Source organism: Salegentibacter salegens (assembly GCF_900142975.1).
Classification (GTDB): domain Bacteria; phylum Bacteroidota; class Bacteroidia; order Flavobacteriales; family Flavobacteriaceae; genus Salegentibacter; species Salegentibacter salegens.
In genome coordinates this window covers 1,901,281-1,958,951 of sequence record NZ_LT670848.1, presented here as the reverse complement: position 1 = coordinate 1,958,951, position 57,671 = coordinate 1,901,281, and the positions used below count along the sequence as shown (strand labels likewise).

Sequence of the window (57,671 nt, the reverse complement as noted above, 5' to 3'; positions counted from 1 at the left end):
AGGCAGATTCCAGTTTAAGTCGGGCGCACGAAGGCTCAGGCTTGGGCTTATCAATAGCCCAGGCTTATGCTAAGATGCTTGGTGGTAACTTATGGGTAGAATCAGAAGAAGGAAAGGGCAGTACCTTCTTTTTCAACATTCCAAAAGATGAAGTCACTCTTACAGCTCCCGATACAGGTAAAGAGGAGAGCGAAGTATTACTGCTACCAAATCGTAAAATTTTAATTGCTGAAGATGATAAATTGAACTATTTAATTCTGAAAAGAATAGTTGAGAACATGGGGGTAATTAATATTTTGCATGCAAAGAACGGTACCGAAGCAGTTGAAATGCTTAAGAATGACACTGAAATCTCTTTGGTATTAATGGACATCAAAATGCCAGAAATGAGTGGCGAAGAAGCAACCCAAAAAATCAGGACTTTTAATCCTGCTATTCCCATTATTGCCCAAACAGCATTCGCCATGCCTGGGGACCGGGAAAGATTTATTGAAATTGGATGTAATGATTATATCCCAAAACCCATTGATAAAAACGAATTAATGAAACTCTTACAAAAATATCTTAATTCAAATAATAAGGATATAACTACCAGATAGTATTGCGGAAATACCTAAATGGTGATTTATATAATTTAATACAATTGCTCTATAATGTACCGCGTTATGTAACTTGAGCTTTGGTAAAAAGCGAAAGTTAATTACACTATTTTCTTTATTTTTTTCTTGACAAAAGTTTCTCTACTATGTTAGTGGAACACTCTTTTTACGGAGCGACAATAGGAGCGAAGTGGAATGTGTGTGTAATGGTTTATAAACTCTTTTATCTGTTATATTGGTATTTTGACGTATTTGTACACTACATTATATAAAATATAGTATATTAATTTGTATATAGTATGTTTACCTCATCATAATATAAATTTTATAGTATAATGAAAGATTCTCCTAGAAGAGCAAGATTTGAAAAGGTAGCTGCTAACAGAGTAGCAAACATCTTAAAAGGGCTAGAAAGTCTTGAAAAATGCTCAAATAAAAACAATTATGAATATAACCCTGATGATATAAGAAAAATGGAAAAGGCTTTAAAAGATAAAGTAAGTGATGTATTGAAATCTTTTAATAAAGAACTTGATAAAGGAAAAAATAACGAATTCAAATTTTAATTATATGTTAAAGAAAAAGAGAATAGTAAAAAAAGCTAGAAATAGATTTTTAGAAAAAAAGGAGTTAAACTCTTCTTTATCAAACTTAACAATTAGAGAATTATTTTTACTTGAAAAAGAATTAGGGTTTAAAATCGCAATCGATAATGACTAATAGATTAAGTAAAGTTCAATTAAAAGTTACTGACATAGAGCATGTTAGTGAATTGGCAAAACTATCTACAGTGAACTTAATAATCTGGATTATCGGAAGATCATCAGATTTAAATTTAATTCTATCATTAGAAGATATTACCCTAGAAGCTTGGTTAATAAACCCAAAAAAACATTCATTAAGAGGTTATTCTCAATTTCCTGATTCCTTCAATGTAATCAAAAGAGTTTACGATATGAAAGGTAGGAATGGATGGCTAGAAGGAACATCTACTGGAGGCTTTAAACTATCTCAAAAAGCTAAACTTAAATATAAAGATATAGTAATTGATGTGTTGAATGAAGGCACAAAAATATTATCTAATAAATTAGGAGATGATAGAACAATATCATCAATTGATGAAGCGCCTTATAAAAGATTGATAAAAACTCCAGCATATTTAAAATTTGTATCAGGGAAGAAAAATGAAATTGTAGAAACGGATTATTTGCAATTTTTTGGTGTAAACTGGCATCAAAAACCTGCTTATATAGAAGGTAAAATTAAAAACGTTGAATTGGTTGTGGATACATTTAAAACGAAAGATGAAGTTTTAAATGAATTACATAAATATTTGATAGGCAAATTCGAATCCACTAAAAACTTTTTATTAAAATAATTTATGAAAAAAACAGGAAATTTAAGTTTAGCCTTTCCTCAAGCAATGGATGTTGATTGGGGTAGATTATTAGACCAACAATTAAAGCAATGGCATGGAGGTAGAACACATGTGCGAGGAATAGCCGAATATATTAGTAATGCAGATGATTCATACATTCGACAAGGATTATCTAATAAGAGCATTGAAGTTCAAGTTTTATCCAAAACAGGGAAGAAAATTTCCAAGTTAATCGTTCAAGATTATGCGGAAGGAATGTCAAAAGAAGATTTAGAAAACAAATTCTTTCAATATTATAAAAGTTTTAGTGGTAGAGAAACAGCTGTTAAAGATGGTTTTGAGCATAAGGCTTGGTTTTCTTATGACAAAGAGAATATGAAGCCTATTTATGGTTATGATAAAGGAGGTTATTACTATAAATCAGTTAAAAAAGAAAATGGTACTACAATAGAATTAATAGACAGCATAAAAAATCATATAGCATTAGAAGACTTGTTAATAATGTTATCAAGCAACTCAAGGATACGAGGGACTATTAAAAATCAAGAAGTGCAAATAAAGATTGACAAAAAAGGTGACATTTTTTCTGATAAATTGGACTACGAAGGTGTGAGTATTAAAAATGCCGACAGAAACTGGCAATTTGAAATTCCAAAAAGTTTAAAAAATGATACCAGCTCGAATATTTTAAATCTATATTATTTTAATAAGCCGTTAAAAGGTTCTCAAAATATTATTGAGGTTAGTGATGGAAAAACTCTATTTATAGACTTAAATACTTCAGAATTTGATGATCGTCCGTTTTCAAAATACATCTATGGTGAAGTAATTTTTGAACAATTATATTATGCAGATGCTGTTAAAGAAAACAGAAAAGGCCTAGAAGAAGGAAATGATTTAACGATTGAAATTAATGAGTTTTTATCTAAAAGCATTAAGTTAGTTATACAAGAAATACAGGAATTACAAAGAGAAAAGGAGAAAAATAGAATTATTGAAGTTTCGCAGAAAAAAATCACAGAATTAAATAAGTTTTTAAGAAAATGTGACTTGAATTTTAAAAAGGAACTAAATCAATTACGAAAAAAAAACGAAATCAAAAACAGATGGCGAAAAAGTTAATAGTAAAAATATCAAAAACGAAATAACGCTACCTGTATTTAGAAAACCAACAGATGAAGATTCTGAAGAAACTTTAATTAGAGGTAATTGGATTGAACAAGAAGTAGAAGAAAATCTAAATGAAGGAGATAAAAAACTTAAAAACCACTTATCGATTGGTCCAAGATTTGAACCTGACGAAAGTGGAAATGAATTTGCGGTTATGATAGATGAAAGTCCAGTGGAACTACAAACAAAGACCAATACAAATAGAGGTGTTAATGTAATCATGACCGATGACCCTAAATCGCCTGACCCAGCAGAATTACATTCAGAGTTTGAAGACCCTGTATTAGATAAATACTTAAAATCAGATGGAATTGTATTGGTAAATGTTAACAATCCCATTATTGAGAAATATAGGTCTAAAAAACAATTTCAAAATAGATTTAACGAAAATGTTGCAAATTATGTACTATTAATTGTTGCGCAATATCAAACTCAAAAGGAACTTGAATTACAATCTCCAGATCAACGTGAAGATTCCTTATTTAATTTTAGAAGAAAATACTTCAATTTACAAAGAGATTTAAGAGAGGATGTTGAGATAAATTATTTTGAATTTGATGAAGATTAAAACGAATGGTTTGTTAGTGTCAGTTTAAAATTACGAATTAAAAAAATCTTCTTATTCCTTGGAAAATAAAGGTAGCTCTGGAATGTTGCCAAGATTTATAGTTCACTGAAAATATTTTAGAATTACTAAAAGCATCGAAAAGTCAGAATGGACAAATTAAAATTACAATGAGGGTGTAATCTCAAGTCTGTCTAGACTTTGAAAATTAAATTAAAATTTTTAGACTAGATTATGACACAAGAAGAGATTAAGGAATTAAAGGAAAAAGCATTAAAACAATTTTTATCAGGAGAATCCCTAACCGGCAAAAACGGCGCTTTTGCTCCAATGCTTAGGGAGTTTATGGAAGAGGCCCTGGAAGCAGAAATGTCTTCGCACCTTTCCGATGAAGAAAAAGGCTCAAAAGCAGGTAATAAGCGTAATGGCAAAGGCAAAAAGACCCTAAAGAGCAGCCAAGGGGACGTCACCATTAACACGCCCCAGGATCGTAACAGTACCTTTGAGCCGGAGATCGTAGCGAAACGCCAGCGTATCCTGGCCGATAATTTAGAAAAGCAGATTATAGGCATGTACGGGATGGGCAATAGCCTGCGGGATATCTCAGCTCATATAGAGGAAATGTATGATTCCAAGATATCCACACACGTTCTAAGTGATATTACGGACCGGGTGATTCCCAAGGTTAAGGAATGGCAGGATCGCCCCTTGGAGCCGGTATATTGCATCCTATGGCTCGACGCGATGCACTTCAAGGTACGCGAAGAAGGCAAAGTAAAGCACAAGGCCTTGTATAATATTTTAGGAATAAATAAAGCTGGAAGAAAGGAAGTGCTGGGTATGTATATCTCGGAAAGTGAAGGGGCCAATTTTTGGCTTCAGGTGCTGACCCAATTAAACAACCGTGGCTTAAAAGATATTCTGATTGCCTGTACGGATAATCTTACGGGCTTTAGTGAAGCCATTCATTCTGTTTATCCCAAGACTGATATTCAGCTATGTATTGTCCACCAGATCCGCAATAGTATGAAGTATGTGGCCAGTAAGGATCAAAAAGATTTTATGAAAGACCTTAAACTGGTGTACAAGGCTGACACCAAAGACCAGGCTGAATCGGCTTTACTGGATCTGGAAGAAAAATGGGGCAAAAGATATCCCATAGTGATCCGTTCCTGGAATGATAACTGGGACCGATTGAGTGCTTATTTTGAATATACCGCACCCATTAGAAAACTCATATACACCACAAATGCCGTAGAGGCTTTTCACCGGCAGGTAAGAAAAGTAACCAAGACCAAAGGCGCTTTTACCAATGATATGGCACTATTGAAGCTGGTTTACCTAGCTACCAGAAGAATTGAAAAGAAATGGAACGCCCCACTGCAGAACTGGGGTTTGGTAGTTCAACAATTAGCTATTAAATTTGAAGGTCGGCTAGAGTTGGACTTAGCCACCAATGAAACGAAAAACTAAAATTTTCTTCTCCCGGGGGTACCCCCGGGAGAAGAAGCAGACAGAGTTGAGCTAACACTCCCATTACAATTAATTCATTTACAATATATTTGATCTTCCGGCATTAAGAATCACAACGTTTACTTCATATCTAGGCAAGGTTTTGAATCATAAAGGAGAAAAAAGAGAGTACTAGACTTTACAGGTATTTCATCATATTCACCATAGTTCTAATTGACCTTTAATGTTCTGCGGTACGTAACTTTGTTTTGGTAATAGCGAATTTTAAACTACACTTTTCCTTATTTTTTTCTTCTCAACTGTTTCTTTAAAATAAGTAATGGAATTCTCTTTGGCCGCAGCGATCCTGAGCTTGGTTAAGGATAGGAGTGAAGTGGGAATATGTATGGAATGGAAATAAAGGTTTGATATTATAATCTAATATCGAATTAAATATAAAATAAGTTTTATTATATACACTTATGAGGTATAAACAAATGCAAAGTCCTCTCCCTAAAACGAACGTTTTAGGGGGAGGACTTTGCTAAAAATGGGAGTGTTAGCTCAACTCTGTCTGCTTCTTCTCCCGGGGGTACCCCCGGGAGAAGAAAATTTTAGTTTTTCGTTTCATTGGTGGCTAAGTCCAACTCTAGCCGACCTTCAAATTTAATAGCTAATTGTTGAACTACCAAACCCCAGTTCTGCAGTGGGGCGTTCCATTTCTTTTCAATTCTTCTGGTAGCTAGGTAAACCAGCTTCAATAGTGCCATATCATTGGTAAAAGCGCCTTTGGTCTTGGTTACTTTTCTTACCTGCCGGTGAAAAGCCTCTACGGCATTTGTGGTGTATATGAGTTTTCTAATGGGTGCGGTATATTCAAAATAAGCACTCAATCGGTCCCAGTTATCATTCCAGGAACGGATCACTATGGGATATCTTTTGCCCCATTTTTCTTCCAGATCCAGTAAAGCCGATTCAGCCTGGTCTTTGGTGTCAGCCTTGTACACCAGTTTAAGGTCTTTCATAAAATCTTTTTGATCCTTACTGGCCACATACTTCATACTATTGCGGATCTGGTGGACAATACATAGCTGAATATCAGTCTTGGGATAAACAGAATGAATGGCTTCACTAAAGCCCGTAAGATTATCCGTACAGGCAATCAGAATATCTTTTAAGCCACGGTTGTTTAATTGGGTCAGCACCTGAAGCCAAAAATTGGCCCCTTCACTTTCCGAGATATACATACCCAGCACTTCCTTTCTTCCAGCTTTATTTATTCCTAAAATATTATACAAGGCCTTGTGCTTTACTTTGCCTTCTTCGCGTACCTTGAAGTGCATCGCGTCGAGCCATAGGATGCAATATACCGGCTCCAAGGGGCGATCCTGCCATTCCTTAACCTTGGGAATCACCCGGTCCGTAATATCACTTAGAACGTGTGTGGATATCTTGGAATCATACATTTCCTCTATATGAGCTGAGATATCCCGCAGGCTATTGCCCATCCCGTACATGCCTATAATCTGCTTTTCTAAATTATCGGCCAGGATACGCTGGCGTTTCGCTACGATCTCCGGCTCAAAGGTACTGTTACGATCCTGGGGCGTGTTAATGGTGACGTCCCCTTGGCTGCTCTTTAGGGTCTTTTTGCCTTTGCCATTACGCTTATTACCTGCTTTTGAGCCTTTTTCTTCATCGGAAAGGTGCGAAGACATTTCTGCTTCCAGGGCCTCTTCCATAAACTCCCTAAGCATTGGAGCAAAAGCGCCGTTTTTGCCGGTTAGGGATTCTCCTGATAAAAATTGTTTTAATGCTTTTTCCTTTAATTCCTTAATCTCTTCTTGTGTCATAATCTAGTCTAAAAATTTTAATTTAATTTTCAAAGTCTAGACAGACTTGAGATTACACCCTCGGAAATATAGCTGGAGACAAAATTCACCCATTAATGTTGCAAAAACTCTATCGTCACAGTGATTTAAAAACTACTCTAAATTATCAAGCTAATTTTATTCACCGGGATGCTGATGATGCATTGGATAGTGTAATAAATTTTTGAACTATTTTTAATAAAACCTATATCTAAATATTTCTATAATAGTTGTTTTTTTCAAGTATATTTCATGAAGTCAGTTGATAATAAATTAATGTTCGGATTTTGCAATTAATATCTTATAAAATCTTAAATTTATTACTACAAATTATTTACAAAGCTCGTTACTTTCAGTTTATTTCCCTTCTCCCCCATAATAACATCAATTTTCCCCAATATGTAGGTATATAGATTTTAGTTGAATTTACTGTCATTTATAAATGGATAGTTAGTTCGTCTACAGTTATCATTTTTCAAAATTAATTTAGTGTTCTGACTTTCAATTATATAATATGTTTGGAGTCAATAATTTTCCAGTTTATCGCCAGCTCAATCAGATGGACTGTGGTCCCACCTGCTTAAAATTTATTACAGATTTTTATGGAGGAAATTATAATTTGAATTATCTAAGGGAAATATCTTGTCTTCAAAAAGGAGGTGTGTCCAATGACCCCAGATTAGTAAATAGGGGGTTCATATTTCCTTTAAAAGCGAATAATTGTATTTTTATAATTAAACCTCATTTAATACAATAAGAAATACCTCGAACTATTATCCGTGTTAATGCAGAACGGGCTGTTATTTATCGCACATAAACATAAATTTAAAAAGTATAATTATTTTATTAAAATTTATCCTTTGCTCTTTATATAGCGTACCTTTCTGTTTTCCCAAAAACATATGCGGGTTCCGGTTACACGTAAAAACGTAAAATTTCTACCTGATTCAAGTAGGGTTGTGGCCCGGTATTTTATGAATGGGGAACAACGGACTAAAGAGTTGCTTTCATTGATTTTTGCGATGAGTGAAAGTCAAGTGCATGAATCTTTGGAACAGACCCTAAGGGAGTTTGCAAGCAGACACCGTAATATTACCAAGCTCTTTGAAAAACATTGTGCCAACATTAGAAATATTATTGAGGAGATGGATGTTGACTTTAATGTTATTTCCAAAAAACGAAAAATGCTCATTGGTTCATATCTTACCATGGAATATGCCATAGAGTCCGCCGCTTTTTTTAATCCTTCCATTATTCAAGATTTCGACCAGTCCTATTTGGAGGAAGGAGAAATGCGAGTTATCCTTTCCTTCAGGGCAACTGGTGAAGGGCATATTTCTTCCATCGTTTTTAGGAGGGCTATTATCGATAAAAATAACGACATGCAATTAATGACCGTGGGCGATTCTATAGATATGGCAGAAATTTCTCATAAAAAGCTTTATGACAAAGGACGATTTGTAGAAAAGATGCGTGAGATGCGAATTTCCGCAAAGTATTCCAAAACCATTATGGAAGACCTACCAGCCAAATTTGAGTATTACGCTCTAAAAAATGCTGTAAAAAATGTACTCAATGAGAATGCAATCAGTTTAGGAAAAAGAAAAGCACTAGAAGAAATTACTTGGTTGGTAGACTCTTATTATGATATCGAGTTTCATCCTGATTCCGATATTAGCGAACGGGTTGTATTTCCCATTTCAGAATCTGAAAGCCGCGGAATAGAAGATGCCCGTTTTGTTCGTTTTACTGAAGACGATGGTACTATAAAGATTTACGCTACTTATACTGCTTATAACGGACATGTTATAATGCCTAAACTACTTTCTACCAATGACTTTTATACATTCAGGATCATGCCTTTGCACGGGAATGGCTCTATAGGTAAAAATCTGGCGCTTTTTCCTAAAAAAATTAACGGTAAATATGCCATGCTTTCAAGGGTGGATGGGGTAAATAATTATTTGATGTTTTCTGAAAGAAATACCTTATGGAATAATCCCATTCTACTTCAGAAACCAAAATACCCATGGGAATTTACCCAAATAGGAAATTGTGGTTCCCCTTTATGGACCGAAAAAGGATGGCTCGTGATCACGCACGGTGTAGGACCTATGAGAAGATACTGTATTGGTGCTTCATTGCTGGATCTTGAGGATCCTTCTATAGAGATTGGTCGTTTGGAAGAACCATTGCTAATGCCCTTAGAGGAAGAACGGGAAGGCTATGTGCCCAATGTGGTCTATTCCTGTGGCTCTATTATTCATAATGGCAGTTTGATTTTGCCATATGCCGTCTCCGATTATTCTTCTACCTATGCGGTTGTGGAAATGAAAGCATTGTTCAAAGCCTTATTAAGCTAAAGATTTTTTTCTATTACTTTATTATAAGCTTTTATATAAGATTCGATCATTTTATCTTGGCTAAAATTTGCAACGGCATGTGCCCGGCATTTCTCAGGAACAACATTTCCCAATCTCCCAACTGCCGCGACCGCTTCAGGAATGGTATTTACTAAATAGCCAGAGACACCTTCTTTAATAAGTTCGGGCATACTCCCTTTAGCGAAGGCAACAACGGGAGTTCCACACATCATTGCTTCTAAAACGCTGAGGCCAAAAGGTTCTTCAAACGAAATGGGATGGAGCAGCGCTTTTGCTTTTCCTAGTAAAGTATTTCGAAGTACTGGATCCACATTTCCTAAATAGGTAACATTTTTATCGTCAATAAATGGTTTAATATGCGTTTCAAAATAAGAATGATCTTGAATAAGTCCCGCGATTTTTAGGGGATACCCGGAATTTTTAGCAATTTCGATTGCCCTATGTGCCCCTTTTTCAGGGTGGATCCTTCCGAAATAAAGCAAGTAATTTTTCTTTTCTTTTCTGAAGGTAAAAAGAGTTGGATCTACACCATGATAGATCGTGTCCAGATAGGTCAATTCGGTATTTCTGTCAGCATTTGAAATGGAAATATAGGCTGATGATGCGTTATATTTTTTATAGACCGGAATGATCTTCGGAGATGAAAAACCATGAATGGTTGTAATCATTGGCGTTCTTATCAGCTTTGAATAGGAGAGTGGGAGAAAATCGAAATGGTTGTGAATAATGTCGAAGCGTTCCGCCTGTTCCATAAGATTGCTTATATGAAGACACTCCAATACTTTAGGATCATTTGCGCGGTCTTCTTCATACGGCATCTCGCAAACCGATTCCAACTTGGCCGATGTAATTGAATTGCCACTTGCAAAAAGGCTTACGTCAAAACCTTTTTTGACCAAACCTTCCGTAATGTTAGAGGCTACCTGTTCCCAAGGTCCATATTCAGTTGGGGGCGTTCTCCAAGCGATGGGAGACAATATTGCTATTTTTATGTTTTCTTCCATTTAATGCCAATCTTTTGGTATTTGGTGCCGTAATCTTTTCTAATTGAAAAGATTCTTCATAAGCCTGTAATACGATTAAATGTGAAATAAGATAGGCCAATGAACTTTCAGCTCCCTGATTTCTGTTTACCCCGTAACTTTCAAAACCATCACAACATCCTTCAGTCTCAAAATCATACAGGCTCATACGCATATCATTTTCACCCAAAAACCACATAAATGAAATAAAAAGTTTCTTAAGAAAATCCCGATTGTTGCTTAAAACAAAGGCTTGATGATACATAAGTACCATAGCCATGGCATCTATAGGCTGTTGAGCGAACATAGAGCGCTCCTTATCCTTGAAATACCAATCTTTATTACCAATAACAGACAAATAATCATCTTTTAATGTGTGTTCGGTAAGAAAATTCATCGTGGCTAATGCAACTTCAGTAACTTTTTTATCTTCGAGAACTTGGGTTGCATGAATTAGGGCTAAGGGTAAAATACCATTATCATACGCCAAAAGTGCTTCAAACCATTGCCAGTTTTCCGATTGATTTTGGTCGTAATGGGAAACAAGCGTATCGGTTAATTTGCGCAAACACTGTTTCATATCATCATCCGCAGGATTGGTTTTCAGGTAATAGCAAATCCCAATTATGGTGTTCGCAATTCCTCTAATGGATTTCAGTTTTTCAAAATTGGGAGCAGCATCAAAGAAGACCAACTTGCCTGTTTGATAGTAAGCGTCATTCGGTGCGTTGCCCAAAAGATACCCCAAGGCCCAGATGGTTCGCCCGAAGGAATCCTCGGAACCTACTTCATCCATAAAATTCCGGTTGAAGCTAAGAAAATTCCGGAACGTCCCGTCCTTGTTCTGCATATAATGGATATAGCTTAAATAAATGGGCATATACTCCAATGCCAACGGATCTTTTTTCTGCTTATAGCTCATACACACCATTAAAAGTGCCCGTGCATTATCATCCAAACAATAGCCTTCCTTAAGATTTGGTATTCCGAATTTTGCATGTTGGATAATGCCAGTATCATCAGTCAGTCTTTTGATGTGCCCCAAAGAAAATGGAGGTAGCAACAGAGGATCTATGATATTTTCTTTTTTTGGCAGGGATTCTTTTGGTTCTGATAAAACATTTATTATAAGCTCGGCATATTTTTTACCTATTTTAGGCCAGGTTATATTTTGTCCGTAATCAGAAGCTTTTTTCTGGATCTCGTTCAGAACTTCGGGCTTGTCCAATAATTCATTTAAAACTTGGGAAAGACTATCAGAATCATTAAAACCGAAAAGGCGTCCTTTGTTTTCGGCGATCAATTCCGCAGCATGCCAATATGGTGTAGAAACGACCACACAGCCCGAACCCATGGCGTAGGTGAGCGTACCGCTTGTAATTTGTGCCTCATTTAGGTATGGGGTAATATAAATATCGCAGGCGGATAAATATTTAAAAAGTTCTTTTTCTTCTACAAACTCGTTTAGCAGCAACACATGATCCTTAAGTTTTAGCTTTTTTATAAGGACGTGAAGATAATTTCTATATTCTTCACCTGAATGTCTAAGCACATTGGGATGGGTTTTGCCTAGGACAATATATAGAACTTCAGGATGCTTTTTAATAATTTGCGGCAATGCTTTGATGACCGTCTCGATTCCTTTACTGCGACCTATAAAACCAAAGGTCATGAGCAGTTTCTTTTCGGTCAGTTTGAATTCCTTTCTCGATTGTTCTTTGTCAAAGTGAATATCGGGAACCCCATGTTCTATAAGTATGATTTTTTCTTCTGGCACATCATATATTTCCACAAGAAAACCTATGGCTTTATGGCTCATCACCACGATTCTATCAGACATTTTACAAATTTCTTTTAAAATCGCCTTTTCATTATAGGAAGGGGTTTCCAGAATGGTATGCAAGGTGGTGATTAAAGGAATGTTCAGGCGATGCAAAAGCGGCAAGATATAAACTCCGCTAAGGCCACCAAATATACCAAATTCATGTTCAAGGATACAAGCATCCGCGCCACTAAGATTAACAAAGTTGGCCGCTTCAAGATAATCGGTCTGTTGTTCTTGATTGATTCTTAGTTTTACCTCTGGAGGATACGAATATTTCAGGTTATGATCGTTCAATGCAATGACCATGATCTCATTTATTCCCCTGCCACAATCGAGCATTGCATGGGCAAGATTTTGTGTAAATGTACCAATACCACATTCACGTGGGGGATAGGTACCAATATAGGCTAGTTTCATTTTGATTAAATTAAGTTAAACAGCACAAGGCAATAATCTATAAAACCCGTCCTTTATAAGTTCTATTTTTGAAGTTTTCCATGGCAATTTTGTGCGCGGGTTTTCCATTAAGTTTATAGCAAGTTTCGGTTTATTGGACTTTGCAGAGGGCTTATTTCCTTTTGACATTTTTTTGGTTTTAGTGAAATTCATTCTTTCTGCTTTTACTAATAATAGCAACTTTAAGGTACTGAATATCAAAATAAAAAAGTTGAACAAAAAAATATTAGAATTACATAATTCACAGGTTTGGACTTTAAGTAAACCTATGAAAATAGGCAGTTTCATTTGAGTTCTACTGTATGGAATCAAAAAATGGCGTCCTTTTTTCCGCCACACATTGGGCTGCAAATAGATAGTTTGATGCGCTCCAGGTTTGCCAATCCTGTCCCATTGGATTCCCGTCCTGCGCCTTATACCATTCATTGAAGCCGAATTCTAGTTCCTTATTTCTGGCTATTTTGATAAGTTTGGTCAATGCCAAAAGTTCTTTCTCGGCTAAATCATATTTTTTGATGGCAACTAGAGCTGCGATATAAAAACCACTAATAAACGGCCAAATCCCACCATTATGATAATCTCCGGGTTTGTTAAATTCAGAATATCTAGGTAACCAATCCGCATCATTCGGTTCGATAAAAGGGAAAAAATTGGGCGTAAGATCAGGGGCTAAAGCCTTATTTTTTTGCATCGAGGCACTGGCTGCTTTTATACAATCAACCATATCCTTAGCCTTTGAAGGTATAGCCAAACCCGATAAAATAGCGAGGCTATTTCCCAATAAATCAAATCGATCACTGCTGTATACTTTGTACGACCAAAGGGCGTAATAGGGCTTATCTTTAATTGCAAGTCCCTCATGAGGACTGGTATGTGATTCATCAGAAGCATACGTGAGTTGATTTATGGCATTACCGAGGTTTTTAGCGTTTTTATCTTTTCCCAGTAGTTTGAGACCTGTGTAGGTCAACGTATTTACGAAAAGCCCATAACCAGGCACCCACTGTTCGTCACGCCAATCACTCGTGGGTTGTTGGGCGATTAAATAATGACTAGTAGGGCATTGGTATTCCATCCATAAGAGCGCTTTATCAGCGGCATCTTTCAGGAAAAGTGAGTCGTCGAGCACTTTTCTGAAAATCCCTACTGCCATCAAAAAAAGTGGTGTGGTATCGCTGGAGCCCAGGTTGTTTTTATCATGGACGAACGAAGGAATCTGCCCTTTATAGGATTGATTTTTGGCAAGTGTTTCCAAAACGCTACGCATACTATTGATAAGGGCAGGATTTTTTGACGTAGCTATTCCTAAAATCGAAATTAAAAGGTCTCGGGTATAAGGTTCGGGATAGCCCCAAGCGGCCGTTCTAGGCAAATCGAGGAAAGGCCCTTTAGAATTATGTAACAAAACTTCCAAAGCGGCCTTTTCTGCAGATTTAATTAAATTTTGATTTTCTGTAGTCATTTTTACTTTAATTAATTCCGAGCTTTTCCTGGATAATATTTATAAATTTTTTTGCTATCACGCGGTAATCGAAATTTTCAACTACGTGTTTTCGTGCTGCTTTACCCATTTCGATCCGAAGTTTTTCATTGTTCATGAGCGTTAGCATATACTTGGCTATATCCTGAACATTCGCTCGATAATCCACAGTTCTAGGGCAATCAAACTCAATTTTATGCTTGCTTTCAAAGCCTGATTCTTTGCCTAAAACGACTTCGTTTACCACAATTTTTTTCGCTACCCTTGCAAGAAATGCCGTCTTTTCATGAATAAGCGTATCCAACATTCCCATTGCTTTAATCCCGATTACTGGTTTTCCGCAGGCTCCGGCTTCAACTTGAGGCATTCCAAATCCCTCGAGCCTCGAAGGAGCTGCATAAATATCGCAGGCTCCTATTAAATAGGGCATAAAATTCCTTGAAATGGTATTGGTGGCGTATGTAATATTCTTTTCAAGGCCCAAATGGGTGGCCATTTCGAGATCCAAAAGATTCTGGGCCTTTGTTCGGGGTTGTGGCCATACTTTACAGACGTATTTCCAGTCGGGTGCTTTGGTATCAATAATAGCCAAGGCCTGCATAACCTCCTGTGCACCTTTTGAAGCGGCATCGCCACCAACGGTCAATATCATTAGTTGATCCGCAGAAATGCCCAACGATTCTCTTACTGCAAGTATTTTAGGCTCATTTTTATCAAAGGGAATAAAAGAGGTGGTGTCGCACCCAACGGGAAGTACCTCAATATTGTCCGCTTTGATACCGTCCCGTACGTACATTTCTTTTACCCAATTTGAGGTTACTAAAATTAGGGGTAGTTCATTTAAGATTTCTTGATAATTGGCAATATATCCATCGGCTACTAACCAAGGCACAGCACGAATACTATAGCGCTGTGGGTGGAGTACTAAATGTGGCGTATGGCCCCAATAGCCTACACCAACTACTACATCGGGCTCAAACCATCGATAATACCATTCTTTTTCCTGTGCCGATTCAAAATGGGCGGCATGGGCATCTACCCCAAGTTCAAGAAGCCCTCGGAAAAGTAAGTCTCCTTGTGTTGCCAGACCGCCAGGAGAAGGGGGATAATCATAAAGAACCAAGACTTTCATATAGAATAAATTAAATTACTTAATCTGGAATTTCTTCATGATCCAGCCAATTTTGGACATCCTTCGGATTTTTGAACTTCCAGAAAGCTTCACTTTTAGGCGTTGTTTGGGCTTCAAATCCAGTTTTTATAAAACCGTACACCTCGGTAATTATTCGGTATTTTTCCTTCCATATATTTTGAGGAAGTGTTTGATGAATATTTGCAGACGCTATGGCCTGTGGATAGTATTTTTTATTTCCATCTTCAAAAGCAAAGACCCAAAGTTCATTCGCAGTGATTTTGTTATCTTTCCACAAGGCTATTACTGCTCTACCAATTTCTTCATGGCGTAAATGTCTGGTGTATTCACCAAAAGGGCTGTGCGTTATAATCAGGTCAAAATCATATTTAGGGAGTAAGTTTAAAATAACTTTTTCTACTGCTTTTTTATCCAATGGCTTTTGTTCGGCGCCATCATCCAAATTGCCCATAATGCCTTTGGCATTCAATATTTTTAATACTTTTTTAAATTTTGGGCTCCTGTCAGGATCATTTTTTCTGGATAAACAGGCTACAAACCAATTGCAGGTTGGATTTAGTAACATAGTACCCCCGCACCATAGGGTTTCATCATCGGGATGCGCCACGATGACGGCTATCTCTTTTTGATTTTTCATAGTTAGTGATGCATCCATGGCTCTTCTTCAAATTGTCCATTAAGATTTTGTAATACTATTCATATCCACTTTTTATAATGGTAGAGATCATTTTGAAACGCTCATTGGCGTTAATGGTGTTTTTGGAATTGGCAGGAATAATGATGGACTGGCCCGTTTCCAAGGTGAGCAATTGGTCGTCGATTAAGATTTCAGCACAGCCTTCAATTATCTGGATAAAATTATCGAATCTCGATAGTCTTTCCGTAAGGTTCTCCCCCGCATCGATAGATATTACAGATACGTTACCCGTAGTTTTCTTTATGATGGTTTTTATTACCACTGCATTGGGAACGTATTCTATAATCTCTACGATAATAAAGACTTTTGATTTTTCAACTTCTTTTACTTGTAATTTTTCAACTTCTGTATTTTCCATTGCTTATATTTTAAGTTTTAGGTCGGGTTGCGACCATCTAGGTCACCTGATAATTTTGTAAGTGCCATCTTTTCATGGCTGTTTATTTTGGTAACTTTGGGCAAGCGGATGCCTACATAATAGATTTCAAAAGGGGCTACATCTTTTGTGTCATTGTTAACTACTGTGAGGTTATTAGGGTCTTCTATGGGTTGATTTTTCACAATTATCCTTTTAGAATAAGCTTTATTTTTTATGCCTATTAAAAATTGAAGTCTAAAATGTGATGTCTAAAACCCATTAATACAGCATATTATCCAAAATTCTTTCAAGATTGCTCTCCTTCAGTAAAGTAGTTCCGTCCGATGCGAAGACTTCTTCTATCTCCTTCCTCATTATAAGAATGTCCCCGTAGGAATAATCATTGTCCTGTATGGAATCGCGGATCTTTTCAAGCGCTTGATCCTCGTCATCATCACGGAATTCTGCGTACATCTTTTTAAATGTTTGAACTGTGGTCATCGACTTGATCAGGTCAAGTTCTTCTTTGGCCACTATTGCATCTGCTTTTGCAGAGAGCAACAGAATGTAGGCTCTCAACTCTTCCTTGCTCCAATGGTATTTTTCTTTTTTCATTATAATTAAATTTATTGATTACTTGTCTTGCACTAAATGTAGTTTAGGTCATACTAAGCCCATTTAAGCTTACATAAGACGGTTAACCGAGCATTTTTAATGCCTTTATGGTTTTATAATATTAAGTGTGCTAAAAGGAGATTTCATGCACTAGATATAATCTTAATGTAAAGGTGACAGAATTATGGGTACAAAGTATTACACAAAAAAAATGAAGAGTTACAGCATTCCCACCTTCATTTTATTGTTGGTCAGAATTAAAAAAGCCTCAAAGTTTTAACGTCAAGGCTTTTAAACGGAAAATTTAGATTTTTTTACTCTTTATCGCAAATACTCTATATTTCGGTAAGGTTTAACAAGGCATACATCAATAAATCTACCCGTTTCGTTTAGTAGAGGTAAATAAACGGCTTTTGTTAGGTTTTATAAACTGTACTATTTACGAAATAAGTTAAGGAAGGCAAATAGTATTGGTGTTTCTCAATTGTGATCATTAATTCTGGGAAAGTTCTTCTATCTTTTCGAAATAGCCGTTCTCAGCATTGTTCTAGAGGACATTTGGGGTGCTACACCGAAAACGTATCGGCCAGCTATATATAAATCGATTAGTTTGTTTTAAAGGTCGGTCGCGTTGGCGATCATTTCGGCTATATCCATCACTTGTACTTCATCTTCCTTGTTCTTTGCCTTGATACCATCGGTAAGCATATTGGCGCAGTAAGGACATCCGGTGGCTATTATCTCAGGCCGGATCCCAATGGCTTCCTCGACACGTTCAACGTTAATGTCTTTGTCTCCAGGTTCGGGTTCCTTAAAGAATTGTGCCCCACCCGCACCGCAACAAAACCCCCTTGTTCTGCTCCGCTTCATTTCGACTAGTTCAACCTCAAGTTTTTGTAGCAAATTTCGGGGTGCCTCGTATTCCCCATTTGCCCGTCCCAAATAACACGGATCATGGAAAGTAATGCGCTTGCCCTTAAATTTCCCACTATCTACATTTAAACGGCCTTCCGATAACAAGGAACGAAGTAACTGGGTGTGGTGTATTACTTCAAAATGACCCCCAAGTTCGGGATATTCATTTTTAAGGGTATTAAAACCATGAGGGCAGGCGGTAACAATTTTTGTAACCCCATATCCATTGAGCGTTTTGATATTTATCATTGCCTGCATTTGGAAGATATATTCGTTGCCCGCCCTTTTTGCTGGATCACCGCAACAGCTTTCCTGAGTGCCCAGCACAGCAAAATCTATATTTGCTTGATTGAGCAAGCGTACAAAGGCCTTTGTGATCTTCTTTGACCTATCGTCAAAACTTCCGGCACAACCTACCCAAAAAAGAATTTCGGGACTTTTACCTTCGGCAGCTAATTGAGCCATCGTCGGGACTATTATTTTTTCTTTGGAAATATTCATTATGGCTCTATGTTTAAATTGTATGATACTATTATAGCAAAATTGGCCAATACCCATTCTAGGTTTTGGATCCTTCTGCAGGTGTGGTCTTGGCCCTTTATACCGCGTTTCTATCCTAACGCGTATATGATATGCTTCACTAGTCGTGCTTTAAATAGCTGTAGCCTTAAATCATCAGAACAAATCCAGCATTAAAATTGACTGATTATTGCGGATAATGTATTACACATTAAACATGAAGAGTTACAGCATTCCCATGTTTAAAAAAAGCCTCAAGATAATGTCAAGGCTTTTAAACTAAATTTTTTGCCTTTTTTACTGTGTGTTACAAATCCTCTATACTTCTAAACCGTTTATTTTTCATTTTTTTAAAAAACAATGGAGTGAGTCCTGTAATTTTTTTAAACTGATTTGATAAATGCGCTACGCTACTATAATGTAGCTTATAAGATATTTCAGTTAAATTCAACTCATCATATAGCAATAGTTCTTTTACACGTTCTATTTTGTTTAAAATAATAAACTGCTGAATGGTAATTCCCTTTACTTCGGAAAATGTATTTGCCAAATACTGATAATTATAACCCAATTTTTCACAGATATAATCTGAATGGTTCACTTTTGGCAATTCATCTGAATAATGTATCATTTCAATGATTAATGCCTTGATTTTTTCAATAAGGATATTTCGCTTATCCTCAAGTAATTCCAGCCCAAATTTCTTCAGGTTTTCGCATAATTGCTCTTTTTGGGAATCAGTAATAGTTTCTTTTATTTCTATCGTTCCAAGATCAACGTTCACACAATGCAGCCCAAGCTTTTGAAGTTCCAGCGTTACTACCATTTTACAACGAAGACATACCATGTATTTGACGTATATAATCATTGGGTTCTTAAATTAGTTTCCTTAACCAGGATATATACCGTAAATAAAAGAGTAAAACTTATTATATAATATGACCAGTATCAGCTTTTTGTATACTTATAAGAATTTTTTTGAGCAATCAAAGAAAACTTGCTAATTTTGAAATGTAAAATCCTTTTTTACTAAATTATAGTCCTCCTTATCAGTATGAAAGAAGAAATATAATTAAGATACTGGTATACAAAAATGATGATTGATCAAGCCTTATTTTTTAACTTTACAGCGTAGTTAGTTAATAAGTTAGTAAGTTACAAATTTTTTTTAAAGTGTTGATTTATATATAAATAGAACTCTTTACTCAATCAGTTTAGATAAAGTCCGAAGAAAAAGTTTCGAGTTTTAATAGATTGAAAATAAAATAAAATTAAATGTCACACTTGATAGCACCATCCATTCTTGCGGGCGACCTTGCCAATCTTATCAAGGATATCGAAATGCTCAATAAGAGTGATGCCGATTGGATTCACGTTGACATTATGGATGGCGTTTTTGTTCCTAATATTTCATTCGGTTTCCCAGTGCTTGAGGCCATAAATCGTTATGCATCAAAACCGCTTGACGTGCACTTAATGATTATAAAGCCAGATAGGTACATCCGTCGCTTTAAGGAGGCCGGAACCAGTAATTTAATAGTTCACACAGAAGCATGTACCCATTTGCACCGTACCATCCAGGCTATTAAACAGGAAGGCATGCAAGCGGGAGTGGCACTCAATCCTTATACGGCCGTGAATAATCTGGAAGAGATTATAAGGGATATAGACCAGGTACTTATTATGTCTGTTAATCCCGGCTTTGGGGGACAAAAATTTATAGAGCACACCTATCAAAAAATTGAAAATACTCGTAATTTAATTGATAAAAGCGGTTCAAAAGCCATAATAGAGGTAGATGGCGGCATAAATCTTTCGAATGCCGTTAGACTTATTGAACTTGGTGCAGATATATTGGTTGCGGGGAGTTCTGTTTTTGAATCCTCCAATCCCACTAAAACCATTGCTACTTTAAAGGCATTATAAATGCTGTATTTTATATGAATAACAGCTATTCTCGCACTTACAAAACCAGAAATTAAAGCTGAAGCTATAACTATAGAAGTTAGCAACCAGAAAGAGAAGGTGGGTACAATGACCAATTTATCGCCTCACTTGTCAAATGTTTCCATGACCCTGTAAGCAGGTGGGACTCGTGGAGGTACAGCCCATTGAAGACATCGGAAAAATCACAAAGAATAAATCTGAAAAATAAAAATAAAGCACTTTTCAGGATACAACATTAAACTCTAAGAATTGATTAGGGCACCAGGCACATTCAATGAAAATATTTATTTCATCAGGGATATGTGAATGATGTAACTTTCTTAAGAATTTGTGTAACCCTACATGCATTTGGATTATTGACCTTTACTATGATTAGAATTCTGAAGAATAGTCCGCAAGTAGTTATTAGGATATTAAAGGAAATGAAAAATATTTGAATAATGCCTTATGGAGTTGTTAACTCTATAAAATGCTGTGATTGCATGAGATCTCAAAATCCTGAAATGATGTAGAAGATGAAAGAGAAAATGAAAAAGGAAGAATAATAAATCCCTGCCCTAAGATTGGGGAAACTACAAATAAAAATAATTATCAAAATATACAATATGATGATGTGGTTGTGGATACTGATACTGGTTGTGCTTGGATTGGGCGTATTTCTGTACAAAGGAAGGAATAGAGAAAATACAGAAAAGAAGGGAAATTCGATGGATATTCTGGACAACCGATTCGCCAAGGGCGAAATATCCAAAGAAGAATATGAAAAACAAAAACGAACGTTGAACACTAAAAATTAAAACAATGAAGTATTATTTTAATAAAACTGTCAATGGAACTTTTGAAGAGGTTATCGAAAAAGTTGCTCAAGGATTAAAAGATGAAGATTTTGGTATACTCACAGAGATTGATGTAACCGCAACCTTAAAGAAAAAACTTGATGTAAACTTTAAAAAATATAGAATACTTGGAGCATGTAACCCTCCCTATGCACATAAAGCTTTGCAAGCCAGAAGATAAAATTGGGACGATGTTACCCTGCAATGTAATTGTCCAGGAAGTATCAAAAGGGGTCATAGAAGTAGCGGCGGTAAACCCAATGGCATCCATGCAAGCGGTCAATAATGAAATACTGGCAGAAATAGCAAGTGGCATTACCACTAAATTGGAAAATGTAATCGAGAAACTTTAAAAGAGACATGATGGAAAATGACAAGGGAAAAAACAAACAGGTTTCAGAACAAAATTATTCAGAAAGTCGAAATACCACTTACTGTATCACTAGGAGGTTTGGCAGTATCACCTTTGATGAAGCAGTAAAAAACGTAAAAAATAACATCGCAAAACTAGGTCTTGACCTTGTTGGCGAATTTGACGTTAAACAGTATCTAGACTCTAGCTTTGAAAAGATGCCAAGGCATCTCATTCTAATGGTATGTGAAATAGAAACCGCATCAAAATTAATAGCTAGCGACATTCAAATGAGCATTCTTTTTCCGTGCCATGTAACCATTAAAGAAGTGGAAGATAATTCTATTATAGAAGTGTCCATAGAAGATACCGATACTACTTGGTCGTCCTCAATTAAAAAAGACGTAATGGAGGTGGCAAAAAACACGAAGAACACCTTGATAAAGGTGCTTGACAATATCGAACAACTTCACGTAAAATTATAATTAAAATGAAACAAAGAGAAAATAGCAAAGGGAATTTTAGTAATCGTACTGGTAACCTTTACTGCAACATCATAATTGTATAATTTTAATTTGAAAAAATTTGTTGATGAAAGATAGTAATAAGTACAATAGAAGAAGTTTCATCGAAACAGCTAGCCTGTTTGCTGCCGGGTTTTATGTGATGCCATTATTTAGTTCTTGTAAAATGGACACGTCTTCTGCTCATCCCAATGTTGGAACTACTATCAATAGCGATTTTAATGCCGACGTGGATATTCAATTAAAGGCAGTACAATCAAGTACTACAATTCTGTCCGTCAAAAAAACGGATACCTATTCGTATAAGGGTTCTTTAATAACGGGGGATAAACAAACTTTACAACAGTTAGAAGGAAGTGCTCTTGGACCAATAATGCGGGTAAAGAAAGGAGATAAGGTACGGATACGGTTTGAAAATGAGATTTCTGAAAAATCAATTATCCATTGGCATGGCTTGCACGTATCGCACGAAAATGATGGGCACCCAGAACACGTAATAGACAAAGGGGAAACTTATATCTACGAGTTTGAAGTTATGAACAGAGCTGGTACTTATTGGTTTCATCCACATCCACATGGTCATACGGGAGAACAGGTTTATAAGGGGTTGGCAGGATTGTTCATCGTTACAGATGAAGAGGAAAAAGCCTTGAACCTGCCAACTGGGGATTATGATATTCCTGTTGTTATTCAGGACAAAACTTTTGATAAAAACAACCAATTGGTCTATTTGCCGAATGGAAGAATGGACCAAATGCAGGGCTTTTTAGGGAATCAAATACTTATAAATGGAAAAGTGGATAATACTCTATCCCTAAACAAAGACGGAAAATATCGGTTACGACTGCTCAATGGTTCTAACTCCCGCGCCTACAAATTAGCTTGGAATACGGGAGAATCCCTTACCGTTTTTGGTGTAGATGGTGGGCTTTTGGAAAGTCCTAAAAAATTACCCTATTTATTATTAGGTCCCGCGCAACGGGTCGACGTTTGGCTAGATTTATCCAAGAAATCAGAAAACGAGGAGTTAAGGTTAATTCACCTACCTATACCATTGGACAATATGATGAGTGGTGGTATGATGGGTAACAAAAGTGAGAATTCGATGCCTTACAATAGTCAATTCGATATCCTCAATATTATCATAGGAGAATCAAGGAAGAATGACGCTCAACTGCCGGAGAGGTTGTCAGTTTCACAGGCTTTAGACCCAGCCGATGCTGAGAACAGGAATTCTCCAAGAACATTCAATTTTGCAATGGAGGGAATGATGAAATGGACGATAAACGGAAGAATCTACAATGGGATGGAGGTGGCGGAAGATGAAATTGTGAAGCTTAATACCACCGAGGTCTGGCGAATAAACAATGGAGGAAACATTTCTACTAAAAATCAAAAAGATGGACGCGGTATGATGGGAAACAACAGGGGTATGATGGGCAATGGTAGCGGTATGGGAAATATGATGCAAATGCCACACCCTGTACACATTCATCAATTGCAGTTCAATATTATAAACAGAAATACCGAAAACGTTGATCAAAACTTATGGAATGCCCTTAAAGACGGGTTCATAGATGAAGGACGTCAAGATAGCGTGTATCTACTACCTGGAATGTACATGGACCTCGTAATGCGTTTTGAGGATTTTAAAGGATTGTTCCTCTACCATTGTCATAACCTGGAACACGAGGATATGGGTATGATGAGGAATTTTAAAATTGAATGAATTAATCGATTCCAAAAAAATAAACAAATCAGTTTAACCGAATATTTAATAATCTAAAAATGAATAACATGAAAACAACAGTAAAAATTTTAATGACAATTGGATTAGTTGGAACCATGCTTAGTTGCAAATCATCCTTCAATGCTACCGAAACAATGCAGGTAACAGAAAATAGAAATGCCATTTATCAAGAAATCATTGAAAATCCTGTCCAGTTGACCAATTTCATCAGCGAGGCGCAAAAAAATGAAGAGGCCAAAAAGATATTGATGAAGGCCCATATAGAACAGATGGAATCTGGAAATATGAAAATGATGATGGACAAAAATCCCGAAATGAAAGAAAAAATGCAATCCCATATGCAAATAATGATGGAGAAAAATCCGGAAATGATGAAAAAGATGCAATCTAAAATGCTAGCTAAAATGATGGAGAGTGAAGAGGGCCGTAAAATGCTGATGGATGAAATCCATAACAACGAAATGATGAAAATGGAAATGAAAGCAAAGATGATGGAAATGATGGATAACAACCCTGCAATGATGGAAGAAATGATGCAGAAAATGATGAAAAAAAATCCTGAGATGAAAGAAAAAATGAAATCTAAGATGAAGGAGAAAAAATCTAATTCAGAAAATCATAAACACTAATAATTATGATGATGATATGGTGGTGGATAATAGGTTTTGGCCTTCTTCCTTTTGTGATATTCTTTTATACCGAAAAAATAAAAACAGGCCGGTTGAAAAAAGACATGAAAGCCCTATGAATATATTAAAAAATAGGTGCGAAAAAGGTGAAATAACCAAAGAGGGATTTGAAAATCAAGAATATACGTTCAATGAAAATAGATGAAGAGGTACGCTTTACAACTCACAGAAATTTCAGATAACCTTAGATTCAAGTCATAAAGGAACAACAGGAATTACTAAAAAAGTTATAAAAATGAAAACAGTTTTAATATTAGGTGCTGGCATTGGAGGGATAGAAATTGCCCGGGAACTCAGTATAAATAGTGGTAATGAAGATAATATTCACTTATTAAAAATTATTGTCTTCGAAAAAGAGGAACAGAGTGTTTTTTCTCCATCTCTCCCATGGTTGATGGTGGGTAAAAGAAAATCCGATCAAATTTATAAATCTACCAAAAATATAGAGGCCTCCGGACTTGAGGTTGTAAAGGGGGAGATTGAGATTGTAGATCCAGAAAATATTTCAGTTACCGTTAAAGATGAAGAATACAAAGGGGATTATATGGTAGTTTCCCTGGGTGTGGAACAGCAAGCCAAATATAAACTTGATGAATATGGTTATAATTTTTTTCAGCTGAAAGGCGCAGAGGGGTTTTATGCAGAACTGGAAAGATTCACGGGAGGGAAAATTGCTGTTTTAATTGCCTCACTACCATATAAAAGCCCTGCCGCTCCTTATGAAGCAGCGATGTTAATTCAGGATTATATCTCTAATAAAGGCTTAAGCAATAAAACCGAGATTTCAATCTATACACCCGAAAAAGAACCTATGGAATTTGCAGGAGAGGAAGCTTCAAGTGAATTGAAATCTTTACTGATGAAGAAGGGGATTAAATACTTTAGTTCACATCAAATCACTTCTGCTACAAAAAATTCCCTGGAATTTGACGACTTTGAAAACTACAGTTTTGATTTATTGGCTTTTACGCCTGAACACCTGAGTCCTGCTGTTATCAGAAAAAGCAATTTGGCAGGAAAATCTGGTTGGATTGAGGTTGACGAACTCAACATGGAAACAGCGTATCCCAATGTATATGCGATAGGAGACATCGTAGATTTAACCCTCGAATCTGGAACTTCCTTACCAAAACTCGGGATTTTTGCACGTAGTCAGGCTAAAATCGTAGCCCATAATATAGGCAGGAAAATAGGAAATAAGGAATCCAACAAAACCTTCAATGCCGAAGGTGAATATTTTATAGAATCTGGGGAGGGAAAAGCAATACCTGCGAAAGGACATTTTTATACCTCTTCCAATGAAAAGGTAGATTTAAAAACACCAGATCATTGGGGGCATATAAAAAAATGGTGGTCTGAAAAATATTGGCTTTTTAAAAATTTCTAGAGAAAACACTTTAAATTATGATAGCTATTAAACTTCCATTATATATCACTGTTTTTTTATTTGGACTGGTGCTTCAGGCCCAGGAAGTAAGAATCATAGCAAAAGAAGAAGTTATTTCCAAAGTAAAGGAGAATAACCAGAAACTTAAAATATCTGAACAGGAATTCTTTGAAGCTAGAGCAGATTACCGCCAAACCAATGCGGTCTTTCTTCCCAATATAAAATTGTCCCATACCGGGTTTACCACCAACAATCCGCTGATGGCTTTTGGTTCCAAATTAAACCAGGAGATTATTTCCCAGAGCGATTTTAATCCCGATTTACTGAACAACCCCAACAAAATCGAAAATTTCGCAACCAAGTTAGAGGTGCAACAGCCCTTAATTAATATGGACGGCATTTACCAGCGAAAAGCGGCTAAAAGTAAAATGGAAGCTAGTGAATTTCAGACTCTACGCACTGAAGAATATATGATACTGGAAGTTGAAAAAGCCTATATGTTGTTACAGTTGGCCCACAAGGCCATAGCTGTTCTGGAAAAGGCAAAGGAGGCTACCCTCGCCAATAAGAAACTCGCCGATGACAGATTAAAGCAGGGATATTTACAGAGGTATGATGTGCTAGTAGTTGAAGTGCGTGTAACCGAAGTTGACAATCAATTGCAATATGCCAAGAGTAATGTTAAGAATGCTTCAGATTATCTGGCTTTTCTAATGAATGAACCTCAGGGGGTCATCATGCAACCTTTAGATTCCCTTCAGCTGGAATCACTGCCCGAAGCATCCACTTTAAAAGTACTAGCGGAACGTGCTGATATTAAAGCCATGGAAATGGCTACCGAAGCGCGTAAAAAGATACACCAGTCCGATAAAATGGCTTTTTTGCCCCGCCTCAATGCTTTTGGAAGCTACGAGCTGTATGACGATGAATTATTCACTGGTGATGCCAATGGTTATCTGGTTGGGATGGCACTAAGCTGGGACATTTTGCAGGGAACAAAACGTTTTGGAAAAGCCAATAAAAGTAAAGCCGAATATGAAAAGGCAAAGCTTGAATATGAGCAATATGTATCTAAAAGTCAATTGGAACTGAACAAAGCGAAACGGGCTTTAACAGATGCCGAAAACAAACTCAGGCTTACCAGTCTCGCCTTGGAACAGTCTAAAGAATCACTGCGTATACTAACAAACCGCTTTGGCCAGGGACTGGAAAAGACCACCGACCTATTGATGGCCGAAACCCAATATTCGGAAAAAGAACTGGAGTATTTCCAGACCATATATGAATACAATTATGCACTGGCCTACTTTGAATTTTTAAGCGCTGGGTAAGCAGGGAAAAAAATTAAACAATTCTGAAATAAAGAATTAATACTGACATTATGCAAATTAAATTATACACCCTTGCCCTTTTAACCGCCGCACTTTTAATTAGTTGTGGCGAGGAGAAAGACAAAACCACACCCGATAAAAAGAAGGCAATTAAAGTCAGCCTTAGTTCGCCCGCTGAGGGCATCAGTCCGTTTGTAACCGTGAGCGGAAAAATTGAAGCCGTAAACAGTGCCAATCTAAGCACCAGAATGATGGGTTTTATAAACAAAATTCATGTGAACATTGGTGATAAGGTTAAAAAAGGCCAGCTATTGATATCTATAAATAATTCCGATTTGCGGGCACAGCTGGCACAGGTAAACGCTAAAATCACCGAAGCTACTGCCGCCTATAACAATGCCGAAAAAGATTACCAGCGCTTTAAAGCTTTATTTGAAGAAAATAGCGCCTCCAGAAATGAACTGGATGATGTTACGGCCAATTATGAAATGGCCAAAGCCAGACTGGAAGCCGCCACGCAAATGAAGAATGAAACAGAATCCCAGTTTGCCTACGTGAACATTAGGGCTCCCTTTAGCGGGGTGATTACCAATAAATTTGCAGAAGAAGGTACTCTGGCCAACCCGGGAATGCCCCTGCTGGCAATGGAAGCTCCCGGAGCTTTCGAAGTAAGGGCAACAGTTCCCGAATCGGAAATTTCATCAATTCAACAAGGAGCTCCGGTGAAGGTACTTGTGAAATCTATAGATAAAACTATTGATGGAAAAGTAAGCGAGGTAGGAATTTCAGCAAAAAATACCGGCGGGCAGTATCCTGTAAAAATAAGTTTGCAGGAAACCAATGCTGATATACTTTCGGGAATGTATGTGAGCATACAGTTTCCAATTGAAAAAACAAAAACCTCCCAGGCAATATTAATACCTGAATCGGCCATAATTACCCGTGGGGATTTAAAAGGTATTTACACAGTGAGCACTCAAAATACAGCAGTGCTTCGATGGATACGTACCGGCAGAAGTTACGGTGATAATATTGAAGTATTATCGGGCCTTAAAGCCGAGGAGCAATATATCACAGATGCCGAAGGAAAGCTTTATAACGGAGCTAGGCTTAGTGTAGAGTAAGGGTTTTTTACGGGAGGTACCTGGCCTTAAACAGGAGGTTGAAGCCAGCTGCCATGCAGTTCAAAAAGTCCGGCTCCTAAAGGGGACACGCAAAAAAAATGATTTAAAGCATTAAAAATATATAGATGAAATGAGCCAAGACAATACTGGATTCCTCTCGATAGCTATTGGGACCGAATATTAATTGGCAAATCACATCTGACCATTTAGAAAGAAATAAATACCAACAGATGAAAGAAGGATTAGCAGGTAAAATTGCCAAAGGTTTTATAAGTTCAAAACTTACGGTACTCCTCATGATTGTGTTCATGGTAGTGGGGGTTTACAGTTCGTTTTTAATTCCGCGCGAGGAAGAGCCACAAATAAACGTTCCCATGGCCGACATATTCGTCGGGTACCCGGGAGCCAGCCCGACCGAGGTGGAATCACGGGTTACCAAACCTCTGGAAAAAATAATTTCAAATATTAAGGGGGTAGAATATGTGTATTCTACTTCCATGAAGGAACAGGGGATGGTTATCGTCCAGTTTTATGTGGGCGAAGATATGGAGCGTTCTTATGTGAAGCTCTATAACGAGCTGATGAAAAATATGGATCAGATGCCATCCAATGTTACCCAGCCTCTAGTAAAAACCAGATCCATTGATGATGTTCCCGTTTTGGGACTCACGCTTTGGAGTGAGAATTATAACGACTACCAGCTTAGACAAATAGCCAATGAGCTTACTCAGGAAATTGAAAAAGTACCGGATGTCTCTGTTACCAAAAAAATAGGGGGTCGAAGCCGCCAAGTAAGGGTGGTACTTGATAAAGATAAAATGGCTTCCAGCGGGGTCGATTTTCTAGGCATTACCGAAAAAATCAAAGCGAACAATCAACAACTTTCTTCGGGAAGTTTTGATTCACACGATTCAGAATTCCTTGTAACTACAGGTAGTTTTCTAGAATCAGCAAAAGATGTCGAGAACCTTATTGTAGGGGTGCAGGGCAAACAGCCGGTTTATCTGAAACAGGTTGCCAAGGTTGTGGACGGACCTGAAATACCCAAGGAATATGTTAATTTTGGATATGGCCAGGCCGAAGAGCAGGCGGCAGACTACTCCTCAGAATACCCTGCAGTGACCATTTCGGTAGCTAAAAGAAAAGGGGCCGATGCCATGAAAATTGCCGATGTGATCCTTGAAAAAGTAGAACATCTAAAAACTTCTTTAATCCCCGATGATGTTCATGTAGAGGTTACCCGAAATTATGGCGAAACCGCTTCCCAAAAGGTGTCGGAACTGCTGATGCACCTTTTAGGGGCGATTATAGCGGTAACCCTGGTGGTAATGCTTGCTATGGGTTGGCGGGGCGGCCTGGTAGTATTCCTCTCGGTCCCCATTACCTTTGCCCTAACCCTGCTTAGTTACTATATGCTGGATTATACCCTTAATAGGATAACCCTTTTTGCCCTGGTATTTGTAACCGGGATTGTGGTAGATGATTCTATTATTATAGCCGAAAATATGCACCGGCATTTCAAGATGAAGCGCTTGCCATTTAAACAGGCTGCTATTTATGCCATTAATGAAGTTGGGAACCCCACTATTCTGGCAACCTTAACAGTAATTGCTTCAGTACTGCCAATGGCATTTGTAAGTGGACTCATGGGGCCTTATATGAGCCCAATGCCCATTGGTGCTTCCATCGCGATGATCTTATCCTTGTTTGTCGCCCTCACCATTACTCCGTACCTGGGATATATCTTTCTGCGCGAAAAGGTTAAAAAAGGCCAAAAACAGGAGGAAGAAAAAAAGGTACGCCTAGAAGACAATTTTATATACAGGCTCTATTCCAGGATTGAAACGCCACTGATTGAAAATCCTAAGAAACGATGGCTCTTTTTAGGAATTACCTTTTTACTTTTACTAGGCTCTATTGCTCTATTTTTTACAGAAACTGTCTTGGTGAAAATGTTGCCTTTTGATAACAAAAATGAATTTCAAATTATTATAGACATGCCAGAAGGCACTACCCTAGAACGAACAGCGGTAGTAACCAAAGAGATCAGCCAGTATCTCTCGCAACGTCCTGAAATCGTTAATTACCAAAGTTATGTGGGTACTTCGGCGCCAATCACCTTTAACGGACTGGTTAGGCATTACGATTTACGTGGTGCCAGTAATACGGCCGATATTCAGGTAAACCTGACTAAAAAAGGAGACCGAAGTGCTCAAAGCCATGATATTGCCAAATTGCTAAGACCGGACATTCAAAAAATAGCAGGAAAGTATGGCGCCAATGTAAAAGTTGTAGAAGTACCGCCGGGACCACCCGTGCTCTCTACCATCGTAGCCGAAATTTACGGGCCAGATTATGAAAAACAAATCGAAGTCGCCAATGAAGTAAAGACTATCCTTAACAATACCCAAGATGTGGTTGATGTTGACTGGATGGTAGAAGCCGATCAAACCGAGTATTATTTTGAAATAGACAAAGAAAAGGCAATGTTGAATGGCATTGCCCCTCAACAAATTGTATATACCCTAAAAGCTGCCCTGGGAGAAAGGGCAATCACTTTTCTTTATGATGAAGATGCCACCCAGCCAATAGGAATTGTATTGGCCCTGGATGAAAAGGAAAAATCTTCAATAAGTGATATTTCCCAGATTCAGATAGCTTCAAATAATGGGCAAATGGTTTCGGTGGGCGATTTGGTAAAAGTGAAAGAAAAAACGCTTGATAAAAGCATCTACCGTAAAAACCAGAAACGCGTGGTTTATGTAATGGCCGATATGGCCGGAGAACTGGAAAGCCCCGTTTATGCTATCCTTGGGATGGAAGAAAAACTTAAAGAAATTGAACTTCCGAAGGGTTACAGCATGAACGAGCTTTATCTGGAACAACCACAGTATGAAGACGATTATACCGTGAAATGGGATGGGGAATGGCAAATCACCCTTGAAGTATTCAGGGATCTGGGAATAGCCTTTCTCGGGGCAATCATAATCATCTATATTCTTATTGTTGGCTGGTTCCAGAACTTCAAAGCCCCACTAGTAATGATGGTAGCCATTCCACTATCATTAGTGGGGATAGTTCTGGGCCACTGGATCATGGGGGCATTCTTTACGGCCACTTCCTTTATTGGAATGATCGCGCTGGCAGGAATCATGGTAAGGAACTCGGTACTATTAATAGATTTCGTGAATTTAAGGCTTGAAGATGATATTCCGCTAAAACAGGCGGTAATAGAAGCCGGAGCAGTAAGGACCACACCCATTTTGCTTACAGCAGGGACTGTGGTGATAGGTGCTTTTGTGATTCTGTTTGACCCTATTTTCCAGGGGCTTGCAATCTCCCTTATGGGAGGGACCATTGTTTCTACCGTACTTACATTGCTGGTAGTACCCCTGGTATATTATATGATTGAAAAGAAAAATTATAAATAAGGTTTCGCTCATAAAAATTAAAAGTCCTTTAAGGTTAAATATAAAATAAAAACATTATGAAGTTATTAATTATAACTGCCGTTGCAGAATTTCAAAAGGATGTATTAAGAATATTGAAAGAGGCAGAAATTGAAGCTTTCAGTAGTTCTAATATAGAAGGCTATAAAAATACAAATTCTTTTATTGCAGCTCAAAGTTGGTTTCCAGGAGAACGGAGTGGTGATGAATCTTTGCTCTTCTTTTCTTTTACGAAAGAGGAACTTATAGCCCCGGTTTTTGAACTCATTAAAGAATATAATAAGAACCTCCCAACAAGTAATCCGGTTAGGGTTGCTGTTGTGGGGATCGAGCAATTTATTTAATCCATAAAAATAAAAAAAGAGGATAAATAGATTAGTACGAGGAATAGCAGGAAGTTTTATGCCTTGTTAACAAAAGAAAATGTGGATGTATTAATTGAATCAATCAAAGATTTTAATGCCGAACTAAAAACGCTGTCACATATTCATTTGACTACATTAAACATAAAAAAATCAAATTAAACATAAATAATCATGAAAAATAAAAATAGAGTTTTTAGAGCCATTGTAGGATCATTTATACTTATAAGCTTATTACTAGCCATTTACGTAAATATAAACTGGTTGTGGTTTACGGCATTTGTAGGAGCAAATTTGCTACAGTCTTCAATTACAAAATGGTGTTTAATGGATATTATTTTAGCAAAACTTGGTGTGAAGGATTAGTTGCTTCTTATTTTACTAGGTTTAAAATTAAATTAAATTTTGGGTCATCGATAAAAGCTGGACAATCATTGCTTACGGTTGGTGAGTTAGAAGTATATCCGCACCACATGAAGGATTTGTCTATTATCTATGCACGAAAACCTGATACCTCTGATGGAGTAACTATTCCAGGCTCAAAAAACATTCCCTATGACGAATTGATCGGAAGAATTGGACAAAAATAACCCCAGGATGTTTTTTGCAATGATCCACAGTCATCAACGGCCATAAACAACCTCTAGGATGCAGGTTATACAGCTCATAGAATTTTATATTACAGGGAGGAATGCATATCTGGATTATATTAGGTCTTCCAGTACAATAATTATGAAAATAGTGACTACGCGGACCAGAACCTGTGGAGCGCCGAATCCAATCAGGGGTTGTCGTGGGCCCCATAGAACGGTATATGTAATCTCTTTTACGGCGATTTGGCAGATGTAAAATTAGAAAAATAAAATATTTCTAAAAATCGACTTTCGTTACCGGCACGGTAGGCGGATTCGGGGGCAAGCATTCGAGTAAAAATTTATAGAATCAAGAACCTCGGGGCAAGCCCATGAGGTATGAACTGGAAAATACTTTTAAAAATTCGAGGCAAGCTCGCCTGAATGAAATTCATTTCGGGCAGGCCTCGGGGAATTAAACCCTCAATGAGGGATTAAAAAGATAGGATCATGACTAAACCAGAGCAAATAAAAAATCGTTACAATCGTGTAGCCAGATACTACGATTGGATGGAAAGGCCTATGGAAACTGCCAAATTTTCTAAATGGCGACGGGAACTTACCAGCCAGGTAACCGGCAATACGCTTGAAATTGGCGTTGGCACCGGAAAAAACATTCCCTACTATCCCGAAGAGGTAAAACTTACCGCTATTGACTTTAGCAAAAATATGCTCAAAAAGGCGAAATCCAAATATCAGAATGTTAAACGTAATATCATTTTTATAGAAATGGATGCCCAAAATATGATTTTTGATGACAACACTTTTGATACAGTGGTAACCAGCTGCGTTTTTTGTTCGGTGCCCGATCCGGTAAAAGGATTGCAGGAAATCAGGAGCGTTTTAAAACCTGGTGGCCAACTTCTGATGCTGGAGCATGTGCGAAGCAAACAAAAAGTCCTTGGTCGGTTAATGGACTGGTTTAATTTTTTACCCCTCAATATCTGGGGTGCCAACATTAACCGTCAAACTGTAGATAACCTTAAAAAAGCCGGGTTCACAAAGATTGAGGTTATTAACTTATGGAGGGATATTGTGAAACTTATCAAGGTGAGGAATATAAAGTAGATATACTATGGCCCATTTAAACCGGGCAGACAACTTTTAAAAATAAAATTACGCTAAAAAATCTCAAACTAATAACCAAAGAAGTATAAATGAGAACCATGAAGTTACTAACACACAGAACACTCCTATTGGGAATAATTGCCAGTATTCTAGTGGGAACATCATCCTGTTCCACGAACAGGATGTATACCAATTTCGCTACCAATCCCTATACAGATCCTGTTTGCGGGGTACCGCTAGAACCTGTTGTTGCCATAATGCAGGAATATAAAGGCACTACCTATTATTTTGATTCAGAAGAATGTCTCAGCGTTTTCAACAAAAACCCGAAAAATTTCACCAAAATCCGAAATAGACCTAATGGCAACCATATGGGATTTTCACAAATAGGATGGTGGGCTCCGGTAATGGTGGCAACAATGGCTGGTGTAATGCTCGTAGGATTAAACCATTAAGATAATTTATAAATCAAAATTCCAAATTATGATCAACAGATATATAAGGGATATGGCAGGAACATTTATATTGATAAGCGTGTTGGAAAATTCTCCAATACCTGACTTTCATCATATTTAATAGTCTCGTTTTATGATAATTTTAAATTTTAAAGTAGAGAATAACATATTTAACTAAAAGTGTGAATGATGTAACTTCCTAAGAATTTATGTAACCCCTACATGCATTTGGATTATTGATCTTTAATATGGTTATAAATGTTCCCAATTGCAAAGAAAATGCAGCGATTGTTAAAATTGGACAAAGAACAACGTAGTGGAATGAACGAAGTGATGAAGAATGTAGTTAGCTACCATTACTTTGAAGTAGTTATTGATAAGGATGGGATAATTGGTTAATATTTAAACCAAGAAGACCCCATATACATTTTGCTGACCATAGAAAAGATGAAGGATCCACCTGTAATTACTTCTAGAATTATTCCTGTAATTTGATCACGGTCAGGAATAACAATAAAAAATGGACAGTCTTGTTACCTTGCATTGATGCTCATAGAATTTAAAACTATCAGAATAACAACTTAAAAACCAATAAAATGAAAACAAAAAGAATCTTAATCAGTATCACATTTACAGGCCTGCTCTATGCATTGCTTGTAAGTTTCGCATACGGACCAAAAAATGATTATGAAGCTATACAACAAAAGAAATGGGTAGCTCCAGCAAGTGCTGATAAAATCGTGAACCCTCTTAAGAGTGATGCCAATGCAGCTGCTTCGGGAAAGAAGATTTATAAGATGTTGTGCTTGGTATGTCACGGCCCAAAAGGTAAAGGTGATGGAATGGCAGGTGCTGGACTAACACCTAAGCCAGCAGATTTGACTAGTGAAGCAGTTCAATCTCAAACTGATGGTGCCATTTTCTGGAAGATAGAACAAGGGCGTTCACCCATGCCATCTTATAAGACATCTATTCCAGAAAAAAAACGTTGGGAAATTATTAATTATATAAGAACACTTAAATAATGAAAAATCTTTTAACATTAATTGCTGTAATTATTTTTGGCAGTACCGTTTATAGTCAAACATACAATGACTTTGAGACGGATAGTTCTTCGACATCGGAACCATACAAGCCAAGTAAAACCCAGTTTATGATCAGGGGTTATGGTCACACTGGATTAAACTTTATGAGTGCTGAAGGTGAAAAGGAATCTTCATACGTTGGTTCTGCATTTGCTCCTATTTTTCTTTTTAAACATTCCGACCGACTTATGTTTGAAGCTGAACTTGAATTTGTACTTGAAAACAACGAGTTGGAAGTAGGTTTGGAATATGCAGATGTTATGTACGTTTTAAATAAGAATATGACGGTTCGTGCCGGTAAATTTCTTCTTCCTTTTGGAACATTTATGGAACGATTCCACCCAGCATGGATTAATAAACTTCGGCTAAGTTCTAATTAGCATATTGAATAGTTGTTGTTTGTACTCGTACCATGCGCTATTTGAAGCAAAGGCAATGGCTGTAACTGTTGCCATTTTACTGGTTGAGTTCTTGATTTTTTCAAGTACCAAGAACCAATTCAAGTAATTCTGTAAGTATTTTGTAGCTACCCCATTGAAAGAATCCATGAACTTTCTCAATCTCATATCCATATTGTTTACATTCTGGACATGGTACACCTTATCTACGGTTCGCTGTCCCTTTGAGGTGTTGAACTTTTTATGGGCAATTGTGTTGGCTTTTGCAAAAGCACCATAACTTCTATGGCTGTCGCTGCAGAGTACGTCAGCTTTATCAAGTTTCCCTTTAAGTATTCTATTCAGATCCTCTTTACTGATACGACCTCTTGTGGCCACTTTAAAGTCTTTGTTTCCAGATCTATCACAAGTTGCCACTACAGCTACTTTTTCATCACTTATGCCTGCTTTGCTTGCTTTTTCTCCTCGCATTTTCGGTTTTCTACCTAAATGACGTCCTCCTTTTTCTGAGTAGGCAAAGAACAGGTCATCGCTTTCGACTATGCCCTGAAACTCTTCTACCGAAACACTGGAAAATGACGTGAGCAATTTATGTCTCCAATCAAAGGACGTTTGAATTGATATCTCCGTCTCTTCTGCACTTTTCCTGATACTGTAGCCCGACAACAAACAGTATAAATACCGATTTAACTTCTCTTTCTTTTTTATATTATACCAAAACTTACCTGTGGTCTCACTGAAATTCTTCTTACAGCCATTGCAAACATAGCGTTGAACGCCTTTGAGCTTGCCATTGGCACGAACACGCTTTTCTGAGCAATGAGGACAGGTAACTGCTTTTGCCTCGTTGCTGTCCTTTACTTCACTTTCTTGCAAAGACAATGATAGCAACGAAGCCACTATCTCTTGTTGAACAGTCGCTGGACTATTAACGAAAAAATCCCTGAAATCTGAAGGTATCATATCTATATAGTTTTACACAAATATAAGACATATTCATCTTAGAACAAAGCTTAAACTTCCTACAAGGCCCTTAGGTTTTGGGCATGATGGCATTGCGCCTGCCTCAGGAATAGGTGTTGAACTTCGAGGTGCTTTTGATCTTGGCGGTCCTAAATTAAATTATTCAGTGTATTCAACCAATGGTCCTAGATTAAAGGATGGTGGGGACGAACCCGAAGAAGCAGGGATGCTTATGTTTCAAAATTTTGAAGACAATAATAATAGCAAAGCCTTTGGTGGCAGAATAGGGCTATTGCCATTTGCAGACTCTTCAACAGAAGTGGGATTTTCGGCTTATTCTACCAATGGTGTTGGTAATGCGGATTCAGAATACGAAGATATTGGAGCATTTTTATATGCCTTGGATTTTTCTTTTGTAAAACAAATATCAGCCCTAAAAGGCTTTATTGATGTTAAAGGACAATATAATAATTCCAATGTAGATGATGCAACTTTTATAGAAATGCATGAGGACGGTGACGAGGAAGAATACACCTTCGACAACAAAAGCAACTCTTTCTATGCCCAGTTAAGCTATCGCCCAACAATGGCTAGTAGTGATTTTCTAAAAAAAATGGAGTTGGTAGGGAGATTTTCAAATTTCAATGCTCCTGAAGGTGCAGAATGGGAAGAACAGGCAGATCAATATGCTTTTGGTTTAAATTATTGGTTAACATGGAGATCAGTTGTAAAAGTTGCGTACCAGACAACAGATAGTGTTGGTGGTCATGACGGGGGCGGCACAACTGATGGCTTCTTTGTACACTGGGCAATTGGATTCTAACTAACATATAAATACAGAAATCATGAAAACAATACATAAAATAGTTTTAGTCAGCTTAATGTTATTTGTAGCAGGTGGAATAATAGTAAGCTGTTCTTCTACAAAGGATAAATATACGAGTGTTACTAATGTTGAAGAGGAATTCAAAATAGAGAAATCTGGCGCACAATTATGGGGAGAAGCTTGTAATAGATGCCATTTAGCACCCTCACCTGCAGATTACAATGACACTGACTGGGAAACAATCAGCCTTCATATGCGGGTACGGGCAAATCTAACAGAAAAGGAAATTACAAAAATTGAAGCCTTTTTAAAATCAGCAAATTAATAACTAAAAGCACATTCCCTTAACTCGTGATTCTAAAGGTTATAGGGAATGTGATTATTAATTGTAAAAGAACGTTTACTCAATAAAAAGAATATAAAAAATCAGTTTAAATGAATGTTTAATAATCTAAAAATGAAAAATATGAAAACTACAGTAAAAATTTTGATGACAGTTGGATTAGTTGGAACAATTCTTAGTTGCAAATCATCCTTCAATGCTACCGAAACATTGCAGGTTGAAGAAAATAGAAATGCCATCTATCAAGAAATTATTGCAAACCCTGTCCAGTTGACCAATTTCATCAGCGAGGCACAAAATAGTGAAGATGCCAAAAAGATATTGATGAAGGCCCATATGGAACAGATGGAATCTGGAAATATGAAAATGATGATGGAGAAAAACCCGGAAATGAAAGATAAAATGCAATCCCATATGCAGAAGATGATGGAAAAAAATCCCGAAATGATGCAAAAGATGCAATCCAAAATGCTCGATAAAACGATGGAGAGTGAAAAGGGACGTAAAATGTTGATGGATAATATCCATAATAATGAAATGATGAAAAGAGAGATGAAAGCAAAGATGATGCAAATGATGGATGAAAACCCTGAAATGATGGAAGAAATGATGCAGAAAATGATGGAAAAAAATCCTGATATGATGAAGAAGATGAAAGGGAAAATGAAAAATGAAGGATAATAAATTCCTGTCCTAAGATTGGGGTAACTACAAATGAAAACATTTAGTTAACTATTAAAACTATACAATTATGATGATGTGGTGGTGGTGGATACTGATACCTGTCGTTCTTGTATTGGTCATATTTCCGTACAATAGAAGAAATAGGCGAAATACAGCGAAGAGGGGAAATTCGATGGATGTTCTGGACAACCGATTCGCCAAGGGCGAAATGTCCAAAGAAGAATATGAAGAACAAAAACGAACGTTGAACACTAAAAATTAAACCGATGAAATATTATTTCAATAAAACTCTTTACGAAGATTTTGAAAAAGTAATCGATAAGGTAACGGATGAGTTAAAAAAGGAAGGTTTCGGCATATTGACCGATATAGATATCAAAGAAACATTGAAAGAGAAACTTGATGTAGACTTCAAAAAATATCGAATTCTAGGTGCCTGTAATCCGTCCTATGCCCATAAGGCATTGGAAGCCGAAGATAAGATAGGCACCATGTTGCCCTGCAATGTAATTGTACAGGAAATTGAAGAAGGAGTTATTGAGGTAGCCGCTGTAAACCCAATGGCATCCATGCAAGCGGTCGATAATGAAATACTGGCAGAAATAGCAAGTGACATTACCACTAAATTGGAAAATGTAATCGAGAAACTTTAAAAGCGACATGATGGAAAATGACAAGGGAAAAAACAAACAGGTTTCACAACAAAATTATTCAGAAAGTCAAAATACCACTTACTGTATCCCTAGGAGGTTTGGCAGTATAACCTTTGAAGAGACAGTACAAAATGTAAAAAATAACATCGCAAAACTAGGTCTTGACCTTGTTGGTGAATTTGACGTTAAACAGTATCTAGACTCTAGCTTTGAAAAGATGCCACGGCATCTCATTCTAATGGTATGTGAAAAAGAAACCGCATCAAAATTAATCTCTAGCGACATTCAAATGAGCATTCTTTTTCCGTGCCATGTAACCATTAAAGAAGTGGAAGATAATTCTATTATAGAAGTCTCCATAGAAAATACCGATACTACTTGGTCGTCCTCCATGAAAAAAGACGTAATGGATGTGGCAAAAAACACGAAGAACACCTTGATAAAGGTGCTTGACAATATCGAACAACTTCACGTAAAATTATAATTAAAATGAAACAAAGAGAAAATAGCAACTGGAGTATTAGCAATCGCATTATTGATCATAATCACAATATCATGTAAAGATACCAAATAAGGGCACAACAACAAAGGCGACACTATTCTAAGCAGATGGTCAACAATAGCCATATAGTCTCTGCAATGGAAGAAGACCATGACAAAATCGAGAGGGTGTAATCTCAAGTCTGTCTAGACTTTGAAAATTAAATTAAAATTTTTAGACTAGATTATGACACAAGAAGAGATTAAGGAATTAAAGGAAAAAGCATTAAAACAATTTTTATCAGGAGAATCCCTAACCGGCAAAAACGGCGCTTTTGCTCCAATGCTTAGGGAGTTTATGGAAGAGGCCCTGGAAGCAGAAATGTCTTCGCACCTTTCCGATGAAGAAAAAGGCTCAAAAGCAGGTAATAAGCGTAATGGCAAAGGCAAAAAGACCCTAAAGAGCAGCCAAGGGGACGTCACCATTAACACGCCCCAGGATCGTAACAGTACCTTTGAGCCGGAGATCGTAGCGAAACGCCAGCGTATCCTGGCCGATAATTTAGAAAAGCAGATTATAGGCATGTACGGGATGGGCAATAGCCTGCGGGATATCTCAGCTCATATAGAGGAAATGTATGATTCCAAGATATCCACACACGTTCTAAGTGATATTACGGACCGGGTGATTCCCAAGGTTAAGGAATGGCAGGATCGCCCCTTGGAGCCGGTATATTGCATCCTATGGCTCGACGCGATGCACTTCAAGGTACGCGAAGAAGGCAAAGTAAAGCACAAGGCCTTGTATAATATTTTAGGAATAAATAAAGCTGGAAGAAAGGAAGTGCTGGGTATGTATATCTCGGAAAGTGAAGGGGCCAATTTTTGGCTTCAGGTGCTGACCCAATTAAACAACCGTGGCTTAAAAGATATTCTGATTGCCTGTACGGATAATCTTACGGGCTTTAGTGAAGCCATTCATTCTGTTTATCCCAAGACTGATATTCAGCTATGTATTGTCCACCAGATCCGCAATAGTATGAAGTATGTGGCCAGTAAGGATCAAAAAGATTTTATGAAAGACCTTAAACTGGTGTACAAGGCTGACACCAAAGACCAGGCTGAATCGGCTTTACTGGATCTGGAAGAAAAATGGGGCAAAAGATATCCCATAGTGATCCGTTCCTGGAATGATAACTGGGACCGATTGAGTGCTTATTTTGAATATACCGCACCCATTAGAAAACTCATATACACCACAAATGCCGTAGAGGCTTTTCACCGGCAGGTAAGAAAAGTAACCAAGACCAAAGGCGCTTTTACCAATGATATGGCACTATTGAAGCTGGTTTACCTAGCTACCAGAAGAATTGAAAAGAAATGGAACGCCCCACTGCAGAACTGGGGTTTGGTAGTTCAACAATTAGCTATTAAATTTGAAGGTCGGCTAGAGTTGGACTTAGCCACCAATGAAACGAAAAACTAAAATTTTCTTCTCCCGGGGGTACCCCCGGGAGAAGAAGCAGACAGAGTTGAGCTAACACTCCCGAACAGAATAAATTGACCTTTCCTCAAGGTTTGACAAACGGAGAGGATAGTATTTTTATTTCCTTAGTTCAATTATATGTTCATCATATTAATTTTACGAATGAAACACTTTATTTGGTAAATGAGCGGGAAGGAAGTGCGTCTAGAAGTTGGACATTTGACCGGGTATATAAAATGAAGAATAATATTCGGTTTATAAATAATTATATTGAAAAACATCCAAATTTAAATAGAAAACAAAAAAGTATTTTAGATTATAGTATTTATGGAATTGTATCTGCAATTTTTAATCATTTATATTACTGTTTTTCTATTAAAAATTATTTAAAAATATTAAGGGTTGTTCGTAAACAGTTGAACCGGAAGTTAGATACCGGAAATATTACAATTAGTAAGAAAAAAGTTAGGTTGTTGAATCTTTCCTTGAATTGGTTTTCTTTTACGGTGCTAATTAACCAAAGATTTAAACAATTATCTCGATAATGGTTTTACAAAGCATTGTTCTTTATAGCACTTTAATCCTGGTAATGACTTCCTTTGCTAAATTATATTCTTTAAAGCAAAGTTACCGGGAAGTTGACGGCAGTTTAGTTAGTACTTCAAAATCTGGTATTTTCTATTTAATTTTTATCATGCTTTCCTTTGCCCTGATGATGGGCTTAAGATATGATGTGGGAACAGACTACTTAGCATATCAGGATGGTTATATTTTTAATTATGATGTTGGTAAAGGAGAAATTCTTTTTAATTGGGTTAGGGAATTGTTTAATAGTTTTGAGTTTCATTATTCTGCTTACTTCTCCTTTTTAGCTTTTTTAAATATTTCTTTCTTTCTGTATGCTTTTAAAAGAGATGCCTTTATTCTTCCATTACTACTTTTCTTCCTGCTTACAAATGGGGATTGGCTAGTTTGGATGAATATAATTCGTCAAGCAGTAGCGATGTGCATTTGGATTTATGCCCTCACTTTTATTGAAAAGAAAAAGTTTTGGCGGTATTTAATCTGGTGTTTAGTGGCGATAGGTTTCCATACCAGTGCAATTATCTTAATTCCACTTTATTGGATTCTTAAAGATGGAAAGGATTATTTCACTAATATCAAACTGCAATTAATCCTTTTTGCTGGAGCATTTCTTTTTCAATACTCATTCGGTTCTTTTTTAGAACAAATTGGGCCTTTAATTCAGTTTTATCAATCAGAACTATTCGGTGGTACTTATAACTATTCCATAGAAAGATTTAAAGAAGAAGCTGCGGCTACAGTAGAAGGTTCCGGTATGGCTTATCTCTTTAGAGTAGTCTTATGTATTATAATTATTTTATATAGCAAGAGGTTAAAAGAATACTATAATAGTAAATGGTTTACTATTATTTATTTTCTGTTTTTCATTGGTATTTTAACCCAAAACATTTTCCCGGTGGGTTCTATTGTTTTGACGAGGCCATTCCGTTATCTCTTTATTTTTAAAGGAATAATGTTTGCGTACTTTATCTATTACTTGATTAAAAATGAATCCCCACATAATAGACTTGTTGGCGTTGGACTGATTCTTATTTTTATCTCTATTTTTTATCTGAACATTATTACCGCTAATTCACATTCTCATTTATGGTATCAGTTTTACTTTCAGCAATGAGAAGTTTTTTCTAGGAAATTATAATCAATATTTATTATTCACGAAAGAAAATCATCTCTAAAAATGCTAGTTTGCAGGGTATATTTTAAGTAGGGATTACTCATTCTAGACAAAATAGTACGATGATAATAGGAGAACCAAATATAATTAAGAGCTGGAGTTTTGGTTATATGTAATTATTTCCTATTCCGCATATTCAATAAGGTTTAGTTTTAGAAAAGTCTCTGATTTTCTTGTAAAAAAAAGTAAACGTTATACAACAAGGGATTAAAATATTTTAGATTCAGCTTATTTTATTTATATATAAGATTTAACATGGCAGACATATTACATATTATCAAGACCAATTATTATAAAAATGACAGTAGACTTACAAAATGGGTAGATTCCCTAAGTATGGAGAATTTGAAATCTGAAGTTTTTATTTTACAAGATAATAATAAACAAAAGAAGTGGAAAGAAGGAGATAACAAAATTATAGCAACAAGGTTACATTCTCGAAAATATTTTAAACAGAGAAAAGGATATCTTTTTAAAGTTCCGGAGTTGGCCTTGAGAACAATAAAACAAATCAATTCATCTAATGCATCTCTTATTGTTTTCCACGATATGCAACAAATTTTAACCTTGTTCTATTTTTGTCTAGTTAATAGACAGAAAACCAAAAGGAAGAAAATTGTATGGGATCTTCATGAATTACCCCATGAGGTTTTGACTAAAAATTATTTTTCTCGTAAAATTATTCGCTTTATTTTAAGTACAGTTGATTTATTGATTTATACTAATATTGAGCGAAGGGAATATATTCTTCAGAAATTTAGACATTCTGAAAAGAGATTTCTAGTTCTCAATAATTATACAGACCAATCATATAGTAAAACTTCTCGAGCTGCAGTACCAACTAAACTCGAAAACTGGCTTGATAATAGGAGGTATATATTATGGTTGGGAAATGCGGGTATTAATAGAAATTTTCTGTTTGCGCTGAAATCCCTCAAGGAATACAGTGACAAGTTTAAACTTGTTGTTTTAGGTAACATTGAACCTGAAATAAGGGATTATATTATTAAAAATAATTTACAGGAATTCATTTTTTCCACATTCGTTCCACAAGATGAAATGATTAATTATATAGATAATGCTTTTTTTTCAATAGTATTATACAAAAATTCCTCACCAAACAACTTCTATTGCGAACCAAACCGCCTCTATCAGCTTACAGCAAGGGAGGTTCCAATTATATGCGGCAATAACCCTCCTATGAAATCTTTTGTTCAGGAATTTAAAGCTGGAATTGTTTTACCAGATGATGGTTCTAATATTGATAATTTAAGGGTCGCATTGAAAAAGATGATTAAATACCAAAATCAATTTGTTGGTAATTTGGAAAAAGCAGATATCACAGATTCACATTCGTGGGAAAGTCAATTTTCTAAAGTTATAAAGACACTAAAAGAATTATAATTAAAAAAAATGAAAATAACCATCATTGCAGGCGCACGACCAAATTTTGTAAAAATAGCACCCATCATCCACGCTATTGAAAATTCAAGAAGTAAAGGAAAAGATATCAAATATCGTCTGGTTCACACTGGACAGCATTATGATAAGAAAATGTCGGGGAATTTTTTTGAACAACTGGAAATTCCAGAACCCCATATTAATCTCGCTTCAGGAAGTGGTACTCAGGCCGAACAAACCGCAGCTATTATGATAAGGTTTGAAAAAGAATTACAAGAAAATCCTGCAGATATAGTTTTAGTCGTAGGAGATGTGACTTCCACAATGGCGTGTGCCATTACTGCACAAAAACTACAAACTAAAGTTGCACATGTCGAAGCTGGTATTCGGTCTGGAGACTGGAGTATGCCTGAGGAAATTAATCGTTTGGCCACCGACGCCGTAACAAATTATTTCTTTACAACTTCAGATATTGCCAATAAAAATTTGAGGGATTCTGGAGTAGACGAAAAATCTATCTTTTTTGTAGGTAATACCATGATTGATACTCTCCTAAAACAAAGGTCACGTTTTCAAAAGCCCGAGGTTTGGGATGAGCTGAAATTAAAAGAAAAAGAATATCTTGTGATGACCTTACATCGACCCGCCAATGTAGATGAAGAAGATAAACTGAAAGGTTTAATGGAAGAACTGATTCTAAATAGCAACGATCTTCCCATGATCTTCCCGGTTCATCCTAGGACCGCTAAAATGCTACAGAAGTTAGGTATTTCCCACCCAAGATTACACCTGATAGAGCCTTTGAGTTATTTAGAATTTAATTATTTAGTAGAAAAAGCCAAAGCGGTCGTAACCGACTCGGGAGGTATTACAGAAGAGACTACAGTCATGGGTGTCCCATGTATGACCTTACGGGCAAATACTGAACGCCCCGAAACCATGAGCCTAGGAACCAATGAATTGTTAGGAACTGATCCTCAAACCATAAAACCAGCCATGAAGAAATTATTCTCGGGAAATTGGAAAAAAGGCCAAAAAATCCCTTTGTGGGATGGAAAAACTGCGGAAAGAATTGTAAAGGTATTATTGAATCTCATATAATCTCACTGTAGAAGTATTACTAAAATATACTAACCCAATAGGTTTTCAAAATCATTTTGAAATACTAGCCTAATAGAGTTATCTAGGAGGGTGTAATCTCAAGTCTGTCTAGACTTTGAAAATTAAATTAAAATTTTTAGACTAGATTATGACACAAGAAGAGATTAAGGAATTAAAGGAAAAAGCATTAAAACAATTTTTATCAGGAGAATCCCTAACCGGCAAAAACGGCGCTTTTGCTCCAATGCTTAGGGAGTTTATGGAAGAGGCCCTGGAAGCAGAAATGTCTTCGCACCTTTCCGATGAAGAAAAAGGCTCAAAAGCAGGTAATAAGCGTAATGGCAAAGGCAAAAAGACCCTAAAGAGCAGCCAAGGGGACGTCACCATTAACACGCCCCAGGATCGTAACAGTACCTTTGAGCCGGAGATCGTAGCGAAACGCCAGCGTATCCTGGCCGATAATTTAGAAAAGCAGATTATAGGCATGTACGGGATGGGCAATAGCCTGCGGGATATCTCAGCTCATATAGAGGAAATGTATGATTCCAAGATATCCACACACGTTCTAAGTGATATTACGGACCGGGTGATTCCCAAGGTTAAGGAATGGCAGGATCGCCCCTTGGAGCCGGTATATTGCATCCTATGGCTCGACGCGATGCACTTCAAGGTACGCGAAGAAGGCAAAGTAAAGCACAAGGCCTTGTATAATATTTTAGGAATAAATAAAGCTGGAAGAAAGGAAGTGCTGGGTATGTATATCTCGGAAAGTGAAGGGGCCAATTTTTGGCTTCAGGTGCTGACCCAATTAAACAACCGTGGCTTAAAAGATATTCTGATTGCCTGTACGGATAATCTTACGGGCTTTAGTGAAGCCATTCATTCTGTTTATCCCAAGACTGATATTCAGCTATGTATTGTCCACCAGATCCGCAATAGTATGAAGTATGTGGCCAGTAAGGATCAAAAAGATTTTATGAAAGACCTTAAACTGGTGTACAAGGCTGACACCAAAGACCAGGCTGAATCGGCTTTACTGGATCTGGAAGAAAAATGGGGCAAAAGATATCCCATAGTGATCCGTTCCTGGAATGATAACTGGGACCGATTGAGTGCTTATTTTGAATATACCGCACCCATTAGAAAACTCATATACACCACAAATGCCGTAGAGGCTTTTCACCGGCAGGTAAGAAAAGTAACCAAGACCAAAGGCGCTTTTACCAATGATATGGCACTATTGAAGCTGGTTTACCTAGCTACCAGAAGAATTGAAAAGAAATGGAACGCCCCACTGCAGAACTGGGGTTTGGTAGTTCAACAATTAGCTATTAAATTTGAAGGTCGGCTAGAGTTGGACTTAGCCACCAATGAAACGAAAAACTAAAATTTTCTTCTCCCGGGGGTACCCCCGGGAGAAGAAGCAGACAGAGTTGAGCTAACACTCCCTTATCTAGTTACAGTCACATAACTCGTCGTTACTTAAAATTAATATTATGACATTAAATATTTTTGAATAATGCAGAAAGAATATTTTTATCATCATACAGCAGTTATTGATGAAGGCGCGAAAATAGGTGAAAAAGTCAAAATTTGGCATTTTACCCATATTATGCCAAACTGTGAAATAGGAGATGGATGTAATATCGGGCAAAATGTGGTTATTTCTCCTGAGGTAGTTCTGGGACATAACGTGAAGGTTCAAAACAACGTCTCTATCTATACAGGGGTAATCTGTGAAGACGATGTGTTTTTGGGGCCATCGATGGTTTTTACTAATGTAATTAATCCCAGGAGCGCCGTAAATCGAAAATCCCAATATATTAAAACGATAGTAAGGAAAGGTGCCTCAATAGGTGCAAATGCTACGATTATTTGTGGAAATGAAATCGGAAAATATTCTATGATTGGGGCAGGTGCGGTCATTACCAAACCGGTTTTAGATTATGCTTTAATGGTAGGAAACCCTGCAAAACAAATTGGCTGGGTAAGTGAATATGGTCATAAACTTCAATTTGATGAGAAGCGAAATGCCAGATGTCCAGAAACAAAAGAAGTTTATCAGTTTAAAACACAACCATCCGAAAGTTGAAAAATAAAATAGCCTGAGAATCCCTTATTTTTGTTTTGGACAAAAAAAATAATTTTTATGGGACTCTTCAGGCGCACTAAAAATACAAACAAACCTCTTCTTCGACAAATAATTGACCTATGTCCTCGCTGGATGCTCACGCGTTGTGCCGATGAGCACAATGGCGACAAGGGGTGCAGCAGATATAAGACCTACGATCAATTCGTTGCCCAAACTTTCGGACAGCTGAATAAATGCTACACTCTTAGTGACATTTCCACTGGTATCGGGGTCAGCGAAACATTTATTTCGGATTTGGGTCTTGAGCAGAGCCCAGCGCGTTCTACCATGAGCGATGGCAACAAAAAGAGGAGTTATAAAGTCTTCGAGAGCTTATATTACCGGTTGTTAGGGCACTATGGCCGACTATTGTCGAAGCACGGACAGTCTCATATAATCAAGGAAATCAAAGACCGTGACATAAAATTGATCGACAGCACCACGATCAGTCTATGTCTGTCCATGTTCGATTGGGCAAAGTTTCGGACAGCTAAAGGAGGTATAAAAATACATACCTGCTGGGACGATGCCATGATGATCCCCGATATGGTCAATATAACAGAGGCAAAGCTCCATGACAGCAAAGGACTGGCCCAATCCGTTTTCCGAAAGGGAACGGTCATCGTGGAGGACAGGGCGTACTTCGATTTTCTGTTGATGCGCCAGAGGATCGCGGCAGAAAATGTTTTTGTCACTCGCATCAAGATCAATACGGTCTATCAAACCTTGGAAGAACTGGAGCTCCCCGAAGGTAGCGATCAGGATATCCTAAAAGACGAGATCATCGTTTTACCAAGCAAGAAGGCCGTGGAAACAGGCATTGCGGAACACCCTCTCCGGTTGGTGCACGTTTATAAGCAGGACGAGAACAAAGTGATAGAAATAATCACCAACAACTTGGATTGGAGCGCCAGGACCATCGCGGACCTTTATAAAAAACGATGGGATATTGAACTTTTTTTTAAGGCGATAAAACAGAACCTCCAAATAAAGACCTTCCTTGGAACCAGTGAGAACGCCGTAAAATCACAAATATACATCGCGCTCATAACCTATTTGCTGCTCCAGATAATTGTGAGGACAATAGCCAAAAAAGAACATGCATTTTCCAATTTCGTGGAAAAGATCAGGATCTGTCTATGTTTTTATCTTACCCTCGATTATGCCTGCAATACCGTAGGAGAAGGGGCGAAAAGAATAAGGGGTCAGACCAAACTCCACTATAGGGTAGATCCAGACTTATTTTCTCCCATTAGCCCTAATTGAAGCCTGAAAATAGGGGTGGCCGAAGGTTTTAGGTTTAAAGTCAAAAACTTTCGGATGAGTGTGAGTTTAAAAATAATAAAGTTATTAAAGTTAATGAGTAATATAACTAATAAAATCGATTTTGCTAATCTACCAATGGCTTATGAGGAGCATAAAGTGGAGATAGATAATGCTATTAAGGGAGTACTTCAAAATGCTAATTACATTATGGGAGAACCTGTTAAGGAATTTGAAGAAAAACTTCAAAGATTTACAGGGGCAAAATATGCTATTTCCTGTTCATCAGGAACAGATGCACTTTTACTTGCACTTATGGCAATGGATATTCAGCCAGGAGATGAAGTATTAACTACACCATTTACCTTTATTGCTACGGCAGAGACCATTGCTTTTCTAAAAGCTAAACCTGTTTTTGTAGATATAGAAGAAAGTACATATAATATAGATCCTTCCAAGATTGAGGAAAAAATTACTGCTAGAACTAAAGCAATTATTCCCGTTTCAATTTTTGGACAGGTTCCAGACATGGATTTTATAAATGAAATTGCAATCAGACATGATTTATTTGTGATAGAAGATGCCGCTCAAAGTTTTGGGGCTACTTATAAAGGGAAGAGGAGCTGTAACCTCAGCACCTTTGCCTGTACTAGTTTCTTTCCGGCTAAACCACTGGGCTGCTTTGGTGATGGGGGAGCGGTATTTACAAGTGAACCAGAATTTGCGACGAAAATGAAAAGTTTGCGTCTCCACGGCCAGATGGAACGCTATCATCATAAATATATTGGTATGGGTGGTAGGTTGGATACTTTACAGGCAGCCATTTTGAATGTAAAATTGGATAGCTATGAGCAGGATATTTCAAACAGACAAAGGGTTGCTCAAAAATATACATCATTCTTAAAAGAGGCAGTAATTATTCCGACTGTTAATCCTGAAAGTACATCTGTTTGGGCGCAATATTCTATAAGGGTAAAAAATCGCACAGAAACAGTTGAAAAATTAAAAAGAAACGGGATTCCAACTGCAATCCATTATCCAAAGGCTCTACACCAGCAGGAATGTTTTGAATACCTGGATTATAAAGAGGGCGATTTTCCGGTTACAGAAAAGGTAACTAGGGAGATTCTAAGCTTGCCTATGAACCCTTATTTGACAACGAAGGAAATAGAATTCATAACTAACCAACTTAAAACCGCTATACAATGAAAAATTTTGCACTTATAGGAGCTTCAGGATACATAGCTCCAAGACATCTCAAAGCTATTAAGGATACTAATAATCTATTGATCGCCGCATTAGATAGGTTTGATAGTGTGGGAATAATGGACAGTTTTTTTCCAGATGCTGATTTTTTTGTTGAAACAGAACGTTTTGATCGACATATTGAAAAATTAAAACACGAACAAAATATAACGCCAGACTATTTTAGTATTTGCACTCCCAATTATTTGCATGATTCACATATAAGGATGGCTCTAAGAAGAGGGGCAGATGCCATTTGTGAAAAACCACTGGTTTTAAATCCGTGGAATTTAGATGCCCTGCAAAACATGGAAGAGGAAACCGGTCAAAGAGTGTGGAATATCCTTCAATTAAGGTTGCATGAAAGTATTATTAATTTAAAGAAAAAAGTAGATGCTGCACCCAAGGATAAAATATTTGAGGTAGATCTTACTTATCTCACTTCAAGAGGTAATTGGTATTACACTTCTTGGAAAGGAGATAGGGATAAATCTGGTGGAATAGCAACGAATATTGGAGTTCATTTTTATGATATGCTATCCTGGGTTTTTGGTGACTTACAAAGAAATGATGTACATGTGCAGACTCACGATAGAGCAGCAGGTTACTTAGAATTTAAAAGAGCCCGAGTAAGATGGTTTTTATCTATTAATTATGATGTTCTTCCAGAAGAAATAAAAGTTAAAGGACAACGAACTTTTAGATCAATTACAATTGAAGGGGACGAACTAGAGTTCAGTGGAGGTTTTACAGATTTACATACTAAAGTATATCAGGGTATTTTAGATGGTCAGGGGTACGGATTAGAGGATGCGCGTAAATCAATTGAGATTGTTAATGATATACGAAATGCTGAACCTATTGGGTTAAAAGGAGAATATCATCCTTTTGCTAAGAAAGAGTTAGTAAGTCACCCTTTTATAAAAGGGAAATTTTAAAAAACCTAATTCAACAAACATTAGGTACTTTCAAGTTTAAAAATATATCTAATACCCTATAATAAATAAATTTTGGACAAAAAAAATAAAGAAATTTGGTTTATAGACCAATACATTGGTCATCCTAAGTACGGGAATGTCTACCGTAATTTTTATTTAGCTGAAGAATTGCAGAAGCGCAATATTAAAGTAAGGATTTTTTCTGGATCATATTCTCATTTGAGGTATAACAATCCTATAGTTTCAGGTATTTGTACAACTGAAATTCTTGATGGTGTCGAATTTAACTGGATCAAAATCAAAAATTATGGAGATGGAAGAAGTATCGGTAGAGTTCTTTCTTTTTTTGAATTTACATCAAAATTATTCTTTCTTCGAAAAGAAATAGGACCGGAGGTTATATTAACTCCTTCTGCTCCGATGGTTCCTTTTTGGCTTGTTTATTTTTTTAATAAGATTTACTGGAATAATAAATCTAAAATTATTTTTGAAATAAGAGATATTTGGCCACTTACTTTAATAACCTTAGGAAAGAAGAAAAAATATCATCCTTTTATAATATTTTTATCTTTCACAGAAAAAGTGGCGTATAAGAAAGTTGATTATATAGTTTCTACTCTGAAATTATCTTATAAGCACATAGCTACTATCACAAAGAAAAGACCTAGATTTAAATGGATTGATAATGGTATTAATATTCCAGATAAAACTGTTCAGGTACCTAAAGAAATTTTAAGTTTAATTCCAACCGATAAGTTCATTATTGGCTATACGGGTTCTCTAGGGTTAGCTAATGCAATGTCTTATTTAATAGAAGCCGCCAATTTAATAAAGCACAACACTAAAGTTCATTTTGTCTTAGTGGGAGATGGTTCGGATAAAAAAGCGTTAATGAGAAAAGCGAAGGGATTAAATAATATTACTTTTATAAACAAAGTCGAGAAAAATTTTATCCCGGGAATCCTGAGTCATTTCGATGCACTATATTTTTCTTATGCAAATGTTCCAGAATTATACAAATATGGGGTATCTGCTAATAAAACTTATGAATATATGATTTCGGGGAAACCAATAATACTTTCTACACCAAAATTAGAGTATAATATTATAGAGATTGCTCAATGTGGTATTGTAATTCCACCCGAAAATTCAAAATCGATTTATCGAGCAATTCATGCTTTATTCCTTTTGTCTCCGGAGGAACGAGCAGATATGGGCAAAAGAGGAAAGGAGTATATAAAAAGAAATAATACTTTCGATATCCTGGGAGATAAACTTTATAAAGTAATTAATGAAGTTTTATAACTTTAAAGCTATATTCCCTAGACATTTTCTAAAAGTCATGCTTTAAATTCTTTCTAAGCACCTACTACTCTTTATAGATAATTTCACTCTATCTTAATATTTCGGGATTAGTTATTCCCGCCAAAACCTTATGTCATGAACATTTTAGATCAAAACATTTTGTTAGACCTATTTCATCAGCATTATTTATTTTTTGCTGCTGGCGTGTTCTTACTGGCCTTTTGTCTTACCTGGTATTTTACTCCAAAGGTATTATGGGTAAGCAGGGAAAAGAATCTGATGAAAGAAGTAAATGCTCGTAGTTCCCATAAAACTGCAATTCCTCCTTTTGGTGGCGTAGCCTTTTTCCTGGTGCTGGTGCTAATAATAAGTTTGCTGCAGGCTTTACGCACCTCTCCTACAGGGAATCACCTTATAATAGGGCTTACCTTTTTATTTATGGCTGGCTTAAAAGATGATATGGTGATCTCTTCCGCCAGGTTAAAGTTTATTAGTCAGTTATTTGCCGCAGGTTTTATTATTTTTTCTCCCGAACTGCGACTCACAAGCCTGCATGGGTTTTTAGGAGTTTTTGAAATCCCTGCAATACTGGGGTATACTTTTAACGTTTTAATAGTAGTAGCATTAATAAATGCTTATAACCTTATTGATGGTATTGACGGCCTGGCGGGAATTGTAGGTGTTGTAATTTCCCTTACCTATGCCCTGGTCTTTTATACCACCGGGCATCCTTACTTTGTATTATTAAGTCTATGTACGGCAGGGATTCTTGGTGCTTTTCTAAGGTTTAATTTTTCCCGTGGAAAAAGAAAGATCTTTATGGGAGACGGGGGAAGCCTGGTAATGGGCTTTATGATTGCATTTTTAAGTTTAAAGATTTTAGTAATGCAACCATACCAGCCCCTTATGAAAGAAGGTTATGTGCCAGAAAACACGCTTCTCTTTGCATTAGCTGTTTTGTTTCTGCCCATTTTTGATACTTTAAGAGTAATTATTATTCGATTAAAAAACGGTAAAACCCCTTTTGAAGCCGATCGTAATCATATGCACCACGTGCTTTTGGATAATGGTTTAAGTCATAAAAAAGCCAGTTTTGTCCTTGGCGGATTAAACCTCGCGGTAATAATTTTATTTATCATGTTAAGTAGAGACCTTAAAAGTGAAGGAATGTGCCTGGCGATGTTAGGGGTTTTTATTATTGTAGCAATTGCCTTTGAAGCTTTAAAAAAGAAAGCAGTAAGAAGGAATTTGAGGAATAATGCGAATGGAGCCAATGAACGGGGAAAAGAAAATGTGGCTATGGCCGGAGAGTAGGTTACAGTTGACAGTGGTTAGTGGGCAGTAGGCAGGTTATCTTCTAGTTTACTGAAAACACCACGATAAAGCAATAATAATTTTTAGCTTTGTTCTAAGATGAATATGTCTTATATTTGTGTAAAACTATATAGATATGATACCTTCAGATTTCAGGGATTTTTTCGTTAATAGTCCAGCGACTGTTCAACAAGAGATAGTGGCTTCGTTGCTATCATTGTCTTTGCAAGAAAGTGAAGTAAAGGACAGCAACGAGGCAAAAGCAGTTACCTGTCCTCATTGCTCAGAAAAGCGTGTTCGTGCCAATGGCAAGCTCAAAGGCGTTCAACGCTATGTTTGCAATGGCTGTAAGAAGAATTTCAGTGAGACCACAGGTAAGTTTTGGTATAATATAAAAAAGAAAGAGAAGTTAAATCGGTATTTATACTGTTTGTTGTCGGGCTACAGTATCAGGAAAAGTGCAGAAGAGACGGAGATATCAATTCAAACGTCCTTTGATTGGAGACATAAATTGCTCACGTCATTTTCCAGTGTTTCGGTAGAAGAGTTTCAGGGCATAGTCGAAAGCGATGACCTGTTCTTTGCCTACTCAGAAAAAGGAGGACGTCATTTAGGTAGAAAACCGAAAATGCGAGGAGAAAAAGCAAGCAAAGCAGGCATAAGTGATGAAAAAGTAGCTGTAGTGGCAACTTGTGATAGATCTGGAAACAAAGACTTTAAAGTGGCCACAAGAGGTCGTATCAGTAAAGAGGATCTGAATAGAATACTTAAAGGGAAACTTGATAAAGCTGACGTACTCTGCAGCGACAGCCATAGAAGTTATGGTGCTTTTGCAAAAGCCAACACAATTGCCCATAAAAAGTTCAACACCTCAAAGGGACAGCGAACCGTAGATAAGGTGTACCATGTCCAGAATGTAAACAATATGGATATGAGATTGAGAAAGTTCATGGATTCTTTCAATGGGGTAGCTACAAAATACTTACAGAATTACTTGAATTGGTTCTTGGTACTTGAAAAAATCAAGAACTCAACCAGTAAAATGGCAACAGTTACAGCCATTGCCTTTGCTTCAAATAGCGCATGGTACGAGTACAAACAACAACTATTCAATATGCTAATTAGAACTTAGCCTAATTTTTCAAAAAAAACAGTTTTATAATAAACCTTAATTCGAGAAGTGGGTTTATTACGTCAACCTGAACTTGTTTCAGGTTCTATCATGTTAGATCTCCGAATAAATTTAGGAGCGGGCTCTGAAATAAATTCAGGATGACGATAAAATTAAGCGGGAGCCAAAAACACTAAACAACAAAACCAAACACGGATACCGTCTAAAGACTAGTAGTTTTCGATGTACCCTGATTACATCGAAACACTCGATCTAACAGATAAAGAGTGAAAAAATCTGCCAAACGACTAAAGTCTACCGACAATCTTAAGTAAAAATTAACATAAATTAATATATTCGCACAAATTTTTAATTAAATGAATACAGCATAGTGCTGGGCCCAAAAATTAAACGTCATCCTGAACTTGTTTCAGGATCTAATACGATAAGACTAGGATCTTAGAATCGCGAAGCAAATTCGGGATTGACGTTAAAAAGTATTTAATTCTAATATTAAGATTAATAAAAATAAATGAAATTACCCCATTTCTTTCGATTACCTGCCTTAGGGCTTTTTTGCATTTTTTTGGTTTCTTCCTGTGTTTCCCGCCAGGAAATTGTCTATTTCCAGGGTTTGGAAGAAGCAGAGGCTAAAATGGAAGAACAATCTAATAGGAGTTTACAAATTAAACCAAATGACCTGCTTACCATTAGTGTTGCTGCCGAACAGCAAGATGCGGCTATCCCATTTAACCTTCCAGTTATTGGCGTTCCAGCCGGTGGAGAACAAATTGGATTATCGGTAAATGGCAGGCAGCAACTCCAAACTTACCTGGTAGGAAAAGATGGTAATATAGATTTTCCTTTTTTGGGTAAAACTAAAGCCGAAGGTTATAGCCAGGAAGAATTTGCAGCTAATTTAAAGGAGCAAATTAAAAGATACGTTCAGGATCCCATTGTAAATGTGAGGGTGGTAAACTTCCAGGTAAGTGTATTGGGAGAGGTAACCCGCCCGGGAACTTTTGATGTAGAGGACGATTATTTTACTTTACCCCAGGCCCTGGGAATGGCCGGGGATATGACGATTTACGGTAAACGGGATAATGTACTGGTAATGCGGGAAGAAAATGGCAGAACTACTCATGCCTACCTCGACCTCGGTGATGCCGATGTTATTAATTCGCCGTACTATCATTTACAACAAAATGATGTTATTTACGTAGAGCCCAATGGTCCCCAAAGACAAAGTGCAAATTATAACCGGAATGCCGGGGTTTATATTTCTATCGCCTCCGTTTTAGTTTCAGTTGCCGTACTTTTAACCAGATAACCTATTATGTCTCAACAACAACATACCCCTATAAGACCCCAGGAAGAAGAAATTAACTTAAGGGAAGAACTCGATAAATACCTAAAGTACTGGCCCTGGTTTGTTTTCGGAGTAATCTTATGTGTACTTATTGGTTTTGTATACTTAAAATATACCACTGCGCAATACAGTACAACCGCCAGTATAATTATTAAAGATGAAGAAAGCAAAGGTCCTTCTTCAGAAATGGCCGCTTTTGCCGATCTCGGACTTTTAAGCGGAATGGGTGCCAGCAGTATCGAAAATGAAATTGGTATTTTAAAGTCTAAAACTTTAATGACCCAAACCATTAAGGCATTGGATTTAAATATTACCTATTACGATGAAGCAGGCGTAAAATCCCGGGAGCTTTATAATAATTCTCCTTTTAACATAAAGGTTTTGCAATTGGATGAAGAAAAATTAAGTAGGAATATAAAAGAAGAACTGGGAAATCGTTTTTTGATTACTCCCCAATCTAAAAATGATTTTACTTTAAAAAATACCGAAACCGATAAGACTTTTGAGGGAAAATTTGGGAACCCGGTAAATATAGGTTTTGCAGATATCACGCTCGAGAAAACCGTCATTGAGCTTGGAGATGAAGATGAAGATGAAGACCTGGAAGTTAGTGTACAATTTAGTCCGGTAGAAGCTGTAGTAAGAAAATACCGGGAAGGAGTACAGGTCAACCTTACCGATAAAAACTCCAGTCTTTTAGTGTTAAGCCTGGTAGACCCGGTGACTGAAAAAGCACAGGATATATTAGACCAGTTGATCTTAGAATACAACCGGCAGGCGATTGAAGATAAAAATCTGGTAGCTACCAATACCGCTTCTTTTATTGATGAACGTTTGAGTATTATTAACCAGGAATTGGATTCGGTTGAAGTTGGCAAAGAAGAATTTAAAGAATCTAATCAGCTTACTAATATCGAAGCTGAATCAGAATTATTTATAGAAAATGCCAGCGATTATAAGAAGCGCCAACAGGAAGTAGGTACCCAGTTGGAATTGGCCAACGCCATGTTAGATCATTTAAAAGGAAATAGACCATCAGATCTTTTACCGGCAAACCTTGGAATTCAAGAAGAGGGAGTTAATGATATGATCAAAGAGTACAATACCCTGGTTTTAGAAAGAAACAGGATTTTAAGTGCGTCTACCGAAGAAAACCCGGTGGTTGTAAGATTGAATTCCCAAATAGACCAGATGCGGGGCAATGTTTTGCAAAGCCTTGAAAGAATGCGTAGTAATCTTCTTATTGCACAGGAAGACCTGGACAGGCAGGCGGCGGTAATAGGCTCGCAAATTTCTGCAGTGCCGGCAAAAGAAAGACAGTATAGAGGAATCGAGAGACAGCAAAATATTAAAGAAGCGCTGTATTTATTTTTGCTTGAAAAGAGGGAAGAGAATTCCTTATCCCTGGCGGTTACCGCTCCTAAGGCAAAGATTGTAGATAGTGCTTATAG

The 57,671-nt window shown here is 37.0% G+C and carries 58 protein-coding genes and 2 pseudogenes (2 of these 60 only partly in view); 48 read left to right on the top strand and 12 right to left on the bottom strand.

Going from position 1 to position 57,671, the window contains the following annotated elements:
* From B5488_RS08790 to B5488_RS08765, 7 genes are all read left to right on the top strand, one after another.
* Positions 1-599 carry the 3' end of an ATP-binding protein gene (locus tag B5488_RS08790; RefSeq protein WP_079734920.1) on the top strand. 1,549 nt of this gene lie to the left of the window's left edge, so the window shows 599 of its 2,148 coding nt (coding positions 1,550-2,148); its start codon lies beyond the left edge, outside the window; its stop codon occupies positions 597-599.
* A gap of 335 nt (positions 600-934) precedes the next feature.
* The gene (locus tag B5488_RS08785; protein ID WP_079734919.1) at positions 935-1,165 is read left to right on the top strand and encodes a hypothetical protein; all 231 of its coding nucleotides are present in this window, start codon (positions 935-937) and stop codon (positions 1,163-1,165) included.
* A gap of 4 nt (positions 1,166-1,169) precedes the next feature.
* Positions 1,170-1,319, top strand: a complete 150-nt coding sequence (locus tag B5488_RS17875; protein WP_154045350.1) for a hypothetical protein — start codon at positions 1,170-1,172, stop codon at positions 1,317-1,319.
* Complete coding sequence (locus tag B5488_RS08780) at positions 1,312-1,977, top strand: hypothetical protein (RefSeq protein ID WP_079734918.1); 666 nt, start codon at positions 1,312-1,314, stop codon at positions 1,975-1,977. The genes B5488_RS17875 and B5488_RS08780 overlap by 8 nt, the downstream gene beginning before the upstream one ends.
* 3 nt (positions 1,978-1,980) lie before the next feature.
* A complete protein-coding gene (locus B5488_RS08775; protein WP_079734917.1) occupies positions 1,981-3,099 on the top strand; it encodes a hypothetical protein in 1,119 nt (372 codons plus the stop codon).
* A 202-nt stretch (positions 3,100-3,301) separates the two neighbouring features.
* Positions 3,302-3,715, top strand: a complete 414-nt coding sequence (locus B5488_RS08770) for a hypothetical protein (RefSeq protein ID WP_079734916.1) — start codon at positions 3,302-3,304, stop codon at positions 3,713-3,715.
* A gap of 231 nt (positions 3,716-3,946) precedes the next feature.
* Positions 3,947-5,185: an IS256 family transposase gene (locus B5488_RS08765; RefSeq protein WP_079733433.1), complete on the top strand. Its 1,239-nt coding sequence runs from the start codon at positions 3,947-3,949 to the stop codon at positions 5,183-5,185.
* A 593-nt stretch (positions 5,186-5,778) separates the two neighbouring features.
* On the opposite strand, the gene B5488_RS08760 is transcribed toward B5488_RS08765, so the two are convergent.
* Positions 5,779-7,017 (bottom strand): IS256 family transposase, encoded by a 1,239-nt coding sequence (locus tag B5488_RS08760; RefSeq protein WP_079733433.1) that lies wholly within the window; start codon positions 7,015-7,017, stop codon positions 5,779-5,781.
* Between the two features lie 53 nt (positions 7,018-7,070).
* Between B5488_RS08760 and B5488_RS18165 the strand changes: the two are divergent.
* The 3 genes and pseudogenes from B5488_RS18165 to B5488_RS08750 all read left to right on the top strand — a co-directional run.
* A pseudogene (locus tag B5488_RS18165) lies at positions 7,071-7,223 on the top strand (site-specific integrase); the annotation flags it as partial.
* Positions 7,224-7,549: 326 nt separating this feature from the next.
* Positions 7,550-7,792 carry a cysteine peptidase family C39 domain-containing protein gene (locus B5488_RS18160; protein ID WP_262507352.1) on the top strand — a complete coding sequence of 81 codons (243 nt, stop codon included), beginning with the start codon at positions 7,550-7,552 and terminating at the stop codon, positions 7,790-7,792.
* Between the two features lie 145 nt (positions 7,793-7,937).
* Positions 7,938-9,398, top strand: a complete 1,461-nt coding sequence (locus tag B5488_RS08750) for a glycoside hydrolase family 130 protein (protein WP_079734915.1) — start codon at positions 7,938-7,940, stop codon at positions 9,396-9,398.
* Here B5488_RS08750 and B5488_RS08745 read toward each other — a convergent pair.
* From B5488_RS08745 to B5488_RS08700, 10 genes are all read right to left on the bottom strand, one after another.
* Positions 9,395-10,423, bottom strand: a complete 1,029-nt coding sequence (locus tag B5488_RS08745) for a glycosyltransferase family 4 protein (protein WP_231919825.1) — start codon at positions 10,421-10,423, stop codon at positions 9,395-9,397. The genes B5488_RS08750 and B5488_RS08745 overlap by 4 nt on opposite strands.
* Positions 10,362-12,683 carry a glycosyltransferase family 4 protein gene (locus tag B5488_RS08740; RefSeq protein WP_079734914.1) on the bottom strand — a complete coding sequence of 774 codons (2,322 nt, stop codon included), beginning with the start codon at positions 12,681-12,683 and terminating at the stop codon, positions 10,362-10,364. The genes B5488_RS08745 and B5488_RS08740 overlap by 62 nt, the downstream gene beginning before the upstream one ends.
* A 334-nt stretch (positions 12,684-13,017) precedes the next feature.
* Entirely contained in the window at positions 13,018-14,184 is a 1,167-nt protein-coding gene (locus B5488_RS08735) for a glycoside hydrolase 100 family protein (protein ID WP_079734913.1), read from the bottom strand.
* Between the two features lie 7 nt (positions 14,185-14,191).
* A complete protein-coding gene (locus tag B5488_RS08730; protein WP_079734912.1) occupies positions 14,192-15,334 on the bottom strand; it encodes a glycosyltransferase family 4 protein in 1,143 nt (380 codons plus the stop codon).
* 19 nt (positions 15,335-15,353) lie between these two features.
* Positions 15,354-15,992, bottom strand: a complete 639-nt coding sequence (locus B5488_RS08725) for a PIG-L deacetylase family protein (protein WP_079736564.1) — start codon at positions 15,990-15,992, stop codon at positions 15,354-15,356.
* A 55-nt stretch (positions 15,993-16,047) separates the two neighbouring features.
* Positions 16,048-16,410, bottom strand: coding sequence for a cupin domain-containing protein (locus tag B5488_RS08720; RefSeq protein WP_079734911.1), 363 nt, complete (start codon positions 16,408-16,410; stop codon positions 16,048-16,050).
* A gap of 17 nt (positions 16,411-16,427) precedes the next feature.
* Positions 16,428-16,613 (bottom strand): hypothetical protein, encoded by a 186-nt coding sequence (locus B5488_RS08715; RefSeq protein ID WP_079734910.1) that lies wholly within the window; start codon positions 16,611-16,613, stop codon positions 16,428-16,430.
* 76 nt (positions 16,614-16,689) lie between these two features.
* The gene (locus B5488_RS08710; RefSeq protein WP_079734909.1) at positions 16,690-17,025 is read right to left on the bottom strand and encodes a hypothetical protein; all 336 of its coding nucleotides are present in this window, start codon (positions 17,023-17,025) and stop codon (positions 16,690-16,692) included.
* A gap of 615 nt (positions 17,026-17,640) precedes the next feature.
* Positions 17,641-18,441, bottom strand: coding sequence for a (Fe-S)-binding protein (locus tag B5488_RS08705; RefSeq protein ID WP_079734908.1), 801 nt, complete (start codon positions 18,439-18,441; stop codon positions 17,641-17,643).
* A 325-nt stretch (positions 18,442-18,766) separates the two neighbouring features.
* Positions 18,767-19,327, bottom strand: coding sequence for a helix-turn-helix domain-containing protein (locus B5488_RS08700; RefSeq protein WP_197686314.1), 561 nt, complete (start codon positions 19,325-19,327; stop codon positions 18,767-18,769).
* 407 nt (positions 19,328-19,734) lie between these two features.
* Here B5488_RS08700 and rpe point away from each other — a divergent pair, with 407 nt between their 5' ends.
* The 17 genes and pseudogenes from rpe to B5488_RS08615 all read left to right on the top strand — a co-directional run bounded on the left by rpe (position 19,735) and on the right by B5488_RS08615 (position 35,830).
* A complete protein-coding gene (rpe, locus tag B5488_RS08695) occupies positions 19,735-20,385 on the top strand; it encodes a ribulose-phosphate 3-epimerase (protein WP_079734906.1) in 651 nt (216 codons plus the stop codon).
* 626 nt (positions 20,386-21,011) lie between these two features.
* The gene (locus B5488_RS18400) at positions 21,012-21,203 is read left to right on the top strand and encodes an SHOCT domain-containing protein (RefSeq protein WP_079734905.1); all 192 of its coding nucleotides are present in this window, start codon (positions 21,012-21,014) and stop codon (positions 21,201-21,203) included.
* 4 nt (positions 21,204-21,207) lie between these two features.
* Positions 21,208-21,595: pseudogene (locus B5488_RS08685) on the top strand (DUF302 domain-containing protein).
* A gap of 10 nt (positions 21,596-21,605) precedes the next feature.
* Positions 21,606-22,079 carry a DUF302 domain-containing protein gene (locus tag B5488_RS08680; RefSeq protein ID WP_231919824.1) on the top strand — a complete coding sequence of 158 codons (474 nt, stop codon included), beginning with the start codon at positions 21,606-21,608 and terminating at the stop codon, positions 22,077-22,079.
* Between the two features lie 205 nt (positions 22,080-22,284).
* The gene (locus B5488_RS08675) at positions 22,285-23,847 is read left to right on the top strand and encodes a multicopper oxidase family protein (RefSeq protein ID WP_231919823.1); all 1,563 of its coding nucleotides are present in this window, start codon (positions 22,285-22,287) and stop codon (positions 23,845-23,847) included.
* A 68-nt stretch (positions 23,848-23,915) separates the two neighbouring features.
* Positions 23,916-24,497: a hypothetical protein gene (locus B5488_RS08670; protein ID WP_231919822.1), complete on the top strand. Its 582-nt coding sequence runs from the start codon at positions 23,916-23,918 to the stop codon at positions 24,495-24,497.
* A 295-nt stretch (positions 24,498-24,792) separates the two neighbouring features.
* The gene (locus B5488_RS08660) at positions 24,793-25,944 is read left to right on the top strand and encodes an NAD(P)/FAD-dependent oxidoreductase (protein ID WP_079734900.1); all 1,152 of its coding nucleotides are present in this window, start codon (positions 24,793-24,795) and stop codon (positions 25,942-25,944) included.
* Between the two features lie 17 nt (positions 25,945-25,961).
* A complete protein-coding gene (locus tag B5488_RS08655; protein ID WP_106197151.1) occupies positions 25,962-27,275 on the top strand; it encodes a TolC family protein in 1,314 nt (437 codons plus the stop codon).
* A 50-nt stretch (positions 27,276-27,325) separates the two neighbouring features.
* Complete coding sequence (locus tag B5488_RS08650) at positions 27,326-28,399, top strand: efflux RND transporter periplasmic adaptor subunit (protein WP_079734899.1); 1,074 nt, start codon at positions 27,326-27,328, stop codon at positions 28,397-28,399.
* Positions 28,400-28,629: 230 nt separating this feature from the next.
* Positions 28,630-31,830, top strand: coding sequence for an efflux RND transporter permease subunit (locus tag B5488_RS08645; protein WP_079734898.1), 3,201 nt, complete (start codon positions 28,630-28,632; stop codon positions 31,828-31,830).
* A gap of 56 nt (positions 31,831-31,886) precedes the next feature.
* Complete coding sequence (locus B5488_RS08640; RefSeq protein WP_079734897.1) at positions 31,887-32,192, top strand: hypothetical protein; 306 nt, start codon at positions 31,887-31,889, stop codon at positions 32,190-32,192.
* Positions 32,193-32,384: 192 nt separating this feature from the next.
* Positions 32,385-32,576, top strand: a complete 192-nt coding sequence (locus tag B5488_RS08635; RefSeq protein ID WP_079734896.1) for a YgaP family membrane protein — start codon at positions 32,385-32,387, stop codon at positions 32,574-32,576.
* A gap of 716 nt (positions 32,577-33,292) precedes the next feature.
* Positions 33,293-33,910, top strand: a complete 618-nt coding sequence (locus B5488_RS08630; RefSeq protein ID WP_079734895.1) for a class I SAM-dependent methyltransferase — start codon at positions 33,293-33,295, stop codon at positions 33,908-33,910.
* A gap of 98 nt (positions 33,911-34,008) precedes the next feature.
* Entirely contained in the window at positions 34,009-34,365 is a 357-nt protein-coding gene (locus B5488_RS08625) for a YHS domain-containing protein (protein ID WP_170065317.1), read from the top strand.
* 258 nt (positions 34,366-34,623) lie between these two features.
* Positions 34,624-34,764 (top strand): hypothetical protein, encoded by a 141-nt coding sequence (locus tag B5488_RS17865; RefSeq protein ID WP_154045349.1) that lies wholly within the window; start codon positions 34,624-34,626, stop codon positions 34,762-34,764.
* 197 nt (positions 34,765-34,961) lie between these two features.
* Positions 34,962-35,390, top strand: a complete 429-nt coding sequence (locus B5488_RS08620; protein WP_079734893.1) for a c-type cytochrome — start codon at positions 34,962-34,964, stop codon at positions 35,388-35,390.
* A 128-nt stretch (positions 35,391-35,518) separates the two neighbouring features.
* Positions 35,519-35,830, top strand: coding sequence for a hypothetical protein (locus B5488_RS08615; protein ID WP_197686312.1), 312 nt, complete (start codon positions 35,519-35,521; stop codon positions 35,828-35,830).
* On the opposite strand, the gene B5488_RS08610 is transcribed toward B5488_RS08615, so the two are convergent.
* Entirely contained in the window at positions 35,816-36,811 is a 996-nt protein-coding gene (locus B5488_RS08610) for an IS1595 family transposase (protein ID WP_079733415.1), read from the bottom strand. The genes B5488_RS08615 and B5488_RS08610 overlap by 15 nt on opposite strands.
* 166 nt (positions 36,812-36,977) lie before the next feature.
* Here B5488_RS08610 and B5488_RS08605 point away from each other — a divergent pair, with 166 nt between their 5' ends.
* The 21 genes from B5488_RS08605 to B5488_RS08505 all read left to right on the top strand — a co-directional run.
* The gene (locus tag B5488_RS08605; protein WP_197686310.1) at positions 36,978-37,634 is read left to right on the top strand and encodes a hypothetical protein; all 657 of its coding nucleotides are present in this window, start codon (positions 36,978-36,980) and stop codon (positions 37,632-37,634) included.
* 22 nt (positions 37,635-37,656) lie between these two features.
* Positions 37,657-37,962, top strand: coding sequence for a cytochrome c (locus B5488_RS08600; RefSeq protein WP_079734891.1), 306 nt, complete (start codon positions 37,657-37,659; stop codon positions 37,960-37,962).
* Positions 37,963-38,103: 141 nt separating this feature from the next.
* Positions 38,104-38,661: a hypothetical protein gene (locus tag B5488_RS08595; RefSeq protein ID WP_231919821.1), complete on the top strand. Its 558-nt coding sequence runs from the start codon at positions 38,104-38,106 to the stop codon at positions 38,659-38,661.
* A 70-nt stretch (positions 38,662-38,731) separates the two neighbouring features.
* The gene (locus B5488_RS18395) at positions 38,732-38,926 is read left to right on the top strand and encodes an SHOCT domain-containing protein (protein WP_407690214.1); all 195 of its coding nucleotides are present in this window, start codon (positions 38,732-38,734) and stop codon (positions 38,924-38,926) included.
* 4 nt (positions 38,927-38,930) lie between these two features.
* Positions 38,931-39,317, top strand: a complete 387-nt coding sequence (locus tag B5488_RS08585; protein ID WP_079734890.1) for a DUF302 domain-containing protein — start codon at positions 38,931-38,933, stop codon at positions 39,315-39,317.
* Positions 39,318-39,327: 10 nt separating this feature from the next.
* Positions 39,328-39,801, top strand: coding sequence for a DUF302 domain-containing protein (locus B5488_RS08580; RefSeq protein ID WP_231919820.1), 474 nt, complete (start codon positions 39,328-39,330; stop codon positions 39,799-39,801).
* Between the two features lie 243 nt (positions 39,802-40,044).
* Entirely contained in the window at positions 40,045-41,283 is a 1,239-nt protein-coding gene (locus B5488_RS08575; protein WP_079733433.1) for an IS256 family transposase, read from the top strand.
* 92 nt (positions 41,284-41,375) lie between these two features.
* A complete protein-coding gene (locus B5488_RS08570) occupies positions 41,376-41,828 on the top strand; it encodes a hypothetical protein (protein ID WP_106197183.1) in 453 nt (150 codons plus the stop codon).
* A complete protein-coding gene (locus tag B5488_RS08565) occupies positions 41,828-42,982 on the top strand; it encodes an EpsG family protein (RefSeq protein ID WP_079734887.1) in 1,155 nt (384 codons plus the stop codon). Before B5488_RS08570 ends, B5488_RS08565 begins: the two co-directional genes overlap by 1 nt.
* Positions 42,983-43,297: 315 nt before the next feature.
* Positions 43,298-44,446: a glycosyltransferase family protein gene (locus B5488_RS08560; RefSeq protein ID WP_079734886.1), complete on the top strand. Its 1,149-nt coding sequence runs from the start codon at positions 43,298-43,300 to the stop codon at positions 44,444-44,446.
* Between the two features lie 9 nt (positions 44,447-44,455).
* Positions 44,456-45,544 (top strand): non-hydrolyzing UDP-N-acetylglucosamine 2-epimerase, encoded by a 1,089-nt coding sequence (gene wecB / locus B5488_RS08555; protein WP_079734885.1) that lies wholly within the window; start codon positions 44,456-44,458, stop codon positions 45,542-45,544.
* A 148-nt stretch (positions 45,545-45,692) separates the two neighbouring features.
* Positions 45,693-46,931 (top strand): IS256 family transposase, encoded by a 1,239-nt coding sequence (locus B5488_RS08550; RefSeq protein ID WP_079733433.1) that lies wholly within the window; start codon positions 45,693-45,695, stop codon positions 46,929-46,931.
* A gap of 132 nt (positions 46,932-47,063) precedes the next feature.
* The gene (locus B5488_RS08545) at positions 47,064-47,636 is read left to right on the top strand and encodes an acyltransferase (RefSeq protein WP_079734884.1); all 573 of its coding nucleotides are present in this window, start codon (positions 47,064-47,066) and stop codon (positions 47,634-47,636) included.
* 57 nt (positions 47,637-47,693) lie between these two features.
* On the top strand, positions 47,694-48,941 hold the full coding sequence (locus B5488_RS08540) for an IS4 family transposase (RefSeq protein ID WP_079736478.1): 1,248 nt from the start codon (positions 47,694-47,696) through the stop codon (positions 48,939-48,941).
* Between the two features lie 54 nt (positions 48,942-48,995).
* Positions 48,996-50,147, top strand: a complete 1,152-nt coding sequence (locus tag B5488_RS08535) for a DegT/DnrJ/EryC1/StrS family aminotransferase (protein WP_282956676.1) — start codon at positions 48,996-48,998, stop codon at positions 50,145-50,147.
* A complete protein-coding gene (locus tag B5488_RS08530; RefSeq protein ID WP_079734883.1) occupies positions 50,144-51,121 on the top strand; it encodes a Gfo/Idh/MocA family protein in 978 nt (325 codons plus the stop codon). The genes B5488_RS08535 and B5488_RS08530 overlap by 4 nt, the downstream gene beginning before the upstream one ends.
* 72 nt (positions 51,122-51,193) lie before the next feature.
* Positions 51,194-52,426 (top strand): glycosyltransferase family 4 protein, encoded by a 1,233-nt coding sequence (locus tag B5488_RS08525; RefSeq protein ID WP_079734882.1) that lies wholly within the window; start codon positions 51,194-51,196, stop codon positions 52,424-52,426.
* A gap of 135 nt (positions 52,427-52,561) precedes the next feature.
* Positions 52,562-53,740 carry a glycosyltransferase family 4 protein gene (locus B5488_RS08520; RefSeq protein ID WP_079734881.1) on the top strand — a complete coding sequence of 393 codons (1,179 nt, stop codon included), beginning with the start codon at positions 52,562-52,564 and terminating at the stop codon, positions 53,738-53,740.
* A 136-nt stretch (positions 53,741-53,876) separates the two neighbouring features.
* Positions 53,877-54,872, top strand: a complete 996-nt coding sequence (locus tag B5488_RS08515) for an IS1595 family transposase (RefSeq protein WP_079733415.1) — start codon at positions 53,877-53,879, stop codon at positions 54,870-54,872.
* Positions 54,873-55,383: 511 nt separating this feature from the next.
* On the top strand, positions 55,384-56,181 hold the full coding sequence (locus B5488_RS08510) for a polysaccharide biosynthesis/export family protein (RefSeq protein WP_079734880.1): 798 nt from the start codon (positions 55,384-55,386) through the stop codon (positions 56,179-56,181).
* 6 nt (positions 56,182-56,187) lie between these two features.
* Positions 56,188-57,671, top strand: the 5' portion of a protein-coding gene (locus tag B5488_RS08505; RefSeq protein WP_079734879.1) for a GumC family protein. The gene runs 928 nt beyond the window's last position; 1,484 of the gene's 2,412 nt are visible here — the first part of the coding sequence; it begins with the start codon at positions 56,188-56,190; its stop codon lies beyond the right edge, outside the window.

Excerpts from the sequence above, each read along its gene's own strand:
- B5488_RS08785 (WP_079734919.1), top strand. The coding sequence starts at position 935 with ATGAAAGATTCTCCTAGAAGAGCAAGATTTGAAAAGGTAGCTGCTAAC.
- B5488_RS17875 (WP_154045350.1), top strand. The coding sequence starts at position 1,170 with ATGTTAAAGAAAAAGAGAATAGTAAAAAAAGCTAGAAATAGATTTTTA.
- B5488_RS08780 (WP_079734918.1), top strand. The coding sequence starts at position 1,312 with ATGACTAATAGATTAAGTAAAGTTCAATTAAAAGTTACTGACATAGAG.
- B5488_RS08775 (WP_079734917.1), top strand. The coding sequence starts at position 1,981 with ATGAAAAAAACAGGAAATTTAAGTTTAGCCTTTCCTCAAGCAATGGAT.
- B5488_RS08770 (WP_079734916.1), top strand. The coding sequence starts at position 3,302 with ATGATAGATGAAAGTCCAGTGGAACTACAAACAAAGACCAATACAAAT.
- B5488_RS08765 (WP_079733433.1), top strand. The coding sequence starts at position 3,947 with ATGACACAAGAAGAGATTAAGGAATTAAAGGAAAAAGCATTAAAACAA.
- B5488_RS08760 (WP_079733433.1), bottom strand. The coding sequence starts at position 7,017 with ATGACACAAGAAGAGATTAAGGAATTAAAGGAAAAAGCATTAAAACAA.
- B5488_RS18160 (WP_262507352.1), top strand. The coding sequence starts at position 7,550 with ATGTTTGGAGTCAATAATTTTCCAGTTTATCGCCAGCTCAATCAGATG.
- B5488_RS08750 (WP_079734915.1), top strand. The coding sequence starts at position 7,938 with ATGCGGGTTCCGGTTACACGTAAAAACGTAAAATTTCTACCTGATTCA.
- B5488_RS08745 (WP_231919825.1), bottom strand. The coding sequence starts at position 10,423 with ATGGAAGAAAACATAAAAATAGCAATATTGTCTCCCATCGCTTGGAGA.
- B5488_RS08740 (WP_079734914.1), bottom strand. The coding sequence starts at position 12,683 with ATGAAACTAGCCTATATTGGTACCTATCCCCCACGTGAATGTGGTATT.
- B5488_RS08735 (WP_079734913.1), bottom strand. The coding sequence starts at position 14,184 with ATGACTACAGAAAATCAAAATTTAATTAAATCTGCAGAAAAGGCCGCT.
- B5488_RS08730 (WP_079734912.1), bottom strand. The coding sequence starts at position 15,334 with ATGAAAGTCTTGGTTCTTTATGATTATCCCCCTTCTCCTGGCGGTCTG.
- B5488_RS08725 (WP_079736564.1), bottom strand. The coding sequence starts at position 15,992 with ATGAAAAATCAAAAAGAGATAGCCGTCATCGTGGCGCATCCCGATGAT.
- B5488_RS08720 (WP_079734911.1), bottom strand. The coding sequence starts at position 16,410 with ATGGAAAATACAGAAGTTGAAAAATTACAAGTAAAAGAAGTTGAAAAA.
- B5488_RS08710 (WP_079734909.1), bottom strand. The coding sequence starts at position 17,025 with ATGAAAAAAGAAAAATACCATTGGAGCAAGGAAGAGTTGAGAGCCTAC.
- B5488_RS08705 (WP_079734908.1), bottom strand. The coding sequence starts at position 18,441 with ATGAATATTTCCAAAGAAAAAATAATAGTCCCGACGATGGCTCAATTA.
- B5488_RS08700 (WP_197686314.1), bottom strand. The coding sequence starts at position 19,327 with ATGATTATATACGTCAAATACATGGTATGTCTTCGTTGTAAAATGGTA.
- rpe (WP_079734906.1), top strand. The coding sequence starts at position 19,735 with ATGTCACACTTGATAGCACCATCCATTCTTGCGGGCGACCTTGCCAAT.
- B5488_RS18400 (WP_079734905.1), top strand. The coding sequence starts at position 21,012 with ATGATGATGTGGTTGTGGATACTGATACTGGTTGTGCTTGGATTGGGC.
- B5488_RS08680 (WP_231919824.1), top strand. The coding sequence starts at position 21,606 with ATGGAAAATGACAAGGGAAAAAACAAACAGGTTTCAGAACAAAATTAT.
- B5488_RS08675 (WP_231919823.1), top strand. The coding sequence starts at position 22,285 with ATGGACACGTCTTCTGCTCATCCCAATGTTGGAACTACTATCAATAGC.
- B5488_RS08670 (WP_231919822.1), top strand. The coding sequence starts at position 23,916 with ATGAAAACAACAGTAAAAATTTTAATGACAATTGGATTAGTTGGAACC.
- B5488_RS08660 (WP_079734900.1), top strand. The coding sequence starts at position 24,793 with ATGAAAACAGTTTTAATATTAGGTGCTGGCATTGGAGGGATAGAAATT.
- B5488_RS08655 (WP_106197151.1), top strand. The coding sequence starts at position 25,962 with ATGATAGCTATTAAACTTCCATTATATATCACTGTTTTTTTATTTGGA.
- B5488_RS08650 (WP_079734899.1), top strand. The coding sequence starts at position 27,326 with ATGCAAATTAAATTATACACCCTTGCCCTTTTAACCGCCGCACTTTTA.
- B5488_RS08645 (WP_079734898.1), top strand. The coding sequence starts at position 28,630 with ATGAAAGAAGGATTAGCAGGTAAAATTGCCAAAGGTTTTATAAGTTCA.
- B5488_RS08640 (WP_079734897.1), top strand. The coding sequence starts at position 31,887 with ATGAAGTTATTAATTATAACTGCCGTTGCAGAATTTCAAAAGGATGTA.
- B5488_RS08635 (WP_079734896.1), top strand. The coding sequence starts at position 32,385 with ATGAAAAATAAAAATAGAGTTTTTAGAGCCATTGTAGGATCATTTATA.
- B5488_RS08630 (WP_079734895.1), top strand. The coding sequence starts at position 33,293 with ATGACTAAACCAGAGCAAATAAAAAATCGTTACAATCGTGTAGCCAGA.
- B5488_RS08625 (WP_170065317.1), top strand. The coding sequence starts at position 34,009 with ATGAAGTTACTAACACACAGAACACTCCTATTGGGAATAATTGCCAGT.
- B5488_RS17865 (WP_154045349.1), top strand. The coding sequence starts at position 34,624 with ATGTTCCCAATTGCAAAGAAAATGCAGCGATTGTTAAAATTGGACAAA.
- B5488_RS08620 (WP_079734893.1), top strand. The coding sequence starts at position 34,962 with ATGAAAACAAAAAGAATCTTAATCAGTATCACATTTACAGGCCTGCTC.
- B5488_RS08615 (WP_197686312.1), top strand. The coding sequence starts at position 35,519 with ATGATCAGGGGTTATGGTCACACTGGATTAAACTTTATGAGTGCTGAA.
- B5488_RS08610 (WP_079733415.1), bottom strand. The coding sequence starts at position 36,811 with ATGATACCTTCAGATTTCAGGGATTTTTTCGTTAATAGTCCAGCGACT.
- B5488_RS08600 (WP_079734891.1), top strand. The coding sequence starts at position 37,657 with ATGAAAACAATACATAAAATAGTTTTAGTCAGCTTAATGTTATTTGTA.
- B5488_RS08595 (WP_231919821.1), top strand. The coding sequence starts at position 38,104 with ATGAAAACTACAGTAAAAATTTTGATGACAGTTGGATTAGTTGGAACA.
- B5488_RS18395 (WP_407690214.1), top strand. The coding sequence starts at position 38,732 with ATGATGATGTGGTGGTGGTGGATACTGATACCTGTCGTTCTTGTATTG.
- B5488_RS08585 (WP_079734890.1), top strand. The coding sequence starts at position 38,931 with ATGAAATATTATTTCAATAAAACTCTTTACGAAGATTTTGAAAAAGTA.
- B5488_RS08580 (WP_231919820.1), top strand. The coding sequence starts at position 39,328 with ATGGAAAATGACAAGGGAAAAAACAAACAGGTTTCACAACAAAATTAT.
- B5488_RS08575 (WP_079733433.1), top strand. The coding sequence starts at position 40,045 with ATGACACAAGAAGAGATTAAGGAATTAAAGGAAAAAGCATTAAAACAA.
- B5488_RS08565 (WP_079734887.1), top strand. The coding sequence starts at position 41,828 with ATGGTTTTACAAAGCATTGTTCTTTATAGCACTTTAATCCTGGTAATG.
- B5488_RS08560 (WP_079734886.1), top strand. The coding sequence starts at position 43,298 with ATGGCAGACATATTACATATTATCAAGACCAATTATTATAAAAATGAC.
- wecB (WP_079734885.1), top strand. The coding sequence starts at position 44,456 with ATGAAAATAACCATCATTGCAGGCGCACGACCAAATTTTGTAAAAATA.
- B5488_RS08550 (WP_079733433.1), top strand. The coding sequence starts at position 45,693 with ATGACACAAGAAGAGATTAAGGAATTAAAGGAAAAAGCATTAAAACAA.
- B5488_RS08545 (WP_079734884.1), top strand. The coding sequence starts at position 47,064 with ATGCAGAAAGAATATTTTTATCATCATACAGCAGTTATTGATGAAGGC.
- B5488_RS08540 (WP_079736478.1), top strand. The coding sequence starts at position 47,694 with ATGGGACTCTTCAGGCGCACTAAAAATACAAACAAACCTCTTCTTCGA.
- B5488_RS08535 (WP_282956676.1), top strand. The coding sequence starts at position 48,996 with ATGAGTGTGAGTTTAAAAATAATAAAGTTATTAAAGTTAATGAGTAAT.
- B5488_RS08530 (WP_079734883.1), top strand. The coding sequence starts at position 50,144 with ATGAAAAATTTTGCACTTATAGGAGCTTCAGGATACATAGCTCCAAGA.
- B5488_RS08520 (WP_079734881.1), top strand. The coding sequence starts at position 52,562 with ATGAACATTTTAGATCAAAACATTTTGTTAGACCTATTTCATCAGCAT.
- B5488_RS08515 (WP_079733415.1), top strand. The coding sequence starts at position 53,877 with ATGATACCTTCAGATTTCAGGGATTTTTTCGTTAATAGTCCAGCGACT.
- B5488_RS08510 (WP_079734880.1), top strand. The coding sequence starts at position 55,384 with ATGAAATTACCCCATTTCTTTCGATTACCTGCCTTAGGGCTTTTTTGC.